Source organism: Psychrobacter sp. H27, from assembly GCF_059072655.1.
Map to the genome: position 1 here is coordinate 2479872 of NZ_JCACRX010000001.1, position 57671 is coordinate 2537542.

Here is a 57671-nt window from a genome sequence, read left to right on the forward strand (position 1 = left end):
ACTTGGATTCTTCCAATGGTACTTTTATCAACGATAGACGTATCACAGGTAACGAGTCAAATGTGCTACAAGCTAACGATACGCTTGGTTTTGCAAGTTTTGTCTTTCAGGTACAAGCATCTACCACTCCTGAAGAAAGTACAACGTTAGCACCAGCAACAGAAGAAGAGGTAACCACTGAGACAGAAACAACCGCGGGAACTGTTGACGAGCAGAGCATAGCTAATGAGACTATCGATCAAAAATCTCTTGATAATAGACCAGTTATTGATGAGCTTGTTACTGAAGAGACTAGTATTAAAGAACAAACAAATGAGAGTCCTGTAGCAGCTAGCAACGAACCAGTCGTCAAACAAACAGGTATCGAAGAGATCCTACCTAGTTCTAATACAGAGAAAGTATCATCTGTCGATACCGACCCAACTAGAGCGCCAGACACCACAATGGACAAAACAGCAGACCCAGTAACAACACCTACCACTGAGGACGTAGTTGCTGAATCAGTCTCTCCAGAGCCAGTAGTAAAAGAAACAGGTATCGAAGACGTATTATCAGCAGCAGACAGTACAGCGCCCGCACAAATTGAAGAGACTTCAGTTGAAGCAGGGGCAACATCTGAATCAACTGTACCAACAACGTCAGAGCAGTCGACAGTAACTAATGAGAGTGCCTCGTTAGTAGAGCAGGAACCAGTGGTAGAGCAGCCAGTGGCACATAAAGAGACTGTAATACGTGAGGAGCGTGCAAACCAAATGGAACATGACAAAACAACAAAAACAGAGTTACAAGAAGAAGCTGACCCTGAAGTTTTAAAAGCCAAACAAGCAGCCAGTGCACAGTTTTCAGGTACAGCTAATTTAGGACAGGATCGTGATCTTGGTACTGAAGGCAATAATGCAATGGATCAAGAAATCAGTAATCCAGCGCATACAGGACAAGTAGAGAAAAAAGCGAGTGGCGGCTGGTTTATATGGGTCTTCCTAGCGATTTTGATTATCGGTCTGGCGTTGTGGTTATTTAATATGGGCGGTGTTTAATCCTATTCAACCTGGATACAACTTAGCTATGGCAGCTACTCTATAGAATGAATGTTGGAGTAGGAGACTATTGAGGCTACTAAGACTAAGTTATCAGTGCTAACGAGTATTGCTGAATACTTGATTAGCTATTTATCCAAATAATTTTTTTATAGCGCCAACATGACAACAAAATGTTGGCGCTATATTTTATTTAACAGTGTGCTGTTTTGTTTTTGCCGCGATGATGCAAAGTGAGCGTTACTATGATGACCTTCCAAGAATACCAAGCTTTCAAAGATCGTGGCTTTAGTCATGCGCCCTTGATAAAAAAACGTTTGATGGACGTACAGACCCCAGTGTCCGTCTTTTCTAAAGTGCGTGATCTAAATGGCTCTGCTTATCTGTTTGAGTCTGTAGTAGGCGGTGAGCGCTGGGCGCGATATTCGATGATTGGTTTGGGTAGTGATTTGATCCTACAATATGCTGATGGCAATATGACCATCAAAAAAAATGATCATATCGATACACAAGCCGTAGTAGATCCCTTCGATTATATCCGCAAGTTGATGGCGCAGTATCAGATGCCAACGGCTGAAGATATGCCCACTGTACCAAGTTTTAGTGGCGGCTTAGTGGGATACTTCGGCTATGATATGGTACGTATTATTGAGCCTAGTGTCGGACCATCTGATGCTCCTAATCCCATGTCGATGCCAGATATGTGGCTGATGCTGTCAATGAGCGTCATCGTATTCGATAATCTAGAAAACACCTTGTCAATAATCGTTTATGCTGATTGCCAGACTGAAGAAGGCTACAGTACAGCCATTCGTGAATTAGAAAAAATCGAAGAAAAGTTGGCAGAGCCGTCGAATCTGTCTGCGCCAGTCATGCCTACGCCTACATTCACATCGCAGACAGGTAAGGATAAATACTGTAGCGACGTCAACAAAATAAAAGACTATATCGTAGCAGGCGATGTCATGCAGGTAGTCCCAGCGCAGCGCTTGACTGCTGACTATACAGGTGACTCTCTAGCTGTTTATCGCGCGCTCCGCTATCTCAACCCATCGCCTTATCTGTTTTTGGTGCATGGCTATACGCTCGACGACCATAAGCGATTTGATATCATCGGCGCGTCTCCTGAAATATTATCTAGGATCGAAAATGGCAAGGTAACTGTGCGTCCGCTAGCAGGGACACGTAAGCGTGGTCAAGATGAAGCAGAGGATCTGGCACTGGAGCAGGAGCTACTTCATGACAAAAAAGAAACTGCCGAGCATTTAATGCTTGTTGATCTAGGTCGTAATGATATCGATCGCGTTTGCGAATATGGTAGTGTCAAAGTGACAGAAAAGATGTTTATTGAGCGCTACTCACAAGTGATGCATATTGCGTCCAATGTAGAAGGCACAATACAAGCTGACAAAGACGCATTGGACGTGTTCTGTGCGACTTTTCCTGCTGGTACGCTATCAGGGGCTCCTAAAATTCGAGCCATGCAAATTATTGATGAGATAGAACCTGTTCGTCGAACGGTATTCGGCGGCTCTGTAGGTTATTTGGGCTGGAATGGCAATATGGATACCGCCATTGCTATTCGTACTGCAGTAATGCGCCGCGGCGAGATACATATCCAGGCAGGAGCAGGCGTCGTCGCTGATTCTGTACCAGAAGCTGAGTGGGATGAAACCAATAAAAAAGCACTAGCATTGGTAAAAGCCGTAAAAATGGCCTGCAATGGATTGCGTATTCGCTAACTATTCTCTTTTAATTTATCAAATACAGGTAAATCGGATACAAGATACCAAGACGACTGTATTTTTCTATTAAAAAAATAACAACGTAATCAATGGCTTGAGTATTTATATCAAAATAATTGAAAAAAAGATAAAAAAGGACTTGCGTCATTCAAAATATTTGATAGAATAGCCACCACTTTAGAGAGAACAAGCCGACTTAGCTCAGTTGGTAGAGCAACTGACTTGTAATCAGTAGGTCGCCAGTTCGATCCCGGCAGTCGGCACCATCTCTTTTAAAGTAGCTTTTTATGAATTTGTCTTAAATGAAAGTCATTTTTGTTCAAAGCACCCTAAGGTGGGATTGGGGAGCGGTCAAACCCAACAGACTGTAAATCTGTCGCGAAAGCTTCGAAGGTTCGAATCCTTCTCCCACCACCATATTTTTTAAAAGTTTGTCACAGCGCCAAGCATGCTCTGTATTTAACAACTCTCGATTAGAGTTGATATAAACAAGAGTAAATGCGGGTGTGGTATAATGGTAACACCTTAGCCTTCCAAGCTAATGACGCGGGTTCGATTCCCGCCACCCGCTCCATATATACACCATCGCAAAGCCTAATAATCAATCATCACGACAGTCAGTTATTATTGCTGTATCGTGATATTTTTTTTAGTGCAGCTCAAAGATTTTTAATATACGCTCATATAGCTCAGCGGTAGAGCACTCCCTTGGTAAGGGAGAGGTCTCGAGTTCAATTCTCGATATGAGCTCCATTTATTATTTATCTCCTTTATGCTTGTTTTGCTATTTATATATAGCTTTGCGTCGATATCGAAAATATAAAATATTGAAACATATAAAATTAGTAAGACATATAATGATTCAAAGGTGACACTGAGGTGTTGCCTTTTAGTGCTGTCAGCATGTTAATGAATATCGGTTTTGGTGGTTTGATATCAACGCTATTAGAACTGGTAAACGAATATGCAGGCATTTATACACTATTTCTTGCATTTTGGTTTCCCTCTTTTTATTGCAATTGCGTTTTTTAGAAAAGAGTGGAAAAAAGCATATCTGATTTTGCTCGCGACCATGCTGGTGGACATAGATCACCTAATAGCGAACCCAATTTTTCAGGCAAATAGATGTAGCATTAATTTCCACCCATTACATACGTATTATGCAATGTTGGTATATGTGTTTTTGCTCTTTTTCCGTAAGCCTTTTAACATTATTGGCATTGGATTGCTTTTTCATATGTTGACGGACTTTACGGATTGTTTGATGATGTCATCGAGCTAATACAATAGATTTGTACATCGAGACAGTTAAAAGGTCATAGCTGACGTTGGAATGAATCAAGCGTTCTATGACACAGAGAAAAATTGGTTTGTATTGACAGAGTTATGACTATTTAAGACAAGTCAGCGTATAATAACGGATACAAAAATTAGTTCGGAGTGCTGCTTGATTAGAAGCAGTGGTTCGTGCGGTTGATAGCTAGGTTTATGATGATTTAATTTTATTATGAGCCATTAAACAGCTTTTTATTTATCATTCACCAAAAAAAGAGGAAATACCCATGGCAAAGGCCAAGTTTGAACGTAACAAGCCACACGTCAACGTCGGAACCATCGGACACGTTGACCATGGTAAAACCACCCTTACCGCTGCAATCGCAACCGTAGCTGCAATCACCTCTGGCGGCGAAGCAAAAGACTACGCGTCTATTGACTCAGCACCAGAAGAAAAAGCACGTGGTATCACCATCAACACCTCACACGTAGAATATGACACAGACAGCCGTCACTATGCTCACGTAGATTGCCCAGGTCACGCCGATTATGTTAAAAACATGATCACTGGTGCTGCTCAGATGGACGGCGCAATCCTAGTCGTATCTGCAACTGACGGCCCTATGCCACAAACTCGTGAGCACATTCTGCTTTCACGTCAGGTTGGCGTACCGTACATCATCGTATTCATGAACAAATGTGACATGGTTGATGACGAAGAACTACTAGAACTAGTAGAAATGGAAGTTCGTGAACTATTGAACGACTACGACTTCCCAGGTGATGACACGCCTATCGTTAAAGGTTCAGCTACTGAAGCCCTAAAAGGCTCAGAAGACAAATATGGCCAACCAGCCGTAGTAGAACTACTAAACGTACTAGACACCTACATCCCAGAGCCAGAGCGTGACATCGACAAAGCATTCCTAATGCCAATCGAAGATGTATTCTCAATCTCAGGTCGTGGTACCGTAGTAACTGGCCGTGTTGAATCTGGTATCGTTAAAGTTGGTGACGAGATCGAAATCGTTGGTATCCGTGACACTCAAAAAACTACCTGTACTGGTGTAGAGATGTTCCGTAAACTGCTTGACGAAGGTCGTGCAGGCGAAAACTGTGGCGTACTACTACGTGGTACTAAGCGTGAAGACGTACAACGTGGCCAAGTACTAGCTAAGCCAGGTTCAATCACGCCTCACACTAAGTTTGACGCTGAAGTATATGTATTGTCAAAAGAAGAGGGTGGTCGTCACACACCATTCTTAAACGGCTATCGTCCACAGTTCTACTTCCGTACTACTGACGTAACTGGCGCAATCCAATTACAAGACGGTACTGAAATGGTAATGCCTGGTGATAACGTTGAGATGGGCGTAGAGCTTATCCACCCAATCGCTATGGACAAAGGTCTTCGCTTCGCTATTCGTGAAGGTGGCCGTACTGTAGGCGCTGGTGTTGTTGCTAACGTATTGAACTAATCATTAAGTCTCAGTAATGAGCTTATGAGCTAGTCATAAAAAAGCCACCCTATTTAGGGTGGCTTTTTTTGTAGTAAATAATAAATAATGTAGCCTATCTACTTATATAATCTAAACTGAACTAAACGGTAAGACTAATTAAATGACAAGCATAAAAGGACAGTCATGTTTGCGATAGAAGCGTTAGCACTCAATGCAGCAGATTCTGAGAAAATGATTCAAGCCGTAGCCAATATCGAAGCCATCGTTCAGTCGCAAAGCGCTTGGAACTATCAGACTTTGCTTGAACTGCTTGAGCAAGACAGTACTAATATGCTAATAGTCTATAAACAAGAGAAAGAAGAGTGGACTGAAGATAAACAAGTGATTGGATATTGTTTATATCAGATGATATTTGAGCAAGCAGAGATTTTGCGTATTGGTACGCATCCTGATTATCAACGACAAGGTATTGCTTCACAGACCATTGATAAGCTACATGAATTTTTGCAGAGTAATCAAGTGGAAAGTTTGTTGTTAGAGGTGCGTGCAAATAATCATGCGGCGATTGCGTTATATGAGCGGCAAAACTTCGTCGTGATCCATAAGCGCAAAGGCTACTATCAATCATCACATCAGCCAGCAGTTGATGCGCTTATTATGCAGCACACTTATACCGAGTAGACTGGAGGAAATCTAGTTGATAGTCAAGATAGTAGTGTTTCTGAAGGCAAGTACGGGATATCAAGCAGAGTTATTATGGTTACGGCGCTCAGCGTACTTACTGTGAAGGTATCGTCTTTTTACAAACTTCAATATCCAGCTGATACTCACTATCTGCCTGCATCTGAACAAGAATGTCGATGCGCTCGCTCAGTAGCTCTACCATCATACTGATATTGGCTTGTTGTTTTTTGACTTGTTCTAGCTTTTGCTGAGTCAGCATGAGCTGCAAATCAATATCCAGTTGACCATCGTAATAATCGTTTAAGCTGTTTTTGATCTCGATGAGGGTGAAGCCAATAGCTTGTGCACTCTTAATCAACTCAATACGTTCGATACACTCAGGATGAAACTCCGTATACAAGCGTGACCCTGCCTGACGTTTACGTGATTTTAGCAGACCTAACTGCTCATAATGACGTACCGTGTCTTTGGTGGTATTGGCCTTCGCTGCCAGCTCTCCGATCAACAAAAATGAGATATCAAGCGCCATAAAAACCTCGTTGTTGCTTAGCTATTGTCATTATCATGATATGCGTTGCCAAGGCTCTGTAGTATCAAGTCGCGTCACTGCTAATGGTTTGTGCAAGCTGTAATCCCACTGAACAAAACGATGACCTATCAGGCTATCTAACTGGGCAAGGAAATCAGTACGCGGCAGGGTGGTAGCGCCCAAGCTCATGAGGTGATCATTTGGCAATTGGCAATCGACGAGTGCCACGTGACTTTGTTCGCATAAGCGCATCAAACCCCAGAAGGCTATCTTTGAGGCATTGGACGCACGATGGAACATAGACTCGCCAAAATAAATATTGCCTATTTTTAGTCCGTAAAGTCCGCCAATCAGCTGACCTTTCTCATCCCAGACCTCAATACTGTGGGCGAAGCCTTGCGCATGCAATTTGGTATAGGCCTCAATCATCTCATCATGAATCCAAGTATGCTCGCCTTCAGGCAAGTCATTATTAAGACCATCGCTTCGCGGTAGACTACAGGCGTGTATGACCTCATCAAAAGCTTGATTGAGTGTCAACTGCCAACGCGCGCGGCTTGCTTGCTTACGTAGCGACTTACTCGGTTGATAATCAGATGGTACTATCACACAGCGTGGCTCAGGACACCACCAAGCAATAGGTTCGTCTTCATTGAACCACGGGAATAGTCCCCGTGCATAAGCAGATATTAATGTCTCGGGTGTTAGATCGCCGCCCATCGCGACAATGCCAATCCCATCAGGATCGACAGAGATAGGATTAGGAAAGTCATAACGCCCAAGACTTTTTAGAGTCTCAGGCGTGATGTATTGAGTGGTATCATCGTGCTGCGTGAAGTTATCCATTTACTCTTCTTGATCAGCAGTTAGGGTTGATGCATACGTATGGTCTTTCGCCGTTGCTTCACCGATAGCATCTAAGTACTTTTCAGCATCAAGTGCTGCCATACAACCTGTACCAGCAGAGGTAATAGCCTGACGATAAACATGATCAGCGACGTCGCCAGCTGCAAATACACCCTCAATGCTAGTTTGTGTAGCGTTACCATTGAGACCACTATTGACAGTCAGATAGCCATCTTTCATGTCCAATTGACCGGTGAATAGGTCAGTATTAGGCTTGTGACCGATCGCGACAAACATACCCATTGCGTCTAGTTGTTTGGTGCTACCATCAATCATTGATTCGATAACGACACCATTGACACCCATATCATCACCAACCACCTCTTTTACCTGATGGTTCCACTCGATTTTGACATTGCCATTTTTGGCTTTTTCAAACAGCTTGTCTTGTAGGATTTTTTCAGAGCGTAAGCTATCACGGCGATGCACCAAGGTGACTTCAGAAGCAATATTAGACAGATATAAGGCTTCTTCGACGGCGGTATTACCACCACCAATCACAGCGACTTTTTGGTCTTTGTAGAAAAAACCGTCACAAGTGGCACAAGCAGATACGCCAAGCCCTTTAAATTTGGTTTCTGATTCTAGCCCTAAATACTGTGCAGACGCACCTGTTGAGATGATCAAGGCATCACAAGTATAGTCGCCGTTGTTACCTGACAACTGAAATGGGCGCTCGTTTAGATTGACTTCATTGATATGGTCATAAACCAACTCTGTACCGAAGCGCTCAGCATGCGCCTTCATACGCTCCATCAGCGCTGGACCTGTCAAATCATGTGCATCGCCTGGCCAGTTATCGACTTCGGTGGTAGTCGTTAATTGACCGCCAACTTCCATACCTGTAACCATAACTGGTTTAAGATTGGCACGTGCAGCGTATACCGCAGCAGAGTAACCAGCAGGACCTGAGCCCAAAATAATAAGTTTTTCGTGACGTGGAGCAGTAGTGTCAGTTGCCATGAGGTGTTCCTTTCTAAAAATACGAATGAATAATGTTAGTTATAAATATAATAAAAAAATCAAAAATTATGACTAATATGGTTTTTCTAATTGCTGTGTGATAATAACATAAGGGCATAGGTCGAAAAGTGCAAGTTTGCTAAAACAAACACAGCTATCATTAGAATCAAAGCATAATAACCTTGAAATACTAGCGCTAGAAACAGCTGGTATTTTATAGCGTTTGTACAAAACCGCTAGCAGTATTCTGTTAGCAATACTCTATTGGTGGACGGTTTTTTTGCACAAATAGCGTCTCGATTTACTTTCCTACACGCTTTATTTATAAGACTGTCGCCACTGTACCTATGTATTTGTTATTATAAGGAGTTATGCCGAGTGAGGTAGGGTTTGGGTGACAATGACGGTTGTGCGTTCTTATGATGCTAGCGTCTTATGATAAATGCCTCCCTACCAAAAACACTCTGCGAGGTACATCTATGTCAGCACTTTATGTCAGCATGATTAGGCTTAGTCATGCGTTGGCGACCATTTAGTATTAACAACAAGGCAGATTTTACGTGATATCAGCACCGCATATTGAGTATTTAAAAAAGGGAATGTTTACCCTCCTTGGGTTAATACTGGCCGTATATCTGTTTGTCATTCTAATGACTTACACAGGTAATGATCCTAGCTGGTCGCATATTAGTAGTGACATGACAACCATCAATAATATGGGTGGTCAGACGGGTGCTTGGTTATCTGACTTGCTCTACAGCTTTTTTGGGTTTGGTGCCTGGTGGTTTTTAGCATTTGTCGTTTATGAGTCGATTCTTATTTGGTGGGACAATAAACCCACGTTTTGGCTCATGCGACTGGTCGCTTACGTGTTTTTGTTGCTGACTGCTAGTGCGTTATTTGCACAACTGGTCGCCCTAATTCAACAAGTGACTAACCCTGCATCGATGGGACTTGAAGGTGTTGCTGGTGGTATTATCGGTCTTGAGTTACAAGAGCGCTTGGCGCAGCTACTATTGCAGTGGGGTAGTGTGGCTTTCTTGGCGGTATTCGTCGTGATTACAGCTACTTTTGCTTTCAATATTCATTGGCTTGCGATATATCAGAAGATTACGGCGTTATCGTGGCTTGGCTCAGGCGTAAAAAACAAAGAGGCTGTAGACGTTACTCTGCCAATCAGTGCGTCACAAGACGATAGCCACAGCGTAGATGATCAGGCTGAGCAGCAAGTAGAGCATGAACAACTGCCACTTAAGCTGCAATCAGCTGATCATACTGATAGTATTAATGAGGTAGATAACAGTAGCCGATTCAGTAATGTGTTGTCAGATTTCTTGTCGACATCAGGGTTAGCAGACAGCGTCAAAGCCTCTATAGCGACCGCAAAAGAAGCCACTACGTCAAGCGATGAGAAAAGTGCACCACTATATACAGCGGCGGCGACTACCAGTGTTATGGCTGATAGCGCAGCGAACCATATGGCACCACCAGCAATGTCAGCTCCTACCGCGATACCTGCTCGAAAAGTCGAGCCAAGTTTTGCATGGAACGATGCTAATACGGTTGATGACCTGCTCGCGAGTGAGCATATGGTTTATGGTGCCAGCAGTATAGAGAGCTCTAGTGCGCCTGTACTTAACTATACTCAGACAGACACGACTATAGACATGCCCGAAGAGGAGCGGGCATCAAACTCCCAGACGATGCCAATTGCGCAAACAGCTGCGACTGAACCTGCTGAATATAACCAGGAGTTCGCTGATCAGCTACAAGCTAATGAGCCTGAAACAACTCAATCAAGTGATACGAGCCAAAGCGTCGATCAGTTAGCAGAAGCATGGCTGGCCGAGCATGGTGATCTATCTGAACCTGCCACAAACGGTGCAATGCAAGACTCTCAGAGTATTCAAGATACTGCTATAACGGAACAGGCTCGAGTTGAGCAAGCCGTCATTGAGCAACCTGAAGTTGAACAGGCTAAAGTTCAGGAAGTAATCGAAAAGCCTGCAATTGAACAACCTGTCGCTAAACAAGCGGTACAGGAACAAATAATAGAGCCCATACCACAGGTAACCGCTAGCTCTACAGATAAGTCGTCTCCTAAGCCAGCTGCTGAGCCAGCAGAACAGCCGTATGATGAGGCATCACTATCTGTATCTGAAGAGCCGATTGCAGCAGCAATGGACGTCGTACCAACCGTGTCAGATACCTCAGATATGACACCAACCAATACACCACCTGCAAACCCGAAGGCAGCTCCAACAGTAGAATCGGTAAGCCCAGTTGCAGACACACAGCCAACAACCGCAGCAAAACCATCTGTTAGTTTTGCTGTACCTGAGGGTGATAGCAGCAACCATATCACGGATATGATGCCAGAAGATGACAGTGCTAAGAATGCGAGTGCCCCAGTTATGCCGCACATTAGCGATGATGCAGCATTCAGTCAAAAATCACGCTCTATGCAAACGGCGGCCTATCGCAGCAGCCTTACGCCCATTCCAGAGGTCTCTATACTGGATAAGCCCGATCCTGACCGTAAGCCTAGCTATACCGTCGCTGAGCTTGAACAGTTATCTGAATTGTTAGAGATTAAGCTACAGGAGTTCAATGTAAAAGCGTCTGTCGTTAACGCTATCCCAGGGCCTGTTGTGACTCGTTTTGAGGTAGAGCTGGCTGCTGGTGTCAAAGCGAGTAAGGTAACGGGTATCTCGCGTGACTTGGCGCGTTCACTATCTATGGCGTCACTACGTGTGGTCGAAGTAATACCGGGCAAGCCATATATCGGTATCGAAGTACCCAATAAAAAACGTGAAATGGTACGCTTAATTGAGCTGTTAAATACGGATACTTTCAAAGACCCCAAAGCACAAATCAGTATGGCAATGGGAAAAGATATCGGTGGCAACCCTATTATCACTGATCTTGCGCGCGCGCCGCATATGCTGGTTGCTGGTACGACAGGCTCTGGTAAGTCAGTACTGGTCAACTCGATGCTGCTCTCTATGCTACTCAAATATACGCCCAACGAGCTGCGCCTGATCTTGATTGATCCAAAGCAGCTTGAGCTTGCCAACTATAATGACATTCCGCATCTATTAACACCGGTAGTCACTGATATGACAGAGGCTGCCAGTAGCTTGTCGTGGTGTGTGGCAGAGATGGAGCGCCGCTATCAATTAATGAGCCTACTCAAAGTGCGTAAGCTCAATGAGTTCAACAAAAAGGTCATGGCAGCAGAACAATCAGGCAATCCTATGCTCGACCCACTATGGCGACCGAACGATAGCGTCAGTATCAGTCAAGCACCAAAGCTCAAAACCTTACCGATGATTGTTATTGTCGCCGATGAGTTTGCGGATATGATAATGCAGGTTGGTAAACAAGCCGAAGAGCTCATCACGCGTTTGGCACAAAAATCACGGGCAGCAGGCATCCATCTGATGCTAGCCACACAGCGTCCATCCGTCGATGTTATTACTGGTTTGATCAAAGCAAACATTCCCGTGCGTGCAGCGCTACGAGTCAACTCAAAAGTCGATTCACGTACGATCCTAGATAGTGGCGGTGCTGAAGATATGCTGGGCAACGGTGATATGTTGTTCTTAGGACCTGGGCAGATTGAGCCAGATCGTGTGCATGGTGCTTATGTGAGTGACGAAGAGGTCAACCGTGTCTGTGATGCGTGGCGTGAGCGCGGTGCGCCTGACTATATCGATAATATGGCGGGGAACTTTGAGCTGTCTAGTCCGGGTAGCGGTGGTAGTGCCAATGCTTCTGGTGAAGACGATGACCTATACAATGATGCGGTCGCCTTTATCATGGAAACGCGCAAGGTTTCAGCCTCTAGTATCCAGCGTAAATTTAGTATCGGCTACAACCGTGCGGCGCGTATTGTTGACTCTATGGAAGAAGCGGGATTGGTCAGCTCTATGGGCAAAAGTGGTAAGCGTGAACTATTGATGTAGCGATAGGTTCAAGTTGATAACGGAAAAGCGAGTCACGAAAGTGGCTCGTTTTTTTTGCTTTAAATTAAGATAGATATCTTTAAGTTGAAAGTGTTGAAGTGAACTGTGTCTATATTCAAGTAGACGTCACTGAATACTTCAAATGACTAATGAGTTTGTTTATCCATTATTCGTGATGGCTTTTTGTACTAAACTAAAAGAAGTATATTAGGCAAATATGTATATATTTTAAAAAGCAATCATCCCAAAATTTACGACAGTTACTCTCCAAGGAAGGTCAGTTATGTTTAAAGAATATACTCAGTATGATGCCATAGGGTTAGCGGCATTGGTCAATGCAGGTGACGTCAGTGCAAAGGAGCTGTTGGACGCCGCGGTCTATCAAGCCAATGAAGTGAACCCCAAGCTCAATGCCATTGTGCATCGATTTGATGAGCGCGCTTACGATGCTGCGCAGGCAGGACTGCCATCTGGTGTGTTTACGGGTGTACCTTACTTGCTCAAAGATCTGTCATTTAGCTTCGCTGATGAGCCTATTACGATGGGTAGCCGTAGTGTCAATATCATCTCAGCACAAGACAGCGAAATCGTCAAACGAATGAAGTCGACAGGCGTCAACACCTTCGGTAAGACCAATACGCCAGAGTTTGGTTTAATTATCACCACCGAGCCAAAAGCGCATGGCGCCACTCACAATCCGTTTAAAAAAGGCTATAGCTCTGGTGGCTCATCAGGCGGTAGTGCAGCAGCAGTCGCGAGCGGTGTCGTACCGATGGCAGGCGGCGGTGACGGTGGCGGCTCGATACGGTTTCCCTCTGCGTGGTGCGGTACATTTGGACTAAAACCCAGCCGCGGACGCAACCCAATGGGACCTAATCTTGGTGAAGGCTGGGACGGGGCAGTTGCCGATCATGTGATCACACGCTCAGTACGTGATAGTGCCGCGATGCTCGATGCCACGAGTGGTGAAGAGATTGGGGCGCCATATGTCATTGCGCCGCCAGATGGGACTTTTTTGCAAGCGGCGATGCGTGCGCCCAGACCACTCAAAATTGCGTTGCAGCAGCAGCCACTGATCGCCAATACTGCCGTGGATAAAGAAGTCCTTGCTGTACTAGAGCAAACCGCCAAGCAACTAGAGTCTATGGGGCATCAGGTCGTACACGCTGAGCCAGATATCAATATCGAGCAGTTTTGGCACGACTTTATCGTAGTGGTGTGCGCACATACTGCCTTTACGATTGATAATATCGAGCGGGAGTTTGGGTCTGAGCATATCAAAAACCTAGAGCCGCAAACCTATAATATGGCGCTACTTGGACGCTCGTTATCGGCAGTAGATTTGGTCCATGCCAAGCACGGTTGGCATCACAGTCAATATCAAACGGGTCTGTTATTAGATACTTACGATATGATTTTGTCCCCGACCGTACCGACGCCTGCTGTCAAACATGGTGTGCTACCACCTAGTCGCATGGATGAGATGATGATGCGTAGTGCTGGAGTGCTCAATAAAGGGTTTGATATGGGTGGATACGCCTTTAAGTCAGGCATGATCGAAAAGCTGAGCGCCCCTGTATTAGGAAAAATGGGCTTTACACTACTGGGCAATATTACAGGGTTGCCAGCTATGTCAGTACCTGTCGGCATGAGCAAAAAAGGCTTGCCGATTGGTATGCAGCTCATCGGCCGTATGAATGATGAGGCGACCTTATTGAGTCTAGCAGGTGAGATAGAACGAGCAGGCTTATTTACTAAACCTGCTTTTGAGAAGTAGTTTTATGCGTTTTGATTAGATAAGTAGGCGCTAATAATAAGTAGGCGCTAATAAACAGGAGCTAGTCAAAGCGATAAATATCCATGCCCAAGCTATGATGCGCCATGCTTTGATGAACGACAGAGACGCGCTGACCGGCACCTAACGCAAAAAACAGCGGTAGCAAATGCTCGTCGCTTGGGTGAATGTCTTTGTACTCAGGGTATTGTTGCCAGTCGAGGGCAGTAGGTATATCTATCTTGAGCTGCTGGAGCAACCATTGCTTAAAGGCTTTGGCCGCTTGATCGATACTATCGGCTTCCCAGCGTAGTGCTTGCAGGTTGTGAGTGATATTACCTGAACCAATCACAAGTATCTGCTCATCACGTAGGTGCGCAAGCTGCGCCCCCAATTGATAGCAGGCGATACTGTCATAATGCTGCGGCAAGGATACTTGGACAATAGGTACATCTGCCTCTGGGTACAGATGTCTCAGCGGCGCCCACACCCCATGGTCACAAGCGCGCATTGGGTTGACGCTACAGGTGATACCACGTGCGGTGAGCTGCTGAGCAAGTGTCTCAGCTAGCGCTGGCTGACCTGATGCAGGATACTGCAGCTCGTACAGTTCAGGCGAAAACCCCGAAAAATCATGCCACGTCTTTGGCTGCGGGTTACTGCTAATCTCGAGCTTTGCTGATTGCCAATGTGCCGACATAATGACGATGGCACGTGGTTTCGGTAGGTTTTGCCCTATACGTGCTAGTGCGCTGGTTGTGGCAGATTGCTCAATTGCAAGTGTGGGTGCCCCATGCGAGATAAACAGTGCCGGTAGTTTGGCCGTATTAGAAATTACCGCAGACGCACTGTCCCATGCCGCGGCAGAGGTAATGGGCGTCGGTGCACTATCGTGATAATGATCACGCTGTTGCGTAATTTGAGAGGCGTTAGAGGTCGCGCGTTTTGGATATTTCATGTAGCATTTATTAGGGCGCGCGCTGGTTTTTCAATCCGTTGTCTGATGGATATTTTAGAGTAAGACCGCTGTTATGGCTCGTATCTAATTACCACGGTGATAAGGATGGTTGTTGTTGATACTCATCGCGCGGTATAACTGCTCCATGAGAACAACACGAACTAGAGGATGCGGTAATGTCAGCGCCGACAAAGACCATTTTACATCTGCCTTTGCCAGCACTTCTGGTGATACCCCATCTGCACCGCCAATGACCAAGGCAATATCATCGCCTTGCTGCATGGCACCTGAGAGTTTATCTGCCAGTCCCTCGGTCGATAGCATTTTACCTTTGACATCGAGTACCCATAGCTGCTCACGGCTTGCAGCATTGTGCGCGGCCAATATCGCTTGACCTTCTTGCTCACGGTACTGTGCTAGATTGGCATCTGATGGGTTCTTTGCCCGTTTTGCAGCAGCAATCTCTACAATCTCTGTGCTTAGCATCGGCTGAATACGCTTAAAGTATTCATCAAACCCTGTTTGTACCCAGCTCGGCATTTTATTACCAACGCTCAAAATTCTTACTTTCATAATACCTACCAACTTAATTATCAATAACTATCAAAATCATCACGAAAACTACTGTGTATACGACAACACGATATCTACTACGTTATCTTCAAAAACTCACATCAACGGTTTGAGCGTTTCTGATACGCTACGATCTTTACTTTGGCTATCATCGCTCTCATCAGATGGTTTTGGTTTTGGAATCACGCTGAGCTTGGCATCAGATTCAAAGACAACGGCTTCAATGTCGTCAAAGTTGTTTATACCTTCGTCGCGCATCGCACATTCGATTTCTTGGCGAGTTAAACGCTCCGCGCGCATCGCCTCTGGCAAAAACTGTCCTTGATAAAACACAATCCGTGGATCGGACAAAATCACACTGCTAAATTGCGGTGAGATAGAGGCGTACTTGGTCACCAAGAACTGTAAGAGGTACAATACTAAAATAGAGGACACCCCTTCGATGAATGGGATGTTTTTTAGCAAGATAGTACTTGCGCCCAATGAGCCAATCATGACCGTGACGATCCAATCAAAATTATTGAGCTGTGACGTCGATCGCTTACCTGAGGCTTTGGTGACCAGTACGATCAACACGTAGACCATGACCGTTGTCAGAACAATGCGACCAAGCTTATCTATGTTGTCAAAAAAGACCATTTCCATGATGTTTGCTCCTCTTATAAGATAAAACACATAACCGCTAAAATCCTACTCGTTAAAGTTAGCCTAACGGATTTTACGTATGAGTAGGGGAAAACTTTGTAGCACCTTGTAGACAGTTGGCTGTGCTTAGGTGTTCTTATGTATAGGGTTCAAAAAATGATTGATCACCCAGATGCTAAGGCGTGCGCTGACCAAGGTGAATACAAACATCATAACCAGAGAAGAGAGTAGTGGTAGCGGCCGTGCCATCGCCATCTCAAACAATACCTCACGGCTGACCATATCAAACAACCAAAACCATATTGCCAAAAAATAAATAGCTGTCAATAACCAGACAATAGCGACACCGCCAAACATAATGGTATTGATTTCGCCTTTAGCCAAGGCTCGCTGATGATGCTTGAGAAACTTGCTCACAGCAATATAGGCGCCGACAATAATAGAGACCACCATCACCAGTTGTGAGTTGAGCGCAAACTGAGTCTGAATCATCATAAATATCGTACTGGCAAGCGTATAGCCAATCGCAAAAAAGCCAACATATTGCGCCAGTTTAGGCTGAGGGCTTGCAAGCGCTGGTGATTTATTGAGCGTGGTTGTCTGGCGTGACATAGGCTTACCTTTGTAAAATAAAATAGTAGAGATATAGAGATAATACATGCAGCAAAGCATCATAGTGCCTGCGTCAAAACACTGAATACGATGAGTGCCTATTTGAGTGTTTACGATTTGCCAAAAAATGTTGTTAGAGTCAGCGCTGAGCGGTCCAGTCAAGCATCGCATCGAGTACGGGTCTGGCGGTATAAGGATTTAGCGCTTGCTCGGTATTGATGATACCAACGACCACATAGTCTTGACCGGATACCCCTTTGACATAACCTGCCATCGAGGTGACATTATTTAGTGTGCCTGTCTTTATCCATGCTCGGCCAATCGCTGCCGACTCAGGTAAGCGCTCGTTATGAGCCGCAATGGTGCCACTGACCCCTGCGATACCTAACGAGTCAACGTAAGCGGCAAAGCTTGGGTGACCATAAGCATACGTCAACAGCTCGGCAAGGTTGGCGGCTGTAATAGTACAGCTACGGCACAGTCCTGAGCCATTGGTTAAATAAGGGGACGGTGTGCTCAGATTGGCTTGCCACCAATGATCAATGGTCTGTAAGGCTGATGAGTAGTCGGTTGTATGAGGTTTACCAAACTGATATAAGCTATCGATCTTTTGAGAATTATCTTGTGCACTTGGTTTTTTATTGCTTGTTGATGTGCTGTTTGGATCAGCGATAGGTTGACCAGCAGGCATGGCCGGCGCCATTTCTGATTTGTCGTACGCCCCTATAGATAGTGCTACTTGCTCAGCCATGACATTGTTTGAGAAGTGGTTAATATCATGAATTTGCTGCGCAAGATTCAAAGAAGGGAAGCTGACTATCGGCAGAGGTGACATCGCAATAGCTGTGAGACTAGGTGATGTTTTTTGGATTTTATGATTATGGTAAGGCGTTTCTTGCGAGATAACTTTTCCGCTCAAGGTATTACCTAGCGCTTGCCATTTTGCCGCGACGACATGGGCGGCAAATTCCTTCGCATTAGGATACGCGACATAAAACACATGCTCACCGCAACGCTCTGGCAGGTTGGCATTGAGTGTGAGCTGCTCTGCTTGCCACTGCGGCGCTAGACTATAGCTTGCCTGTCCACAGGAAGCTTCGCGGGTGTTTATCTTATCTGGTAGGTTATAGTTTGCCAATCGTGGCTTATAGACTAGGCTGGCTTGACCATTCTCTAAAGGATAGGTTTTGATACCGATAGTGCTAAAATTAACCAAAAACCCATCGGGGCTTGCGTTATAAGGGCGCAAAGGCGAGTTATCAAAGGCAGCGGGATCTTCGCTCACGTTCTTAAATATGGCGCTATCGACAATGATATCGCCATCGATGTGGCGAATACCTGAGGCTTGTACTTTATAAAGCAGTTGTTTCAACCGCTCGTGAGTCATCTTTGGATCACCACTACCCTGAATGATCAAATCACCATACAGGCGGTCGCCGATGACGATACCAGTGTGGTAGACCCGTGTGTACCAGACAAAATCCGCTCCTAATGTATCTAAAGCGATAAAACTGGGAACGAGTTTCATAGTGCTGGCAGGAGTACGTGAGATGTTCGACTGATGGTTCAGCAAAGGTGAAAAAGAAATCTTTATTGAGGTGCTTTCATTGTTAACAGTGCGACCAGCATCAACAGCGCTATTCGTATCATGCGTCAGCTTAGGTGTGTCGTCCGGCAATACGGTTGGGACGCTCTCTACACTCTGATAAGTATAAGGGTCATCAGTATAAGCGTGTATTTTTTGCTCGTGTTTTTCAATAGTGCGCTGTTCTATCGTGATCAGTGCGCTCTGCTGGTCAGGATGATCTGCAACATGGCTAGAGCGGTTCTTGCCAGCAGTCATATCAGTCGATGTATCTTTAGCTACTGCCGCCTGCGTCGATTGCTTATTAGCATCACTGCTGTCGGTCACCTGAATAGGAGAGGGCAGACGACTGGTATTCTTATCACCTACGGGTGTGATGACAATACTGATATCCGAGTCTGTGAGATCGGCCCGCGACAATGCCGATCGAATAGCGTCTGGCAGTGCGGCGTACGCGTGAACTGGCGTCACTAGCGCTGCTGACAATAGTGCCAACACAGATAGGTGTTTAGTCGATTGGTTGAACGACAGCATACGATTACAACCCCTGATACATGCTTTGATTTTAGGCGTGATAGATGGATGATTATTTCGCTTGGGTATATCGCACTTAGCAGGGTATCGCATGAGCAGGTTTCATCAGGTGGTAAAAACCGCCTATGGTAACATGAGTTACTGTTTTCGCCCATGCTGTCACAAGCTCAATTTTATCACCGATGGCAGATATTAGCGCACATGCAAAAATGCCATCGCTGTCATGATCGCATCGTTATAAGCGTCGTGAGCGCCAAGCTCAGGAATATCATAATGCGCTAAGATACGGGTTAGGTCCTGAGACTGACCAAGAAGGTTCTGGGCCTGACCACTCATACGCTGACTGTGTAAATGGCGTAAGTCGATAATGTCATTTGGCAGCGCTGTGCCCATGTAGCGTTTGACCAACGGATTCAAAAACGCCAGGTCTAGCTGTGTGCAAAATCCGACAATCGGTCGATTGCCTATAAAGGGTAGCAATAATGCCAACATGTCCTCATAGCTCATTCCATGCTCGACATCGGCAGTACGCAGACCATGAATGACAATGGTGTCGCGATCTGGCATCACAGGAGGCCTGCATACCACATGCATACCATCACCTGTGTTGATCGTATTACTATTGATATGTATTGCCGCTACAGATAGCAAATGGTGCTTTTTGGGGTTTATTCCGGTCATCTCACAGTCAATCGCTACCCACTGCTCAGCCAAAGGTGTGGTGAACATTGTTTCTAGCTCTGGGCGCTGTAGCTGCGTCCTTTGCCAAGCGCGAGATAACTGCTGTAGCCAGCTCATGTTTGTCATCCATTCATTTATGCTATTTCTAATTGATAATGTTGACGCAGCTGATTTTTAAAGCTTTTTACGACTGCCAGACACTCTTTGAATAGATCACGTTCAAGGGCAGTCAGCGTCATCGGATTGACCTGCCGTGCGTGTTTGTCATCGGTTGACAGTGCCACTGATAGACGCTGCGCCATAAAAAACTCTAAGGCTTCTAGTAGCGTACTGGCGCGCTCTTGGCTCAAGGCATCAGCCTGTACCAAAGCTTTTAAGCGGTCTTTGCTACTAGGGACATCGAGCACATCGTATTCTATTGCCAAGGCACGGATACCATGAACCAGTGGAAAGATACCTGCTTTTTTTAGATCAATATCTACTGATACTGATTTACCGCCTATCAAAGGGACAAACTTTTGCCACCACTGATTGACATCACCAAACTGCAGTGCCGCACGTGCAAACTGACGTACAAACATTGGATCGGCTTGTCTATGAGCAAGTTTTAGATGCTGACGCACCTGTGTGAGCAGGGTCTCATCACCGCAGACGTACTCTCCATCTAGTATGGCAGACAAGTAAATAGCATGCATCGGATCAGTGTTCCTAAACCATAAGCCAATCTGTGCGGTAAACGGTTTGAGGGGTTGCCGCCACATGGGGTTGGTCATCATGATATTGCCATCGCACAGCGGATAACCAAGCGTTGCTAAGTGGGTATTAAACGTCTCGGCAAACTGCGCCAAATCAGGATGAGTATAGTCATCACGAATGATGAGTGCATTGTCTTGATCGGTACGCATGATTTGCTCACCGCGACCTTCTGAACCCATGACGATGAGGCAAGTATTGCGGATGACCTCATCAGGTACGATCAGTTGCCACAGCTTGGTAAATACTTGTGCATTTAAGGTCTGCACCATCCGGCTGATATTACCGATTTTTACACCGTTTTGATGCTGCGCCCGAATATAGCGCCCGATGAGTTCGACTGCCGTATCTAGGCTTGATAGATCAGTTGCTTGCTCTATTTGAATACTGATGAGCTGTGAATGATGACCAATATGAGCCAGCATATCGCTTTGCCCCAGTACACCAATGACACTACCATTACTATCAATTACTGGCAGTCTATGAATGCGGTAGCGGGTCATGGTGAGTAGTGCGTCACCAATTTCGTCAGTGGCTTTGATGGTACGTAGTTTAAAATTGGTATAGCACTGGCAAAGGGTTTTGGCAGGATCTTGTCTGTCACTGATGGCACGGCAAATATCAGTATCAGTGAGAATACCTAGCACGAGCGGCATTTCGTCTTCGGTCCCTGATCTATTTTCTATATGTTCAAGCGGTCGTACCAGCACATGCTTTAGCCCAGCTTGGGTCATGATACGCGCAGCGTCATATAAGCTGCTATTGGCATTGACGGTATGTACTGGTAATAGATGAACCTCTCTCACCGGTTGTAGCATAATTTGCTGTACTTCTTGTTGATTGGTATAGCGGGTAGGATCACGCGCTTTATGGTTGCTACGGCGCTGCTGCAGGGCTTTTAGTCGTTCTGGTAATTTGTCTGATAGCATTTGTCGTACCAGATGATTTTGTGCGCTGATCTTATCGACGGTGGTGCCATTAACTTGCAGCAGCAAGGTCTCTTCATTGGCTCGAAATTGATACGATTGTGCAGGCGAGATTGCAGTTTTTTGTGTGCTGCTTTTGATGCCTGTCTCAGGTAAACGCCGGCTATCAAACCAATCGTTGTTGTTCGGATCATCAGAGTGGTTGCTCCCTAGATAGGAAGCGACAAACTCACCACCCAGTGATTGCTCAATCTGCCCTTTAATGACCACATACAGATATTGCATATCTTCTATCGGCAAGCTTTCATTTTTAGCAAGGTAGCGGATTTGAGTGTTTTTTCTAATGCTTTGACGCTCAGCTAAGCTCAATACGTCAAAGGGCGGCTGGGTAAAATCAAGATGGGGCATGGCATCATCCTTGATGGCATATTCTGCAATAGAGCTTTTACTATAGCACTATTACTACAAAACCCTTAATGCAAAAGCCTCTAACAACCCTATTTATATTAAGGTTATTAGAGACTGTTGTACTGCTTAGAGTGAAAATTTCTAAGTAGCTGTCTATGCTCCTAGTAATTTGCGAATACGATGTATCGCTTCGCGGCTTTCATCGACACTAGCAACGAGCGCAACACGGACAAACCCTTGTCCAGGATTGTTACCATCGATCTCGCGCGATAGATAGCGTCCTGCCAACGCGTGAATATTAGCCTGTTCATATAGGGCTTTGACGAACACTTCATCATCACCATCGAACTGCTCAGGCACTTTTATCCAAAAGTAAAAACCAGCATCTGGCATCCGTAGCTCTAGCAGCTGACCCAGCTCAGACATCCATAGCGCAAACTTCTCTTGATACAGGGCACGATTGTGTGCCACATGCTTCTCGTCTTGCCATGCTGCAATAGAGGCAAGCTGATGTGGTATCGGCATCGCACAGCCTTGATAGGTACGATACTGCAAATACGCTTGCAAAATCTTGGCATCACCCGCCACAAAGCCAGAGCGCAGACCAGGTAGGTTTGAGCGCTTAGATAAGGAGTGAAAGACAACGCAGTTCTTAAAATCCCGTCGACCGAGCGCCGCGCAAGCCTGCAACAGTCCGATAGGAGCAGTATCAAAATACAGCTCGCTATAGCACTCATCACTAGCAATGATAAAACCGTGCTGATCTGATAGGCGAATAAGGTACTCCCAATCCTCCATAGTCATAACCGAGCCGGTTGGATTATTCGGACTACAGACAAACAGAAGCTGCGTACGTGCCCACACCTCTTGCGGCACAGCGCGATAATCACCCTTAAAGTCATTGTCCAATGTACAAGAAACAAAGTAAGGCGCTGCTTGTGCCAGTATGGCTGCGCCCTCGTATATTTGATAGAACGGGTTGGGCATGACAACGGTCGGTGACACCGCAGATTCACCTGCATCTTGATCGACAACGGCTTGTACAAAGCTAAATATCGCTTCACGAGTCCCCATTACAGGCAGTACTTGGGTATTGGCATCAACATGATTGAGAAAAAAGCGCTTCTCTAACCAATGGGCAATCGTCTGACGCAACTCAAACATACCGTTCGTGGTCGGGTAACGACTTATTTTGTCCAAGTTTTCGCTTAGTACGTCCAGCACAAACGCAGGCGGCTTATGTTTTGGCTCACCAATACCTAGTTTGATTTCACTGTAACCGTTGGCAGGCTTGCTATCAGCCAACAACGTTGCCATCTTTGCAAATGGATAGGGGTGCAGATTCTCTAAGTTGTGATTCATATGTTTGGTAACTATAATAGACAATTAATAATAAAGTTATAAAGAAAGTTTACATAAGAGCAGTGTAGCACTTCTCTTATTTTTTGTCTTTTTTGTTCTTATACCGCGCGTGCGAATTCATGATATCTGATGCCTAGGGCTGCTTCTATGACAGCCTATATTATAATACCCGAATCCATCAAATCGCTTTACGGTTAATACCTTATAACAATATAAAAGATGGCTACCAGCATAAGGGGTAGATCATTTTGAGGATGATTTGATATGTCTAGTGTGCTAAATAACGATGATCTCATCGCTCAAGATACCAACAATAAAAATCTTAATACTGACTTGCAGTCTACCAATTTATACAAGTTGCTAAAAGAGCGTGAACAGTGCTGGTGGCAAGCGCGGGAGCAACTGATTGAACGTCAAGAAAAGAAAGTGTTTTGGTTTGGCGAAAACAGCCTGATCATGTGGTTGGTGTGGCAGCTGGTCGGCTATGTGGTCGTAGCCATGGCATTGATGCTGCTTAATAACCTGCTGAATATATCGCTAACGGCATGGCAGTATGTGTCGTTGTTTGTACTGCAGACCATACTCTATATCAGTGCTTTTGCTGCCAAAGGTCGATTAGAAAATAAACTACAACGCAAAATAGATAAAGATGAGCTCATGAGCGAAGAGATGCTCAATGAGATGGTTATTCTAGCAGAGGACAGCCTTTATCCTGACGTGCATGCCAAAGCACCTATCTCTTTAGCGCAGTTAGATGACTACCTCAAAGGACAGTTTCATTTGGCAAGCTTACAATGTTTGCTACAAAAAGAAATCAGCGCAGGACGTCTAATAATGACTCAAACAGCGCTTGAATTGGGCGTACTGCCACCTGATCTTGCTGACGCTGAACTGCATGAACATGCAGATAATATAATATATAAGAGCACGCTATAAAGCGTGCCCTTAATCCTACTGGCTATTATGTCAGCTATATCAGTCATGCCAGTTAGTGGTTGACCGACTAATAGCCATTATCCATGATAGTTATATGTCCAGTAGCGGTAACGCTAGTAGCTATAGACCACGTTATCTTCTCTTTTGGTTGTTAGACTGGCTAATAATGCTGACTTTAACGCTTCAAGCCTATCGGCAGATAGTGGTTTATCGTTTTGGTCACTGATATAAAACATATCTTCTGCACGCTCACCTAGCGTAGTAATACGCGCCGCATGAACTTCGATTTGCTCCTGCAAAAACATCTGTCCAACCCGAGCCAATAGTCCTGGCTGGTCCAGTGTCTCGAGACTCATGATGTGTTGGTTCGATGCTTCATTGAATTCAAAATTGATAACTGTCTCAACCTCAAAATGTCTCAGCTGACGCGGCATACGTTTGTTTGCAAGCCTCAGAACGGTAGGATCTTTAAATGCATCAATCAAGCGCTGTTTGAGCTCCTGCTGACTGTCTTGATCCACCAACAGTGTGCCGCTAGGATCTAGTAATACATAAGAGTCTAGGGCAAAATCGCGGGTCGCGGTAATAATACGGGCGTCCAATACATCGAGATTCATCTGGTCAAAAACAGCCATGGTAACGGCAAACAGATTAATCTGATCTTGGGTATAGACGAAGACCTGTACCGCGTCAAGCGCCAGCTCACGATGCTCACGCAAGACCACCAGTGGCGGACTATCCGCATTAGAAGCAAGACCAATCGGTGGATGGTTCAAGATAGCTTCAGTGTGCCACAAAATATCCTCTGCAATCTCTCGCAAGAAGTATTCATCGCCCAGATCATCCCATAAACGCAACACTTCATCGCGGTTCATATGCTGATTATTGACGTTATCTAGCATGGTTAGCGCTTGTGTGCGTGTGGCGCTAATCATGTCTTGGCGGTTGGTCGGCGCATCGATATCAGCGCGCAAAATGCGCCGAGTCTGTGAGTACAGCTGTTTCATGAGTGTCGCCCGCCAGCTGTTCCACAGCTGTGGATTGGTCGCGTTCATATCTGCCACTGTCAGTACATACAGATGGTTTAGGTGTGTGACGTTGCCAATAAGATCTGAAAAGATGGTCACAACTTCAGGGTCTGAGATGTCTTTTTTCTGGGCAGTGATCGACATTAACAGATGATAGCGAGTCAGCCAACCCACTAAGTTGGCGTCCGCCAGACTCATCCCATGCGACAAACAAAACTCAATCGATTCAGTTTGACCAAGCTCACTATGATCGCCGCCACGACCTTTGGCAATATCATGGAACATCGCCGCGAGTACCAATATCTCTTTGCGTTCGATACGCTGAAAGATAGCACTGACCAGCGGAAAATCCTCAGAGAACATTGGGTCGGTAAAGCGATGCAAAATTCGAATCAAAAATAAAGTATGTGCATCTACCGTATAACGATGGAACAAGTCATATTGCATGAGACCTGTGACTTGAGCAAAAGCGGGAATATAGTTGCCCAATACCCCATAACGATTCATGGTACGTAGACGATGGAACAGATAGTTTTGCTCTTTTAAGTTAGATAAGAACAGCGTCTTATGAGCGGGGTTGTCTCGATAAACTTGATCAATACCTCGGGCGGCAATTTTTAGAGCACGTAACGTATGAGTGCGAACCTTATCGATACCATGCTGACCCATCAATAAAAACATCTCTAAAATAGACTCAGGATGCTGGGCGAAAACGCGATGATGCGCTATAGCGATTCGATTACCAATACGGTTAAATCTAGCATTGATTGGCTGCTTTTTTGGACGTTCATCATCAGGCAGCTGAGGTTCTATGATGGTCTCATAATAATGACTGGTGAGCATCTCAGACAGCGTGGATATCTGCATAGCACAGCGATAATAGTCGCGCATAAAGCGTTCGACGGCAGCATTGGGCTGATCGTCTGGTTGGGTCTCGTAACCCATCAGCTGCGCAATCTCACGCTGATAATCAAACAGTAACTTATTTTCGTTGCGACCTGTCAATACATGTAAGTAGTGACGTATCTGCCATAAATAGCCTTCTGCAAAATTAAGCTCATCAAACTCTTTTTCAGTCAAAAAGTTCTGCTGTACCAAGTCATAGAGCTTACTTACTCGAAAGTAGCGCTTGGTGACCCAGCCAATAATATGAATATCACGTAGACCACCAGGCGCTGTTTTGATATTTGGCTCAAGGTTATACTCGGTAGAATTGTGCTGTAGATAGCGCGCTTTAGTCTCTTCCATTTTTGCATCAAAAAAAGCGCGAGGAGACCATTGTTTATTCACAATTTGGATTGGCATATCTTGCAACGATTCGTTGCCGATAAGCAGTCGGGCTTCTAGCTGGGCACTAGCAATAGTATGATCAAGTGCAGCCTCTAAAGCATCACTGACACTACGTACAGAAAGCGCAGGCTCTAACCTAATATCCCACAGCAACGCAACTAGCTTATCGATCTTGCTACTGGCGTCAGCGTCTATTTCGTCAGGAGACAGTAGCAAAATATCAATATCTGAATATAGAGATAACTCACCGCGTCCATAGCCACCAGTCGCAAAAAACGCCAAATCAGTTTTGTCTAGCTCAAACCATTTGAACAAAGCGACGAGTAAACTATCGATAGCGCAAGCACGTGCGCCAACCAACTGACGGATATTGGTGCCACGTTCGAGTTCGCGACTGATATCCTCGTTGACTTGTGCTAACCATTCAGGAATCCCAAGCAATGGTTTGTCGGTAGCGTTAGCTAGTAGTGGGAGAGGCGTGAGATCAATAGAAGCGCCATCGCAATTAAACATGAGCGTTATCCAATTAAGAGTTTATAAGTCAATCTATCAAGCTAATCTATGAAGTTGGCATGTCTGGTCAATCAACACATTGCTTGCTGGCAAAAGCCATCAATAAAAAGGGTTATGTCATTAGAGTATAAAGATAAAAACCCTGTCAGCACAATACTCAATATCGCTCGACTAAAGATGTCCTAACCACAGACCAAAAAATGAGCCAAAAAAAAGACCGCCTAGGCGATCTTTTATTGTCTTACTGTGTCAAAAAGCTTAAATCTTCTTCAGGGCGAGTCGTAAAGACTTCACAGCCATTGTCTGTCACGACCATAGTGTGCTCCCACTGAGCAGATAGCTTACGATCTTTGGTAATGGCGGTCCATTCATCTGGCAAGATTTTAGTCTGCCATGTGCCTTGATTGATCATAGGCTCAATGGTAAAGGTCATACCTGTTTTTAGCTCAAACCCAGTGCCTTTTTTGCCATAATGCATAACCTGCGGCTCATGATGGAACTCATTACTGATACCGTGACCACAGAACTCACGCACGATACTAAAACGCTCAGGTTCTACCACTGCTTGGATTGCAGCGCCAACATCGCCTAAACGCGCGCCATTTTTGACCACACTCATACCAGCATATAGGGCGTCTTGTGCCACTTTGCAAATACGCTGCGCCATAATAGAGCCGTTACCAACGATCCACATTTTTGAGGTATCGCCATAATAGCCATCTTTAATAACAGTCACATCAATGTTGATGATGTCACCGTCTTTTAATAGTTTGCTTTCAGTTGGAATACCGTGACAGACCACGTGATTAACTGAAGTACAAATGGATTTTGGAAATCCATTATAGTTAAGCGGTGCAGGGATAGCCTGCTGTACGTTAACAATATAGTCATGAGCGATTTGGTTCAATGCCTCGGTACTGACGCCAACTTTGACATGTTCATCGAGCATCACCAGAACATCACTAGCGAGTTTGCCAGCCACGCGCATTTTTTCTATGGCATCAGCCGACTGGATAAGGGTTTTTTTAGTCATCGTCATCTATCTTGTAATTATGGGTTTCATGTGGACAGATTATACCATAAATGGAAGAACGGCAGTTCTAGGTTAAGTGATAGTCAACCTATCATTATGATTGATAATAATTGCTTTACAGCCTACAAAAACTGAACATGACCCCGTAGTCACACTAATATATTCATATTTTGACAATTTAGTTGAATGTTACAGAAGATATCAGTAATGTAATTTTGCCTGCTAAAGGAATTAGCAGCAATCTTTATCGCTTTTGTGCGGTACGGATAACCAAACTCAACGATAACAAGGATGTTGTTATGACACTCTCTTCATACGTTCGTGCCGCCATCACACCAAAAGCCTTTTTGCCAATACTGGGTTCAATCGGTACTGGTGTCTTGTTAATGACGCTACAAACCACATCAGCCCAAGCAGCAGGTCAGTACTATAATTGTGCCAATGCCAATGGTTGTAAGCTGGTTGACAGCAGGTACTTCACATCTAGCTATACCAAAACCAAATACCCAGTCGTTATGGCCCATGGACTTGGTGGTTTTACCCAGTTATTTGGGGTTATCGATTACTTCAACGGCATCCCTACAGAGTTGATGAAAGGTGGCTCGGAGGTATATACCACCAAGACGTCAGCCGTCAATAACAGTGAGATTCGCGGAGAGCAGCTGCTACAACAAGTCAAAACCATCGCTGCAATTTCAGGCGATCCTAAAGTCAATTTGTTTGGGCACAGTCAAGGCGGTATAGATATTCGTTACGTCGCTGGCGTCGCACCAAAGTACGTGGCGTCAGTCACAGCAGTGTCGAGCCCAGAGCAAGGGTCAAAAACAGCCGATTTTGTCAAAAACGTCCTCGAACCAAATAACAACACTGGCACGCCATCGAACATCACCACAGAGTTAGTATCAGGTGTCTTTAATTTGATTGGTGGTTTTGCAGATGTTGGTTCAGGTATCAGTTTTAAAGAGATACAAGAGCAAGATGGCTGGCAAGCACTCATGGCGTTATCAACTGACGGTGCTGCGCGCTTTAATGCCAAATTCCCTGCAGCAATGCCAAGAAATTACTGTGGTCAGCCAACCAGTACTGCGGTCAATGGCATCAAATACTACTCATTTAGCGGTGTTGGACAAATCACAAGCGCACTTGATCCTAGCGATTATCTATTGGCCGCGACGGGTGTACCGTTTGCAGGTGAGTCTAATGATGGGTTGGTATCTGCCTGTTCGAGTCGTCTTGGTTATGTGATTCGTGATAATTATAGAATGAACCATTTGGATTCAGCTGATCAGGTGCTAGGTCTGACAGCATGGGGTGATTCTGAACCAAAATCTATCTACCGTACTCAGGTCAATCGTCTCAAAAACGCTAACCTTTAAGAGCGTAAGGTTTTAAAACGCAAGATTTTAAAAACATAAGTCCTAAAGCTGACTAGTAAAAAGAACCCTCATTTATGTCGAATAATCGCCGCCCAGCCTATTTACCCATCGCTATAATCGCCGCGGTTATCATAGCGCTAACTGCGGTGGTGATTATGTGGTTCAAGCCTGATAATAATGAGACAAGCTCAGCTCAAACGACAGCATCTGTTGATGATAGTGAGTACAACGAGTCGATCTCAACTGAGCTTGCTGCCGCTCAAGTTGTGGAAGCGACAACCTCCCAAAGCCAGTCTGCATTCGTCACTGGACTGGAGCGTCTGCCACGATCACTAAAGGACACGCAAATCGATGGCGAAATCATCATTGATGAAAACAAGCAATTGGTCATTACAGAAGGGCTGCGGCGTTTATTCGATTATTTTTTATCCGCACTTGGCGAGGAGGACGAAACGGTTATCATCGCACGTGTTGAGAGTTACATCCGTCACCACACGCCAGAACCTGCTGCGAGTCAAGCAGTTGCTATATTTAACAAGTATGTCGCCTATCTCAAAGCACTGCCAGAGATAGAAAAGCGTTACGGTAATCTACAGTTACAAGCGACCAAAAGTGGCGAGCTGGACTTGAATGCAGTCGCTCAACAAAAGCAAGACGTGGCCAGCTTACGTCAGCAATATTTTGACAAAGCGACCATTACGGCGTTCTTCGGTGCTGCAGATGATTATGATGACTATAGTGTAGAAATGGTCAGAATCAATCAAAACCAGCAAATGAGCGACGCTCAAAAGCAAGCCGCTAGGCAAGACTATGTCAGTCGCTTGCCAGACAATGCCACCAAAACCAATATCCAACAGCAAGCCAATCTTGGTGAGCTGATGGCTCGTACCGAACAAATGAAAGCACGCGGTGCAACACCCGAAGCATTATACAATATGCGCCGAGAGCTCGTTGGCGCACCAGCGGCAGAGAGACTGGCACAAGTCGATCTAGAAGACGCCAACTTTGACCAGCGTTTCAATCAGTATGAGACCCAAAAGCAGCGTTTATTAAGTCAAAGTGCAGATCAGAACCAAGCAAAAACTCAGATAGAACAACTTGAGCAGCAGTTGTTTGACGATGCTGAACGCAAGCGTTTATCAGGGTATGCTGCTCTACAAGAAATGAAGGCGCAGTAAGCTTATTTCATTAACATTAATTAACTTACAGCAATGTAAGAGATGGGTATGCTAAAAGTGTGAATAAGCTACGGTCTCTGGGAGAAGTACGGCCCAATATCTGTAGTTTAATACAATGATAGTTATACTTCACTTGAACCAACCATAACGGTATATTAGAACTATTCTAGGAGCTCATATGAAAAACATGACCAAAGCATTGATGACAGGTATTGTAATGGTAACGGTACTCGTCGGTTGCCAATCTATGTCGAGCATGACAGCACCTGCTACTGACCAGCCAGAGATTACAGGTACAGATGTGATCTAAAATGATAACTGATATGCTGAATAAACCCTTTTTAGATGTTTCATTTGAGGCAGTAGGGAATGACAGCAATCACTAGTATCTAATAACAATATACAGAAGCACCTCACTATATAGTGGGGTGTTTCTGTATAAACACTCATCGAGCAAATCTGCTTTATCATTTGTTAGAATAGCATCCAAACGACTATAGAATTGAATCCATTAGTTTTAAATATAACACCCAGTTTATAATGACAGCCGATAATGAGTCAGGATAAACGTAGTTATTCTTTAATACAGGAAATAACACAATCAATCATAATAAAACTAAAATTTTGGCTAAGCTTATTGGGGCTTATAACAAGAGTTTTCGGTTCAATATGTAAGGAGAAGAAATGAATAACATGATGAAAGTAATGATGGTCGCTACTTTTACCACTGGGGCGCTTGCTGCTGGTTGCCAGACGACTGCTAATCTGCCTGCGCCAAGCAGTCAGGCAGTTACCAACGATGCCTTACAAGCTTACGCTTGGCAGCTGGTTGATGCCAAAGAGAGCAACGGTGAGCAGGTAGCGCAACTGTTTTTTGATCCAGCAAAACCTCTGACCCTAAGTTTTATGAACGATGAGGGCAGAGACTACGTAGCATTCATGAATACCTGCAACAACATGAGCGCAGGTTATAGCGTTATAAATGGTGATGTGCAGATCAAAAATGGTATCAGTACTTTGATGGCCTGTCCTGAGCCGCAAGCCAGTTTTGATACCGCAGCATTAGCCACAGTACAAGGCAAGTACAGCCTCAGTAAAAATGCCAATAATCTACCTATCTTAACGATCAAAAGTGAGAATCAAGTAGCTCACTTCAAAGCGGTCTCAAAATAGGTTTGCCATTTGTTGAGATGAGCACGTATTAAGCGTAAACAGACTAATAGACAAACAGACGAGTTAAACTTCGTAGAGCCCTACTAACTAGTGGGGCTTTTTTTATCCAAAGTTTGAGCCAGTTTAGGCTACACTAGAGTAATGCTCCTGCAATAAAATTAATTTTTAAAAAAGTAGCTACGGATTTAAATATCAGAGCAGTGATGCTCAATTTTAGCCATTTACCGTGCTTTTTCCCTCAGATGTTATTGGATACTACATTATGCTCAAAATCCACATGTCAGAACTCAATTTGCCAAGAGCGACAGTGAGAGGTGTCACTACGCTCGCTATCGTTGCGGCGCTGACAGGCTGTCAGACATTGCCTGATATTCAAACCAAAAAACCGATTAGTACCGTTGACAGCAATCCGCTGACTGCACGTATGCCTGCCATCGATCGTCAAGGGTATATTGCTTACGTAGAGGAGCAAGGACTTGGAGCGGCTAAAGTATCGACACTCTATAGTATCCGTCCTGATGGTAGTGATCGTCAGCTCATTGATCAACTGCGCGGCTATATCTATGCGCCGGCATGGTCAGCCGATGGGCAATTACTTGCTTATAGCAAACAAGCTGCACGTGAACATCCCAAGATCTATATATATGATCGTCGTAGCAAGACGCGCAATCTAGTCGTCAATGCTGAAGGCAGTAACATGTCAGCGTCATTCTCACCGGATGGTCAGCATTTACTCTACAGCTCGACCGTCGGCGGCAATGCTGATATCTATGAGATGCAACTGAGCGATGGCAAGACGCGGCAGCTAACAACCTTGCCGAGTACTGAGGTTCAGCCAAGTTATGCAGCAGATGGCAAGAGCTTTGTATATACCAGTGATAAAGTCCGTGCTGGACGTCCACGTATCTATCGCTACAACTTTGCAACCAGTAGTGCCACTCCTGTACCGACCAGCGGTTATGTCGCCAGTCCACAGCTTAGTTCAGACGGTCAACGTATGGCTTACCTTAATGGCCGTAAAGCCGCCGTTATGACGCTGACAACTGGGCAAGTATCCAATCTGGCAGAAACTGGACTTGATGAACCTGCTCGTCTGTCTCCTTCTGGAAACTATGCGGTTTATCCCACACGCTACTCAAAAATCAGTGGGCAAATCGGCGGTAAGAATGGGGGAGAGCTGGTGATTCATTCGCTCTCAGGGAATACAAGCTATGCCATTAATAGTCAAGATGGTGGAGTAGTACGCTCACCAATATGGGGACGTTAGTAACAAGTCCTATATATTATGTAATGAAATGTATATATAATCATGAATAAGAAAACATAAGTTGATTATGAAGGTTTGGAATAAATAGCGTCAGGTCGGTTAAGCGTTATCCGCATCGTACTAAGCACTGCACTGAACGGTTAGCATATCAGATTAGGTAAACAAAGGGAGAGCAGGTGTCATGCAAGAAGCGTTTTTAGTATTTGTTACTAAGATCAGTTTGTATCCCACGATTATTTTTACTGGGCTTGTGATGTTTGTCACCTTGTATTGGGTTGTGTCTTTGCTTGGCATGGCAGATATGGATACTGTCGATCTGGTTGATGTAAGTGGTGAAGCAGGCGGCGATACTGATATCGCCAACTTGTCATCGACTGGTTTTTTCACAGGTCTCATGCTCAAATTCGGTCTTTATGGTGTTCCGTTGATCATCATACTCAGTCTCGTTAGCTTGATAGGGTGGCTACTCAGCTACTTATATACCAGCTTTTTACATCAGTATCTTGATTCGGGTGGGCTGTATTATTTATTCGGTACAGGGGCACTTGTCTTTGTCTTGGTTGTATCGATGTGGTTGACAGGCATTATTATTTCCCCTATCCGCAAAAATATTGCCAAAATTCCCAAACGTAATTCGTCTAGTAACGTGGGTAGAGTCGCTGTAGTGCGTACGCTCAGTGTGACGGACAAACATGGCGAGGCGACACTCAATGATGGCGGTGCTGGACTGATACTCAAGATTCGATCAGACATGAACGACCATCAACTAAAACAAGGCGATAAAGTCGTGCTGGTAGAGTATTTAGATAGCACCAACACCTATCGAGTGACTCCTGTTGAAGACAAATAAAGCTCATCAATGATATTGCTCAGTGGATGATGGCTCAATAACATAAAAAATAAGTATTTAGTAAATATAGCAAGAGTTTTAAATTCGCTTGGAATGTTTTAATTAAAGGAATGAATATGGACATACTCATTATCGTCGGCGTGGTTGTGGTGCTGGCGTTTGTTTTTATGATGGTCGCACTTTTGATGCTCAAAGCCTTTTACTTCAAGGTTGAGCAGGGCAAAGCACTCATTATCAACGGTGTGAGTAAAATAGCGGTACGCTTTGATGGTGGCTTTGTGTGGCCAGTAATCAACAAAAAAGAGCTGATGAGAATCTCGCTCATCACGCTAGAGGTTGATAGACGTGGTAAAGAAGGTTTGATTTGTGCGGATAATATGCGTGCTGATATCACAGTCGCATTCTATCTACGTGTCAATGAAACCGAAGAAGATGTACTCAAAGTCGCCAAGTCCGTCGGTGTTGAGAGAGCCTCCGATAAAGTCGCGGTCAATGAGCTGTTTAACGCTAAGTTTTCAGAAGCACTAAAAACCGTCGGTAAGCAGATTGATTTTGTCAAACTGTTCGAAAACCGCAGCGAGTTCCGCGACAGTATTGTCCAAGAAATCGGTAACGATCTGAACGGCTATGTCCTAGAGGATGTGGCGATTGATTATCTGGAACAAACACCAAAAGTATCACTAGACTCAAGCAACATCCTAGATGCTGAAGGTATCAAGAAGATCACTCAGCTAACAGCGTTCCAAAACGTCATTACCAATGAGCTTGAGCGTGACGAAGAGCTGGCCGTTAAGAAAAAGAATGTCGAAACCCGAGAAGCGATGCTGGAGCTGGAGCGTCAACAAGCCGATGCCGAAGCCAAGCAAAAGCGTGAAATCTCATCAGTGATTGCCCGTGAAACGGCTGAAACTCGCAAGATTGAAGAAGAAGAGCGCAAAAAATCAGAAACTGCCATCATTATGGTGGAGCAAGATTTGGCGATTCAGCGTGAAAATCAGCAACGTGAAATCGAAGTGGCGGGTCAAAATCGCCTGCGTGCCGTAGTCATTGAAGAAGAAAAAGTCACGCGTGCTCGCGATTTAGAAGTTGTCTCGCGTGAGCGTGAAGTAGACTTGCAGCGTATCGAAGCTGACCGTGCGATTGAGCTTGAGAAAAAAGAAATCGCCAACGTCATTCGTGAGCGCATCGCGGTGGACAAAACCGTGGCGCAAGAAGAAGAGCGTATCAAAGAAGTTCGCGAAGTCAGCGAAGCGGATCGCTCTAAGCAAACCCGCGTACTGGCTGCTGAAGCAGATGCTGAAGAACTCAAAGTGCGTCAGGTGAAAAAAGCCGAAGCAGAAGAGCTGTCTGCCAAGCATAAAGCTGTCGAGATTACCACGCTTGCCAATGCCAATCTGGAAGCCTCTGCAAAAGATGCGGACGCCAAAATCAAGATGGCGGAAGGTATTAAAGCAGAAGAGTCAGCGCACGGCTTTGCTGAAGCAGCGATTCAAGAAGCCAAGTCAGTGTCGCTTGAAAAAGAAGGCATTGCGAGAGCCAATGTCATCAAAGCGACAGGGCAGGCTGAGGCTCAAACAGACCGTGAAAAAGGCATGGCTGAAGCCGAAGTTATTGCTGCTCGCGGTGAATCTAATGCTAAAGCCGAGCGTGATGTCGGCATGGCCAATGCTGAGGTTATCGCTGCTCGCGGCGAGTCAAATGCCAAGGCAGAGCGTTACGTTGGACTGGCAAAAGCCGAAGTCACTCGCGCGCACTTCCAAGCCGAAGCAGATGGTCTGGTAGAGAAATTCAATGCCATGGGTAGCATGAGTAAGGAAGCGCGTGAGCACGAAGAGTTCCGCATGGGTCTTGAGACCGCGCTACAAGAAGCGATGGCATCAATTGATGCTGGTAAAGAGATTGCCAAAGAAAACGCCGAAGTATTGGCAGTGGCGCTCCAAAAAGCCAAAATCGATATCGTTGGCGGTGAAGCGCACTTCTTTGACAACTTTGCCAAATCATTGTCGATCGGTAAAGCTATTGATGGTTTAGCGGGTAAGTCAGACACGTTAAGCGGTATTATCAATGGGGTCATGGCCAACCAAGCGATGAAAGCCAATCAGTCAAATGATGACAAAACTGCTTAAACGATGTGCGATTGGTATAAATATTAGTCGTTATAAACGCTCTGTTATCTAGATAGCAGAGCGCTTTAACCAACGCATTTTCAACGCTTACGCTGAAAATGAGTTGGCTAATCTAAACAAACCCATATTGACCGTTCTTTTAGATTAGCCACGTGCTTCTTTACTTTTAATACTGTTTTATCTCAAATAGCTTCTTATTTCCTGATTGCCAGACAATTCTCTTATTATTTAAAAACAGAAACGGACGAGCAACGATGGCGGACACGCAATACCCAACCAATTCAGATAGCAAAAGTGATCCTAATGCGAACCAAGCAACCCAAACCGATCAGGCAGTGGCCTCTGGTAATGCGTATGAGCTCATCAAAAAACGCCTAACAGAGCAGGGCAGTCGTCTAGAGCAACAAACCGCCAAATTAAATGCTGCACGCCTGATGGAATTTGGCAGCACCCAAATGCAGGTCATTGCCCGCACGCGTATTCGTACCGAGCACAACTGTGTGGCGCAGGATATGGTGCAAGTTGGCGAATATTTGCTGTTTGGCTATAACGTGTTTATGGGGTTAAAGCGTGCCAGCAATATTAAAGATGTGCTGTCGCTATATCGCTTGATAGATCCTGCCAACAAAGGCGATAGCGATGAGAGTCCGAAGAGCAGTAGTGGTGATAGTGCGGAGCAAGAGTATCAGCTCGAAGAGGTCGATTTAACAGGGACGTTTTTAGATCAAGATGCCTTTGTCCAAGACTTCAATGAGCTCTATCGCTATTACAAGCAAACACGCCTGATTCAACTGACCGTTAAAGACAGCAAGTTGCTGTTGGCCTTTCAGATCGGTGAGCGTATCACTGATATTCGAGTGTTTCGTTTTGCATTAGACTTTAGCCAAGGCACACCAGAGGCTGCCCAAGTCGCCTACGTGGACAATCGCGGCGAGCGTGATATCGAGTTGCCGCCTGCCTATGACTTTGATTGGATCGAGACCACGCGCGATCAGATGGTCAATGGTAAATATCCGCACATGAATATCTTGGATACGATATTTGTGGAAACGGTCGGCGGTGATTTGACCATCAAGATTGAAGACAATACGCAGTCAGGGCAGGGCATCTATAGCGAGCCCGTCAATGATCGCACCCAGTCGCTGACCGATGCTGAGATTGCCTATGCCAAAGTCGGTAGCTTAATCCTCCTCAAAATATTACCGTATCGCGAGGACAGTTACCGTTACTTTGTTTATAACACCTTGACCGAAGCGGTGCTGCGTTTGGATGCGATTGGTCAGTCCTGCGTACAGTTGCCCGAAGATCACGGCATTATATTTCCGGGTGGCTATTATCTACAGACGGGCGAGTATAAGCTGTTCGATGCCAACAGTGTCGGTGCCAAAAACTTAAAGTTTAAGCGTAAGATCATCTCGACGAATGGCGAAGATGTTCTATTCTTATTTTATGATAGAGAGCTGGGTATCACGGGGCTGTTTCCTTATAACCTGATCAAAAAACAACTGGCAAATCCGATTTATTGCAATGGTATGGCGTTGGCAGACAATGGCCGTTTGGTGCTGTTTAGTGACCAAAGTGAGCCGTCGCGCATTCACCCGATGCAGATATGGCACACCCCTTACGCCTCGCCTGAGTATGTGAGCGAATTGCCTGAAAGTACCAGCTTCTACGGTAAAATCGGTAACAAAGAGCTGGTGCGCGGCATCTCTGATCTTTATAGCATTACCCGTCTTATCGACAACCAAAGCGTGTCGCAAAAACTCTATGAAGAGCTGTCAGACAATACCAGTAGATTGTTTGATAGCTATTATTGGCTGTCTGAGCCAGAGCTGACTGACGTCGCTAGTAGTATTAAAGAAGTGACAGCGACCGCTGAGTTGGTCATTGATGAATTTGCCAAAGTCCAAAGTATTCAAAAGCAAACCCAAACGGCGCTTGCCGATGCCGAATCTCAGCAAAATGAGATTTTGCGGCAGATACGAGTCACGACGTTTGAGTCTGCAAGCGACTATGTCGATCAGCTGTCGGCATTGAGACGACAAAAAGGTCGCTTGGTCAGCCTAGAAGATTTGCGTTATCTAGATAGTGATAAATTAGAAGCATTGCAGGTGCAGCTAGAAGAAGCAGAAAGCGATCTTGCCGAAAAAACTGTACTGTTTTTAAGCGGAGACGAAGCACTATCAAGCTACGAAGGGATATTGGTCGATGTCAGTGAGCGCCTAAACACAGCTGAAACCAATGCTGAGTTAAAGCCAGTGCTCGATAAAATTGATGAGACGGCGCAAGGATTAGACTTGTTGACCGAGCTGCTCGGTACGTTGGACGTTGCAGATGCCACGGTACGTACGCAAATCATCGATGACATCTCGACCATTTATGCCAGCCTCAACCAGAGCAAAGCAAAGCTCAATCACAAACGTAAAAACTTAGGATCGGCAGAAGCGGTCGCGCAATTTGGCGCGCAGTTTAAGCTGTTTGGTCAATCGATTGCCAATGCCTTATCGATTGCCAATACGCCTGAAAAATCAGATGAGCAAATGGCAAAGCTGCTCGTGCAGTTAGAGGAATTGGAGAGCCAGTTCGCCGATCCAGAGACCAATAGGGGCGATCAGTTTTTAGCCGACATTATCAGTAAACGCGAAGAGATTTACGAAACCTTTGAAAATCATAAGCAACAACTGCTCGATGCCCGCAATCGCAAAGCGCAAAACCTAGGGGATGGCGCGCTGCGGATGCTTGAGAGTATCAAGAAGCGCACGCAAAGCACAGGTGTGACTGGCTTTACCGAGGAAGAAGCGCTCAATACGTACTTTGCCGCCGATGGTCTGGTACAAAAAGTCCGCAACATTGCAAAAGAATTACAAGCGATGGGCTTTAGCGTCAAAGCCGACGACATTGATGCGCGTCTAAAAGCCATTCAAATCGAGAGCTATAAGAGTCTAAAAGACAAATCGGACTTGTTTGAAGATGGCGGTCAAATTATTAAGCTGGGCAAGCATCGCTTTTCGGTTAACACTCAACCATTAGATCTAACTTTACTCAGTCGCCAGCAGTCGGATGGCAAGCGCGTGCTCAATTTGCACCTGACGGGTACCGACTATTATGAAGCGCTTAATAACGCTGAATTAAATGCCTTGCGTCCGTATTGGGAGATGAATATTGCCTCCGAGTCCGACAAGGTATACCGCGCCGAGTACTTGGCCTATAGCATTATCGAGAGCGCCAAAAACAGTCAAGACGGTCTGACAGAGACCCGTCTCTACCAAGCATATGACGAAACCGTCATTACATTAGATATCAATGGTGATATCGATAATGACAGTCCGCTGGCAAAGCTGGTCAAAGCCTACGCGACCCCGCGTTATCAGCTCGGTTATGACAAAGGCATTCATGACCATGATGCCACGCTGATGTTGATGCAAATACTGCCGACATTACGTGAGGCAGGGCTACTGATTTATACCCCGCAAGTCCGCGCACTGGCGCAATTATTCTATTGGCAGTTAAATATCGCACAAGCACTGGGTTTAGATAGCCTGCGTCAATTTGGCTATGACAATTGGCTGAATGAATCAGTACTGACTCGCGCAAATAACTGGACGGATAGAGCGGCGACCGCCGAGCAATTGCGCCGTGCCCTCGGCAGTGACACTGCCAAATCCTTACTGGTTGAGGACATGAGCCAAGTCATGCACCGTTTTGTCGCGGCCTATCGTGACGAACGTATGGGCAGTAGTAATGGTGCTAAGCAGCCGTCAGATGCCGCATTGGAGTCAGAGCCAGATTCAACGACCAGCGATGTTCATAACACCAATATCTTTAAACCCAGCTATGTGCAGCTGGCTTGCGAATACTTGGTCAGCGTCATAGGGCAGTCAGCAGAGCCAAATGCCGCCGCATATAACACAATAAACTGGCAAACCAGTATACAGGCCGAGAAATTATGCGAGCAGCTGAGCCAAACGCTAAGTAGCTCGCCCGTCAGTACGCAAAGTAATGCCAGTTTTGCGCAGCTACAATCTTCCATCGGTAAGCTTGGCTTCCAACCCAAATCAGCCTATGAGTTGTTAGCCACATGGTTTCATGCACTGCTTGATAAGACTTACGGTAATAGTGAGTCGGCTAACGCAGCAGATGATGGCACGGATGAGGCAGGCGAGGCGCTGAGTGAAGCGCAGTTGGCTGAACGTCAAGAAAAAGACGCACTACGCAAACAGCAACTAGAGAGCGGTCGTCATTATGTGCCCGAAGCGATTGCTGTTTTACTTACTCAACTGAATGATGTGCAGCGTGAAGCCTTGGTACAGCGCCTGATTGATTCAGGTGCACGTTTTGATAAAGGCGGCGCGAATAGAGGTACAACTGATGCCACCTCCACTTTGTCGTTCTCCTCACCTTCAATGTCATCATCAACGTCACTGACCAGTATCAATAACCCGCTCAATCAAGTGCAAAGCTTTGCGCGTCACACAGGCAAGGTGTCGCTTGAAATACAAGTTAACGGTTTATTGGGTGAGCATACGCGTATTCATCAGCAGAGCTTAACCTTTGCCGTCGATGACTTTTTAAATCGTCTGCATCATCATGATACTCAAGTTATCCCTGCTTATAGACGATATCTGGCCATGCGCTCAGAGATATTGCATGACTCAAAAGAGACGTTGCGACTGGACGAATTCATGCCGCGTCCATTGTCTTCATTTGTGCGTAACCGTCTTATTAACGAGAGCTACCTGCCGCTCATCGGTGACAATCTTGCCAAACAGATGGGCACGGTCGGCGAGGATAAACGGACTGACTTGATGGGTATCCTCATGATGATATCGCCACCAGGATACGGTAAAACCACCTTGATGGAATACGTGGCAAATCGTCTTGGCCTTATCTTTATGAAGATTAACTGTCCATCACTCGGTCACGACGTCACCTCATTAGACCCCGAAAAAGCCCCGAATGCCACCGCACGAGAAGAGCTGAATAAAATCAACTTGGCCTTTGAAATGGGCAATAATGTCATGCTGTATCTCGATGATATTCAGCATACGCACGCGGAATTTTTGCAAAAGTTCATCTCACTCGGCGATGGGACGCGCCGTATTGATGGTGTGTGGCAAGGCAAGACCAAAACCTATGACATGCGCGGCAAAAAGTTCTGCGTGGTCATGGCGGGTAACCCGTATACCGAGAGCGGCGAGGCCTTTAAAGTGCCTGACATGCTCGCCAACCGTGCCGATATCTACAACTTAGGCGACATCATGAGCGGTATGGAAGACGTCTTTGCCCTCAGTTATATCGAAAACTCCCTCACTTCTAATAGTGTCCTCGCACCACTAGCAAACCGTGACCTAAGCGATGTGCATCGCTTGATCAAAATGGCAAAAACGGACAACGCCAACCTCGCGCAAGCGCAAAGCAGCGATTTGACCTATCCGTATAGCACCTCAGAGATCAATGAGATCATTGCTATCTTGCGTCATATGTTTGCCGTGCAAGCAGTCATTCTGGACGTTAACCAAGCCTATATCGCCTCCGCCTCGCAAGATGACAAATATCGTGTTGAGCCGATATTTAAGCTGCAAGGCAGCTATCGTAATATGAATAAGATGACCGAAAAGTTGTCGGCGGTCATGAATGAGAATGAGCTAAACCAGCTGATAGACGATCACTATTTGGGCGAGTCGCAGCTATTGACCCAAGGCGCAGAGAGCAACTTGCTCAAGCTTGGCGAGATGCGCGGCACCTTAACCGAGGTAGAAAAAGAGCGTTGGACGCAAATCAAAACCGACTTCTTGCGCAATAAAGCCATGGGCGGCGAAGACGGCGATACAGGTGCGCGCATCGTCGCACAATTGGTCGACTTGGCGAGTGGCTTCAATGCCATCAGTCGTCAGTTTGAGACGTACTTAACCAAAAATGATCCAGAGCAAATTGCCCGCTTACGAGAAGTAGAGCGCCAAGCTCAGTTAGAGACTCAGATGGAGGCGCAGCTAGCCTCACAAAAAATCCTCGCCGATAGCGTGATCAATAACGCCAAAGTCGTCAGCGATAGCATCGATAATGGCTTTGAGAAAAGCGTGAGCCAATTACTACAAATATATAAGCACGACCACAAAGCCGAGGGCGAGTATCTCAAGCAAAACCAAGACGTGCAAAAAGCGCTGATGGTGCAGCTGGTCGATGCCGTGGAGCAACTAGCACACAATATGGCAGATAGCTTGTCTCGTAGCTTAGCCGAAAGCTTGATTAAAAATGATGACAGTAAAGCCGTAGAGAACGATTCGCCTGATATTCATGAGCAGACCACATTGATGGCCAATGCGCTCAAGCAAGCGCTAGCACCACTGACGATGCGCATGGATGAGAAGCTAGCAATTGATAGCAGTACCGATCAATCTGGTAAACTGATCGTCAATAGTCTCAATCGCCTAAATAAAATATTTGATGATTATGACTAGTAACTGTAACTAATAGCAATGATACGTAGTAGGCTATAGTGACACGTGACTGATGTCGTAAACAAACCAATGAGAAATGTATGGCGCACAAAAAAAAGAACGTCCGCAAAAAACTCTGCCCCGTCTGTGAGCGTGAGTTTAGTTGGACAAAGAAGCTCGATAAAAACTGGGATAGTATGGTGTATTGCTCAGACCAGTGTCGCCGTATCAAGAAGTATGAGGGCGTCGAGCATCAGAAGTAAGATGATACCAAACGCCAAAAATACGATTAGCTGTGTCAAAATCGCTTAGCCTACAATGCGTAGTACTGGCGCTCTTTTTCCTTGCTACTCTAATTTTTGTGTATGGTATGGATAATTCATAGGTCGAATAGATAAGGTAGGGCAGTTATGGCACATAAAAAAGTAAACTTACCGCAAAAAACCTGCCCCGTCTGCCAGCGTCCGTTTACGTGGCGCAAGAAGTGGGAGAAAGACTGGGAGCAGGTGATTTATTGTTCTGAAAAGTGTCGGCGGGGGAAGGGTAAGGGTGCTGATTAATTTATCATATGCAAAATATATCAATCTATACTTTTCGCACATAATAAAGGTTGTGAGGTGCCATATATTATATATAAGGTATTATCTTTCACAGTTTTCATGCTTTCAAAGCTATCTACCCCTATTGGACGACGATGGAAGTATGTTTCAAAATAAGAATTAAGATCCATCTTATGGTTATCAAAATCTAGCTTATTATAGTTAGCTAAATTACAGAAGAGTATTTCACAAACTCTTTCAATAAAGCCATTAGTAGGTATAATTTTTTTTGAAATTATGATGTTTATTAAAATACCTAATTGCTTCAATATTAAGTCGAAATCATAATGTAGACTCATATGATTTATAAACTTATTAGCGACTATGTTTAATGAATTATTGTTTTTTAATGCGAAATCTAGCAAATTATGAATTTTGAAATCAGCAGCGTTTCGGTTGTCAATAAATTGATTAGTTTGGAAGTTTATGTATCTACTTCTATTTGTTGTAGTACCTAGTAATAAATAGTCGTGAAAATTTATTGTATCCACTCCAGCTTGATGAGCAAGCGCTCTCAATCTTGCGTCAAGAGACAGAAGCGGCAAGCTCTTTTCTTGACACAGTCTGATAATGGACTTATCTGTTTCAGGAAGAAAACTATTGAGCGCTTCTATAATTTTTGAGTTTGAGTTGTTTCCATAAGCAGGAGTAACCTGCATATTGCTTTCAACATATTCAACTAAAAACTTCAAATCATTTGAACGCTTTTTAAGTAACTGTATATCCATTTCATTCACAGTAAAATTATTATCGTTTGAATGGATCGATAAGGGCTTGTCACCTTTTTTATATTCATATATGTGCTTATCACTTAGCGCTTTTAAATTTGTAAGCAGGATTTTGGGAATATATATAGACAGATTGGAAGTAAGAAAGTATAAACTTTCTAAACGCTGTAACTCCAATAACGTAAATAAATCGATCACTACTGCAGATTGTTTTTCTAGCAAAGTTTCTAGATTGTCGATGCTAATATCAACAGTATAGTGATCATCAATTGTTCTCAAAGTGAATCGAGAATCACTTAACCAACTATACGTAATTTCAGAAAGATCTTTTCCAATATAATCAGCTAGACAGGTTATAGTCATCGGGTTTTCTTGATATGCTTTTAACTGTCGCTCTAATTGCTCATTAGAACGTGAAGTCTGATTGATATCCTTAATAAATTTTGCTATGCCTTCTTCTGTATTAAAGTCTGCTGTGAAAGAAACCATATTGAAAGGGTTGTTGATGTCTGATGTCATCTCCATATTCTTTCTATATATCGCTAAAGGTATAGATAAAATCTCTTCAATTTTAATATTCCTTCTTACACCAAACTTTCCTATAATTTCAAACTCTTCACCAACAGCTTTACCTAAAAACTGCTGACCTAGTTCATCGCTAGGTGAAATTATAATATTTAAGTTCTTGCCTGAAGACTTAGAATCGATATATTTCCCTTTAAGTTCGTTTTCTTCAAAATATGAAACAAAGCAACCATCAACGACTTCGGCAAAATTTAGATCAAATAAAGGATTTGAAGAATTGGGAAGTTTGCGAGAAAGCATTGTATCAAGAAGCAAGTCTTGAATGGCTGAGAGCAGTTCTAAGTCAGTTGGGTTTGAGCGCCAAAGATTAATAACTCTTTCAATAGCTTTTTCTTGTTTTGAATATTGTAGTTCGTAAGAAGCTAACCAGCATATATCCGCAGGATTATTGTCTAAATCTAATGGAATTAGTCTCGTATCTTTTTTCAACTGACCTATATTATCGTTATGAATACTTAAAAAAAGCTTTAAACGCCAATACCAAGATAAGTTGCTGTACTTATCAAGTCTGGGCAGTAGCATTTCAGCAGCACTAAAATCTTGAGTCTTATTACCTAATTTAATAACTAAACTAGCAAAATCCCCAAGATAATTATCAAAATTATGACTATTCTGATCTACGAAGTCTTTAGCCTTTTGATATTGAAAGCTTTCAATCAAAGAATGAATTTGGATGATTAACAGATACTCTTCATTAGATTCATTGATAAGAGTATCTAATGTATCACTACAAGATCTGTACTGCTTGGTTTTAAAGTAATAGTCAGCTAGTAACGTTTTTAGATCGTTATCAGGAGTATCAATAGAGGAGATAGTTCTATTTAATTTATCAAATTTCTCATCGTTAGTACCATATAACTTTAAACCTAATAGAGCCAAACCTCTAAGAGTATTAGTGCTAAATAAATCTACCTCATCTACAAGTTTTAAAAAATCAATATTGTTAAGTTGGTTAACTGCAATAAAAGACCTTATTTCGTTAGTTAAAGGTTCTCCAATCTCGCTATTCGATTTAATTAGATGATTTAGTTTATCTATTTCACCGAAATTATATAAGCCGTCAACCAAATATTTTATTATTTCTGAATCAGAATGATCTTTATAGACCTTCAAGAAAAACACTTTATCCGAGTTTCTTTTAGTAAATGAAACAAGATTAATAATGGTTTCTGGAAGTATCCCACATTGGGTAGTTTTCGTTAGTTTGTAATAATGCTTAACTGATTCTTCGTTATTTATGACGCAATTTGCAGTAATAATGCTGTTTATCGCATACTTTTTTAATGAAGGTACGTCAATCTGGTTTATATTTAAGTTTAGTTCTAGGGAGTTTAACTTCGCTTCAATATAATGATGTTGGTTTTTAGGTGTAGCATATCTCAGCAGAGAAGATTCAAAAGATAGAATGATAAATGAAGGCTTTAATTGTTCATCTTTATCAATTAGCTTCTCTATTACATCGTATTTATCAAACTGATTATGATTCGAATAATATCTCATATAGTTAAGTTTGATAGAGTATGTATTCTTTAAAGCTTTAGGTAAATTTTCGAAGTCTGTAATATTACCTTGATTGATTTCTATTAGGTATTTTAGAGCTTGATAGCGAGTATTATCAGGGTCTTTATCAATGCAGGTCTCAATAATCTTTAAAGCATTATCAGTATCACTATTGATGATGTTGTCCATGATGGTTAACACGTTATGCATTTCATCACACCACTCAAAATCTTTAACTTTTGAGGAATAGTGAGTGAATCTATCGTTCTGCTCTATCAAGTAGTAACAGTTTGCTAAGATATAATAAGCTTCATATTTCTCTATATAATTCATTAGCTTAGTATCATCAACTGTTAATGAGCTTATAACTTCAGAATATCGTTCTTTATCAAAATATTCTTTCGCCTGTTGTATTTTTTCTGAATAGTCACTGTTTGAATGGTATCTTTGACTCAAAATGTTCGAATTAGTAATGTAGTTTTCTATATCATTCCAAAACTGTATTTCTACTGGAAATTTTCCGTTATTAACTCTTTCGTCTGACAAAGCATTCACAGCATCAGTTAATTTCTGGTCAGATGGTAAGGATGTAGATATTATTAGTTGTGAGATTTCTTGTTGACCGCTGTCAGCTTTTGCAATCTCTTTAACGATAGTTACCTTATCATTTCCATCAAAAGGCAGTTTTGAAACGTGTTTACATTGAATGCCTATTCGATTACTCGATGTATTTTGATTGTTTTCATACACAAGAACATCTAAACCATACTGCTTTTGACCTTTGCGACCATACATTGTAGGTGTTTTACAGTTAAATATTACACCATAGATATGCGCACAAAGAACCTCAAATTCCTGCTCAGTACTAGGTAGAAGAATTCGAGGTTTATAAGTCATTATGTTCACTTCCTCTTAAGTAAATTACAAATTCGGATTTAACCACTTCTCAGCCGTTTTCATATCCCAGCCTTTACGCTCAGCATAGCTCTCTAACTGATCACGACTGATCTTACCGACATTGAAGTACTCACTATCCGGATGCGAGTAATAGAATCCGCTGACCGATGATGCAGGCCACATCGCATAGCTTTCGGTGAGTGTCGTACCGATTGCCTCGACCGTACCGAGCCAGTCAAACAATTTGCCTTTTTCGGTATGCTCAGGGCACGCAGGGTAGCCAGGAGCAGGGCGGATGCCAACGTATTTTTCTTTAATCATCTCATCATTGGTGAGTGACTCAGTCGGCTGATAGCCCCAATACTCTTTGCGGATCAGCTCATGCAAATGCTCGGCAAAGGCTTCGGCTAGGCGGTCAGACAGCGCCTGTACCATAATGGCGTTATAGTCATCACCAGCCGCTTTATACTGCTCAGCGAGCGCTTCTGTACCGACGATAGAGACGGTAAAGCCGCCCAAGTGATCGGTATGCGTGTCTGATGGCGAGATAAAGTCCGCCAAGCTCAAGTTTGGCTTGCCACTGGCCCCCTCTTGTGAACGGTTGCTTTGTTGGCGTAAGTGTTCGAACTGATAGGTCGGTTTGCCACCATCAGCAGGCGCATTGTCATAGACGGTGACGGTATCCGAGTCAGTACGGCGAGCGGGCATGAGTTTAAACACGCCTTTTGCGACGATTGATTTTTCCTCAATCATTTTGTGAAGTAACTCTTCAGCATTGTCAAACAGATCACGAGCTGCTTCGCCGACCACATCATCTTGCAAGATTTTTGGGTATTTGCCCGTCAGTCCCCAAGAGATAAAGAACGGTGTCCAGTCGATGTATGGCAGCAGGTTAGTGATTGGATAGTCATCCAATATCACTTGTCCTAACTTATTGGGTACTGGTGGTACGTAGTTTTCCCAATCATACTGAAAGCCAATCTTTACCGATTCGGCATAGGTAACCTTGGCAGCTTTTGGTTGACGCTTAGCCAGGCGCTCGCGGACTTTGATATATTCTTCGCGCGTCTCACCGATGAGGGCGGTACGGTGCTCTTTTGATAGCAGCTTGGTTACCACGCCAACTGAGCGCGAGGCATCCGAGACATAGATGACCGCATCGTTTTGATACTGCGGCTCGACCTTGACGGCCGTATGCGCTTTAGATGTTGTTGCGCCGCCGATCATCAATGGCAGGGTCATGCCGCGCTCTTGCATTTGCTTGGCGACATAGACCATTTCATCGAGACTGGGGGTAATCAGCCCTGACAGACCGATGATATCGACTTTTTCTCTGATAGCTGTATCGAGGATGGTTTCGCACGGTACCATAACACCCAGATCGACGATGTCGTAGCCGTTACAGCCAAGCACCACGCCGACGATGTTTTTGCCGATATCATGCACATCGCCTTTGACGGTTGCCATTAGAATTTTACCTTTGACTTCGCCTTCGACTTTTTCCGCTTCGATATACGGGTTTAGCCACGCGACGGATTGCTTCATTACGCGGGCAGATTTGACGACTTGCGGTAAGAACATTTTACCCGCACCGAAGAGGTCACCGACGATATTCATACCGTCCATGAGTGGCCCTTCGATGACCTCGAGCGGTTTGGGGTATTTCTCCCAGGCTTCTTTGGTATCTTCTTCGATAAAGGTGGTCACCCCTTTGACGAGAGCATGAGCGATGCGCTCTTCTACTGTACCCTCACGCCAGCTCATATCGACGGTGCTGTCTTTTTTCTTGCCGCCATCTTGGTAGTTTTCAGCGACCGTCATTAGACGTTCAGTCGCATCCTGACCAGTTTCACCTTGGTTGCGGTTGAGCATGACGTCTTCGATGGCATCACGCGCTTCTTTTGGAATATCATCGTACAGCTCCAGCATGGCTGGGTTGACGATACCCATGGTCAGACCGTTTTTGATCGCATGGTATAGGAACACAGAGTTAATCGCTTCACGAATCGGGTTACCACGGAAACTAAACGAAACGTTGGACACCCCGCCCGAAACCATCGCATTTGGTAGGTTTTCCGTGATCCAGCGCGTGGCATTAATAAAGTCAGCACCGTAGTTGTTATGCTCAGTGATACCCGTAGCGACAGCAAAGATATTCGGGTCAAAGATGATGTCCTCAGAAGGGAAGCCTACTTCGTTGACCAGTACATCATAGCTACGTTTAGATATTTCAATCTTACGCTCGTAGGTGTCAGCTTGCCCGTCTTCATCGAACGCCATGACGATAACGGCTGCCCCATAACGCATACACAGTTTGGCGCGTTCAACGAACTCAGCGTGACCTTCTTTTAGCGAGATGGAGTTGACGACAGATTTGCCTTGCGTACGTTTGAGGCCTTCTTCGATGATGTCCCATTTGGATGAGTCAATCATTAGCGGTACACGGCTGATATCTGGTTCGCCTGAGACGAGGTTGACGAAGTGAATCATTGCCTGCTTAGAGTCGAGCATGCCTTCGTCCATATTGATATCGACGATTTGCGCACCACCTTCTACCTGATCGCGCGCGACATCGAGCGCCTCAAGATAGGCTTCGGTCTTGATCAAACGGAGGAATTTTTTGGAGCCTGTGACGTTGGTACGCTCACCAACATTGACAAACAAACTGTCAGCATTGATGGTAAAAGGCTCAAGTCCTGATAAGCGGCAGGCAGGCGCAATCTCTGGAATGACACGTGGTGGATAGTTTGCCACGACTTTAGCAATCTGACGGATATGTTCAGGCGTCGTACCACAGCAGCCGCCCACGATGTTTAAGATACCCGCTTTGGCAAAGCCTTCTAGCAGCGCAGCAGTTTCTTCTGCTGTTTCGTCATACTCACCAAACTCATTGGGTAGACCCGCGTTTGGATGCGCAGAGACATAGGTATCAGCGATGTTTGATAGTGTTTGGATATGTGGGCGCAGCGCATCAGCACCAAGCGCGCAGTTAAAGCCAACGGATAGTGGCTTGGCATGGCGAATCGAGTTGTAGAATGCTTCCGCCGTTTGACCAGATAGCGTACGACCTGAGGCATCGGTGATCGTACCTGAAATCATGATTGGTAGCTCAAAGCCAATATCGTCGAACACACCTGTGATCGCAAATATCGCCGCTTTGGCATTTAGCGTATCAAAGATTGTCTCAATCAAAATAAGATCGACGCCACCTTCTATCAGGCATAAGGTCGCTTCACGGTAATTAAGCACCAATTCATCAAAAGTAATATTACGAAACGCAGGGTCGTTGACATCAGGCGATAGCGAGCACGTACGTGAGGTCGGACCGACCACACCAGCGACAAAACGCGGTTTCTCAGGCGTCTTGGCGGTAAACTCATCAGCCGCTGCGCGTGCAATCTTGGCTGCTGTTTTGTTCAGCTCAGGCACCAAATACTGCATGTCATAGTCAGCCATCGACAGGCGCGTACCGTTAAAGGTATTGGTCTCGATAATATCCGCACCAGCTAACAGATGATCATGATGAATGTCTTTAATCATGTGCGGTTGAGTCAACACCAGCAGATCGTTATTGCCCCGTACGTCTTGGTCGATATCAGCGAAGCGCTCACCACGATAGTCAGACTCTTCTAGCTTGTAGGTCTGAATCTGCGTACCCATCGCGCCATCTAGCAGCAGAATTCGTGACGTCATTTGCTCGATGATACGGGCGCGTGCCGTCAGCTGCTGCTCTTTATAAGGAAAGACAGCAGGTGGCGTTAGAATAAAGTCATCAGCAGATGACGAGCTAGAAGTAATGTCAGAGTGAAAAGAAGTCTGTGAGGTCATCGTTTGAGTCATAGTAGCGCTGCTTATATCGTCAATATTATAAAAGGAAGGAATAACAAATAAATAGAGTACAAAATCTGATAAAGAGGGGTAGGCAAATTCGCATTATTCTAGCATGAAACATATCGCCTACGTGGATACTGCCTATTCTACTTTTGCGATAGACAAGCAGTTTGGCTGCGGCACTGCTTACAGCATGATATCGATTCTATGTTGTATAGAAAATAAGAACAAATGAATATCATTTCGCTTAGAGATTACATAAAGCTTTGGTTTTACAAATGAAAGTCAACGGTTGTTCTTACAAGTGCGACAGAGTTTACACCTGTACTACAAAAAGTTGCGTAAAGGCAGGTTGATAGTTGTCTTATAAATGTTAATTTGATTTCAGAAAGATAAGGTCTTCGTTAGTTTTGCTTATAAGTAAAAATTACTGCTTAAGTAGCTCAGACAGGTATTCTCGTATCAATATGAGGTAGTAGTTCAAGTTACTATATAAAACAAGCAGCTTGTATAAGAAGCGAATGTGACCTGTAAAACTATAGCTAACAAATACTCAATCATTAAGGATAATGTTATGAAATTAACCAAACTTGCTACTATCGGTACACTAGCCATTTCTGTTGCTGGCCTAAGTGCCTGTAACAACATGATGCCAGCGCAAAGCGCAGACATGAAAGCACCAATGCACAGCCAAAACATGGCAAAAATGAACGTCGTACAGGTTGCTCAGGGCAACTCTGATTTTTCAGTATTGGTAGAAGCAGTACAGGCAGCAGGCCTAACAGGCATGCTATCTGATCCTAACGCACACTATACTGTATTTGCACCAACTAACGCTGCATTCATGCAAGCATTGCAAGAAACAGGCATGACCAAAGCGCAGTTGTTTGCGAACAAGCCATTGCTAACGAAAGTTTTGGGCTACCACGTAGTTAGTAGCGACATGGCGATGTATGCCAAAGACGTCAAGCCAGGCAACGTCATGACTGCAAGCAAAGATACATTGATGGTTACCAACCAAGGTAAACTGATGGATGAAAACGGCCGTACTGCTAATATCGTAAAAACTGATATTGCAGCTACTAATGGTGTTGTACATGTTATCGATAGAGTACTACTACCTAAATAAGACCAGTAAAAAAACTCAAATTTTATAGTAAGGCTTGAGTAGTAGACAGCTATTATTTGATGAATTTATCATTGAATAATAGCTGTTTTAAGATTTAGGAAAGAACTGACAACGATTATTTAACCATTATGACAGATGTATCTTGTAAGTATTGATGTTCAGAAACGTGTTCGTATTTCAAATATCGCAATAACCAATATACAAGTTGATAATGCTGTATACGTGATTGATACAGTGCCACTACTTAAGTAAGTATCAATTAAAAATTAAACCGTTAGAATTGTAGTTATTGATATAGCGGACATAACATTATGACTGATTGATTGGTCATATTTACAATATATCAGTCACTGTTATATTTATTGAAAACAATCCATTGTTAAATAAATGACGCACCCAATTATATAAAAGGAAATACCCATGTTAAAGAAGAACTTATTATCTATCGCAGTCGTAACAGCAGCCATGTCACTAGCAGCCTGTAACGATACTGAAACCGTTGCTGAGCCAGTTGAGCCTGAAGTTACCACTGAAGAAGTGGCTATGGAGCCTGTTGTAGAGGCTGATCCAATGGTTGAAGCAGAGCCAATGGCAGACGATATGGATATGGAAGCGACGCAAACCATCGCAGAGCTAGCAGCAGGCAACGAAAACCTAACTATCCTAACAGCCGCGCTACAAGCAGCTGGTCTTGACAGCATGCTAATGGAAGACACTAAGTACACTGTATTTGCGCCAACCGATGATGCATTTGCTCCTGTACTAGAAAAACTAGGTGTGACCAAAGAAGAGTTGTTGGCCAATACAGACCTATTAAAAACAGTACTTCCTTACCATGTCGTAGCAATGGAAGTTCAAGCTGCTGATATCCCTTATGGTACTGATATTGAAACCGCGAATGGCAACACAATTTCTATCAGCGAAGATAACGTGATTACCGATGCTACTGGTGGTACAGCAAACATCACTGGTACAGACATCATGGCGACAAACGGCGTAGTACATACTATCGATGCAGTGTTGATGCCTGAGTAAACTATTCTGTAATGTAGGTTAGTCTTATGATTCACATTTGATAACGTTGAACCATAGAACTGATTTTACAGAGAAAGCCTAGCCATAGTGCTAGGCTTTTTTGTACTTATAAGATAATGAACCTGCAAGATAAGGAAATAGTCGTCACGTCTCAAACAACTAAAGCGCAATCTGATAATAAAAAAGCTACGAAAGTGCTTTGAGTGTTTAGATGACAAGAGCATATATCAGAAAAATACTTAGCGTTGCAGTTATCTTGGAAAAGATGAGCAGTTTTTCTGATATAAGCATAAAAGAGTAGGCTACTCGTTGGGCTACTGAAAGCAGATATTATTAAGAAGCATTTTGATTAGACAGGGTTGCTACTAGAGTGAAGGTTGCATGGGGGGTAAGGTTTAAACTTATCTAAACCTACTGCAATAGTCGTTACAACGGTATGTACGAAAATAAGACAACAAAAAAGCCCGAGACCATTGCCTCGGGCTTTTTATTAGAGTGAGCAGTACCTACTCTAAAACATACTATGCGTATTATCTACGTATATGTTATTTGCGTAGTGGATCTGCATTCATTCTTTTTTGCTCTTCTAGATGACGCTCTTCCCAATAAGGTGCATTCTTGATACCGAATTTAGCAGGATCAAAACTATAGCGTTTTACACCAGCTTTACGCTGTGCTTCGTAGTCTTTAAGCATGGTAAGGGTTGGACGTGCCACAATGAAGATAACCAAAATACCAACAATGTTGAGCCAAGCCATAAGACCAACACCAATATCACCAATTGCCCAGATGTAACCAGCTGAGTTTAGACCACCATAAGCAACCATTGCCATGATCAAGATCTTAACCAAGAATAGACCCGTTTTGTGCGCACCGCGACCGATGAAGCGAGTCAAGTAAGTGACGTTTACTTCAGCGATGTAGTAGTAAGCTAGGATAGTTGTAAAGGCAAAGAAGAATACAGCGACAGCGATAAAGGTATCACCGAATGAGCCGTATACTGATTCCATTGCCATCTGCGTAAAGGCAGGCGCGTTGATTTCAGTAGTCGCTGCAACGTTTTGAACGATGAACTGACCATCAGGTAGCGTACCTTGGATGTTGTATGTACCCATCGTTAGGATCATAAAGGCAGTAGCAGAACATACTAACAGTGTATCAACATATACTGAGAATGCCTGAACCAGGCCCTGCTGTGATGGATGCTCAACTTCAGCAGCAGCAGCAGCGTGAGGACCTGTACCTTGACCCGCTTCGTTAGAGTAGATGCCACGTTTTACGCCCCAACCAATCGCTGCACCAAAGCCTGCTTGTGCAGTGAACGCATCACCAACAATCATACCAAATACTTGTGGGATCATGCTGAAGTTAGCGAACATGATGATCAACGCTAGAACGATATAGCCAAGTGCCATGAAAGGTACGGCGTACTCGGTAAAGGTTGCAATACGCTTAATACCACCAAAGATGATGATACCTAGTACGACTAAGATAATAGCTAGTGCCACTAGACGCATAGAGCCGACTTCTAGGCCACCAACGTTCATGATCGTACCTTCGCCCATTACCTGTGCAAACGCACTGATAACACCGTTCGCCTGTACACCAGGTAGGAACATACCACAAGCTAAGATAGAAGAGATTGCGAAGAGGATGCCGTACCACTTTTGACCAAGGGCACGCTCAAAGTAATAAGCAGGGCCACCGCGATATTCGCCAGTTACCACATCTTTTTCTTTATAAATCTGTGCAAGGGTAGACTCGACGTAGGCAGTAGATGCGCCTAAGAAAGCCACAACCCACATCCAGAATACAGCACCTGGTCCACCGAAGCCGATAGCAGCAGCTACCCCAGCGATGTTACCCATACCCACACGTCCTGCGAGGGAAACGGCTAGTGCCTGAAATGATGAAATACCTTGTGCACTAGATTTACCAGTGAATAGGAGCTTGATCATTTCACCGAATAGACGCACCTGTACGAAGCGCGTCATGATGGAATAGAATAGACCAGCACCCAAACACAGATAGATCAGTGCTGGGCTCCAGATAATTCCATTTACTAAGTTAACTAAACCTTCCATATATATATTCCTAGTACTGTCTTGAGGTGGCTCTGTATGCTAGGAGTAAATTAACTGGTTAACTTACTTATCTAAGTTAAGCAGTTAAATTATCTGCATTGACTCATATCTTTATTAGTTAAGTCTCATACGTGTTTAGCCACCAAAAATGGACTGTAGTTGTCTGTATTTATCCGCTTGGCTTATCGACAATAAAACCATGTGCAGAGTACTTATCGTCGATAGCATTAATATCAGCTGCGTTTGTAAATGTTATACAGCATCAATTCGTGCGGTGTCCTATCATCACGCTATGAATGAGATGAGTCATCAGTTAACCCGCGGATAAAACAGGCGGTTATATAATTAAATACTCGTCATGATGATGGTATTCAATTTGCTATGAGCCATTACGATTGACTACACTGCTGATATGGCGAATTGATAGCATTAGAAGAGATTTGGTGGCTGGTTGACGTTTTTATGTCTCAGCTACCAACTCGCTAATACGTATCAAACTATAAGTCCACTACCAAATGTATTCAAACCGTACGGCTACGTAACTGCAATTTGCCATATTTTTATGCTAATTACTAGAAATTTCTTTGTAGAGAGCAGATATATTCAAATTTTATTTGATAGATACATTAGCAAGTTTTGGTTTGGATATAAATAATTGTTTGTATACATACAACTTTTCGTCTACTTGAACCGGTTTACTAACCTACCAATCTATGTACAGTCGCAAAATCAGATAACTGGTGACGCACGTGGTTGTGTTTTGGTAACGGTCAATTGTAAAAGCTTTGCGATAGCGCCATTATTATCATGACATCCTGTAAGCTATCGACATTATTAATCGATTACCAATATATAGAAGCTGTCGATATATGGAAGTTATCGATACGATCGTCGATAAGAATAACGAGTCTTGCGCATATTGTATTTTGACTGCTTATAAGCAGTCGCTTCGATATAAAATACAAAACATATGTGACTGCTCGATGATTATTGGGATATATACGCAAAAATTATTAAAAATGGGTTATTAGATATTTGTTATTTATCATTATTAGGAGAAACAAAGATGACGCGCAAATCAATTATGAAGCCGATGTTGCTAGCAGCACTATTGACAACCTCTACGGTCGGTCTAAGCGGTTGTGGTTATAACAACTTACAGGCGCAAGATGAACAAGTAACAGCGTCGTGGTCAGAAGTGGTCAACCAATATCAGCGTCGCAGTGATTTGGTGCCAAACTTAGTCAAGGTTGTACAGCAGTATGCTGAGCAAGAGCAAGAGGTCTTCACCCAAGTAGCTGAAGCTCGCTCACGTGCTGGCGGTATTACTGTGACACCTGAAGTACTGAACGATCCAGAAGCAATGGAGCGTTACGCTGCGGCGCAAGAGCAAATGACTGGGGCGCTGTCACGTTTAATGGCAGTATCTGAGCGATATCCTGAACTAAAATCAGATGCGTTGTTCCAAGATCTGCAGGCGCAGTTAGAGGGTACAGAAAACCGTATTGCTGTATCTCGTAATCGCTACATCCAAGAAGTGCAAGGTTACAATACAACGGTGCGCCAGTTCCCAACCAATATCACGGCAAAAGTATTTGGCATGGATACCAAGCCAAACTTCAGTGTTGCTAATGAGGAAGCTATTTCGACCGCACCCAGTGTCGACTTTGGAGATTCTGCAGCAGCAGAGTAGTACTGGTCAAAAATATACAAAATAGAGCGGTGTATGCCGCTCTATTTATTTAGCTGATGACGTAATGACGCCTAGCTAATGTCTATCAATCTGTAAAAATGTCATTTGAGGTGGTATAGATTAGATGAATAATTCAAAAGCAATCTTATCAGCATTATTGTTGACACTGAGCATCGGTGGAACATCAGTGCTACATGCTGCACCAGGTGATGATATTGGCAATGCTGCTGCGACAGATAGTAGCTCAAATCTACAAAACCGTAGCGTTGAAGATCTGGTAGCCATTGTAAAAGCAGGAGAGTCTAACGAAGCTATCAATGATGCAGTATTGAATAATGATGCCATTAATGGTGCGGTCTTAGGTAATGATGCTATCAATCCAAGCGCGGCGAATGATGAGGCAACAGCTGAGGCACAAGCCCAACCACCAGTAACCTCAAGCGCCCAGAGCGTCGATGCCGATAAACTCATACTCAATGAGCCAGTTGTCGATCAGGCCAATATCCTAAACCCACAAGAAAAACAGCGTTTAGAGGCGCAGCTGAGAAATATCTATCAGCAAGGGCTGGCTCAAGCAGCAGTTGTCATCGTACCGACGACCAATGGCTTACCTATATTTGATTATGCTTTACAGATTGCAGAGAAATGGGAGCTAGGTGATGACGCTATCGATGATGGCTTGCTCATCGTCGTCGCAGTCAACGATCGTGATATGTATATTCTAACTGGTTATGGACTGGAGGGTGTGCTCCCAGACGCGGCAGTCAACCGTATTATTAGAGAAGATATCACACCACTATTTAAACAGAATAACTATGGTGGTGGGATACTGGCAGGTGTGGATGCGCTCAAAACACGTCTGAGCGCTGATCCTGAAGTGCTGGCACGTGCTGATGCACAAGCTGCAGAGCGTAATGCTCAGCAAAGTTCAGAGGAGATGCCATCTCCTATTTTCTTATTTATTATGGCGATGATATTTGGTAGCTTTATCACCAATATCCTGGG

At 44.3% G+C, this 57671-nt stretch carries 38 protein-coding genes and 4 tRNA genes (2 of these 42 cut by a window edge); 26 read left to right on the forward strand and 16 right to left on the reverse strand.

Going from position 1 to position 57671, the window contains the following annotated elements; all coding sequences use genetic code 11:
• The 9 genes from AC5JPY_RS10150 to rimI form a co-directional block, all read left to right on the forward strand.
• Window positions 1-1037 carry the 3' portion of an FHA domain-containing protein gene (locus AC5JPY_RS10150; RefSeq protein ID WP_443525519.1) on the forward strand. 208 nt of this gene lie to the left of the window's left edge, so the window shows 1037 of its 1245 coding nt (coding positions 209-1245); its start codon lies beyond the left edge, outside the window; its stop codon occupies window positions 1035-1037.
• 245 nt (window positions 1038-1282) lie between these two features.
• Entirely contained in the window at window positions 1283-2779 is a 1497-nt protein-coding gene (gene trpE, locus AC5JPY_RS10155) for an anthranilate synthase component I (protein ID WP_443525521.1), read from the forward strand.
• 193 nt (window positions 2780-2972) lie between these two features.
• Window positions 2973-3048, forward strand: a tRNA-Thr gene (locus AC5JPY_RS10160).
• A 67-nt stretch (window positions 3049-3115) separates the two neighbouring features.
• Window positions 3116-3199: transfer RNA gene (locus AC5JPY_RS10165), tRNA-Tyr, on the forward strand.
• An 83-nt stretch (window positions 3200-3282) separates the two neighbouring features.
• Window positions 3283-3356 (forward strand) — tRNA-Gly (locus AC5JPY_RS10170).
• Window positions 3357-3460: 104 nt separating this feature from the next.
• A tRNA-Thr gene (locus AC5JPY_RS10175) sits at window positions 3461-3535 on the forward strand.
• Between the two features lie 211 nt (window positions 3536-3746).
• Complete coding sequence (locus tag AC5JPY_RS10180; protein WP_319051780.1) at window positions 3747-4064, forward strand: DUF6122 family protein; 318 nt, start codon at window positions 3747-3749, stop codon at window positions 4062-4064.
• A gap of 280 nt (window positions 4065-4344) precedes the next feature.
• Complete coding sequence (gene tuf / locus AC5JPY_RS10185; protein ID WP_319050997.1) at window positions 4345-5535, forward strand: elongation factor Tu; 1191 nt, start codon at window positions 4345-4347, stop codon at window positions 5533-5535.
• A 165-nt stretch (window positions 5536-5700) separates the two neighbouring features.
• Window positions 5701-6198, forward strand: coding sequence for a ribosomal protein S18-alanine N-acetyltransferase (gene rimI / locus AC5JPY_RS10190; RefSeq protein WP_443527228.1), 498 nt, complete (start codon window positions 5701-5703; stop codon window positions 6196-6198).
• A gap of 97 nt (window positions 6199-6295) precedes the next feature.
• Here rimI and AC5JPY_RS10195 read toward each other — a convergent pair whose 3' ends face one another.
• Genes AC5JPY_RS10195 through trxB form a run of 3 tightly spaced genes read right to left on the reverse strand, consistent with a single transcriptional unit; the run spans window position 6296 to window position 8599 of the window.
• Window positions 6296-6730, reverse strand: a complete 435-nt coding sequence (locus AC5JPY_RS10195; RefSeq protein ID WP_443527227.1) for a MerR family transcriptional regulator — start codon at window positions 6728-6730, stop codon at window positions 6296-6298.
• Between the two features lie 33 nt (window positions 6731-6763).
• Window positions 6764-7576 (reverse strand): leucyl/phenylalanyl-tRNA--protein transferase, encoded by an 813-nt coding sequence (gene aat, locus AC5JPY_RS10200; protein ID WP_443527226.1) that lies wholly within the window; start codon window positions 7574-7576, stop codon window positions 6764-6766.
• On the reverse strand, window positions 7577-8599 hold the full coding sequence (trxB, locus tag AC5JPY_RS10205) for a thioredoxin-disulfide reductase (protein WP_443527225.1): 1023 nt from the start codon (window positions 8597-8599) through the stop codon (window positions 7577-7579). It abuts the gene before it with no gap.
• A gap of 560 nt (window positions 8600-9159) precedes the next feature.
• Here trxB and AC5JPY_RS10210 point away from each other — a divergent pair.
• Both AC5JPY_RS10210 and AC5JPY_RS10215 read left to right on the forward strand, forming a co-directional pair.
• Entirely contained in the window at window positions 9160-12567 is a 3408-nt protein-coding gene (locus AC5JPY_RS10210; RefSeq protein ID WP_443527224.1) for a DNA translocase FtsK, read from the forward strand.
• A gap of 283 nt (window positions 12568-12850) precedes the next feature.
• A complete protein-coding gene (locus AC5JPY_RS10215) occupies window positions 12851-14344 on the forward strand; it encodes an amidase (RefSeq protein ID WP_443527223.1) in 1494 nt (497 codons plus the stop codon).
• A 61-nt stretch (window positions 14345-14405) separates the two neighbouring features.
• On the opposite strand, the gene AC5JPY_RS10220 is transcribed toward AC5JPY_RS10215, so the two are convergent.
• The 8 genes from AC5JPY_RS10220 to dapC all read right to left on the reverse strand — a co-directional run bounded on the left by AC5JPY_RS10220 (window position 14406) and on the right by dapC (window position 23378).
• The gene (locus tag AC5JPY_RS10220; RefSeq protein WP_443527222.1) at window positions 14406-15299 is read right to left on the reverse strand and encodes a DODA-type extradiol aromatic ring-opening family dioxygenase; all 894 of its coding nucleotides are present in this window, start codon (window positions 15297-15299) and stop codon (window positions 14406-14408) included.
• A gap of 84 nt (window positions 15300-15383) precedes the next feature.
• Window positions 15384-15872: a 23S rRNA (pseudouridine(1915)-N(3))-methyltransferase RlmH gene (rlmH, locus tag AC5JPY_RS10225; protein WP_443527221.1), complete on the reverse strand. Its 489-nt coding sequence runs from the start codon at window positions 15870-15872 to the stop codon at window positions 15384-15386.
• Between the two features lie 96 nt (window positions 15873-15968).
• The gene (locus tag AC5JPY_RS10230) at window positions 15969-16517 is read right to left on the reverse strand and encodes a DUF421 domain-containing protein (protein ID WP_493852395.1); all 549 of its coding nucleotides are present in this window, start codon (window positions 16515-16517) and stop codon (window positions 15969-15971) included.
• Window positions 16518-16643: 126 nt separating this feature from the next.
• Complete coding sequence (locus tag AC5JPY_RS10235; RefSeq protein WP_493852396.1) at window positions 16644-17129, reverse strand: ABZJ_00895 family protein; 486 nt, start codon at window positions 17127-17129, stop codon at window positions 16644-16646.
• 139 nt (window positions 17130-17268) lie between these two features.
• Window positions 17269-19248, reverse strand: coding sequence for a D-alanyl-D-alanine carboxypeptidase/D-alanyl-D-alanine-endopeptidase (locus AC5JPY_RS10240; RefSeq protein ID WP_493852397.1), 1980 nt, complete (start codon window positions 19246-19248; stop codon window positions 17269-17271).
• A 192-nt stretch (window positions 19249-19440) separates the two neighbouring features.
• Entirely contained in the window at window positions 19441-20046 is a 606-nt protein-coding gene (locus AC5JPY_RS10245) for a 3'-5' exonuclease (protein ID WP_493852398.1), read from the reverse strand.
• A 17-nt stretch (window positions 20047-20063) separates the two neighbouring features.
• Window positions 20064-22016 (reverse strand): DUF294 nucleotidyltransferase-like domain-containing protein, encoded by a 1953-nt coding sequence (locus AC5JPY_RS10250; protein ID WP_493852399.1) that lies wholly within the window; start codon window positions 22014-22016, stop codon window positions 20064-20066.
• Window positions 22017-22169: 153 nt separating this feature from the next.
• Entirely contained in the window at window positions 22170-23378 is a 1209-nt protein-coding gene (gene dapC, locus AC5JPY_RS10255; RefSeq protein ID WP_493852400.1) for a succinyldiaminopimelate transaminase, read from the reverse strand.
• A gap of 264 nt (window positions 23379-23642) precedes the next feature.
• On the opposite strand from dapC, the gene AC5JPY_RS10260 reads away from it, so the two are divergent.
• On the forward strand, window positions 23643-24314 hold the full coding sequence (locus tag AC5JPY_RS10260; RefSeq protein WP_493852401.1) for a hypothetical protein: 672 nt from the start codon (window positions 23643-23645) through the stop codon (window positions 24312-24314).
• Window positions 24315-24427: 113 nt separating this feature from the next.
• Here AC5JPY_RS10260 and glnD read toward each other — a convergent pair whose 3' ends face one another.
• Entirely contained in the window at window positions 24428-27145 is a 2718-nt protein-coding gene (gene glnD / locus AC5JPY_RS10265; protein WP_493852402.1) for a [protein-PII] uridylyltransferase, read from the reverse strand.
• 241 nt (window positions 27146-27386) lie between these two features.
• On the reverse strand, window positions 27387-28178 hold the full coding sequence (gene map, locus AC5JPY_RS10270; RefSeq protein ID WP_443527212.1) for a type I methionyl aminopeptidase: 792 nt from the start codon (window positions 28176-28178) through the stop codon (window positions 27387-27389).
• Between the two features lie 299 nt (window positions 28179-28477).
• On the opposite strand from map, the gene AC5JPY_RS10275 reads away from it, so the two are divergent.
• From AC5JPY_RS10275 to AC5JPY_RS10320, 10 genes are all read left to right on the forward strand, one after another.
• Window positions 28478-29554: an esterase/lipase family protein gene (locus AC5JPY_RS10275; protein WP_443527211.1), complete on the forward strand. Its 1077-nt coding sequence runs from the start codon at window positions 28478-28480 to the stop codon at window positions 29552-29554.
• 74 nt (window positions 29555-29628) lie between these two features.
• Entirely contained in the window at window positions 29629-30732 is a 1104-nt protein-coding gene (locus AC5JPY_RS10280) for a lipase secretion chaperone (RefSeq protein ID WP_493852403.1), read from the forward strand.
• A gap of 178 nt (window positions 30733-30910) precedes the next feature.
• The gene (locus AC5JPY_RS10285) at window positions 30911-31042 is read left to right on the forward strand and encodes a hypothetical protein (RefSeq protein WP_319051759.1); all 132 of its coding nucleotides are present in this window, start codon (window positions 30911-30913) and stop codon (window positions 31040-31042) included.
• A 374-nt stretch (window positions 31043-31416) separates the two neighbouring features.
• Window positions 31417-31905 carry an META domain-containing protein gene (locus AC5JPY_RS10290; protein WP_493852404.1) on the forward strand — a complete coding sequence of 163 codons (489 nt, stop codon included), beginning with the start codon at window positions 31417-31419 and terminating at the stop codon, window positions 31903-31905.
• 277 nt (window positions 31906-32182) lie between these two features.
• Window positions 32183-33172, forward strand: coding sequence for a Xaa-Pro aminopeptidase (locus AC5JPY_RS10295; RefSeq protein WP_493852405.1), 990 nt, complete (start codon window positions 32183-32185; stop codon window positions 33170-33172).
• 181 nt (window positions 33173-33353) lie between these two features.
• Complete coding sequence (locus AC5JPY_RS10300; protein WP_493852406.1) at window positions 33354-34022, forward strand: hypothetical protein; 669 nt, start codon at window positions 33354-33356, stop codon at window positions 34020-34022.
• A gap of 116 nt (window positions 34023-34138) precedes the next feature.
• The gene (locus AC5JPY_RS10305) at window positions 34139-36148 is read left to right on the forward strand and encodes a flotillin family protein (protein WP_493852407.1); all 2010 of its coding nucleotides are present in this window, start codon (window positions 34139-34141) and stop codon (window positions 36146-36148) included.
• A 254-nt stretch (window positions 36149-36402) separates the two neighbouring features.
• A complete protein-coding gene (locus AC5JPY_RS10310; protein WP_493852408.1) occupies window positions 36403-42606 on the forward strand; it encodes a DNA repair ATPase in 6204 nt (2067 codons plus the stop codon).
• An 80-nt stretch (window positions 42607-42686) separates the two neighbouring features.
• The gene (locus AC5JPY_RS10315; RefSeq protein WP_201599114.1) at window positions 42687-42848 is read left to right on the forward strand and encodes a DUF2256 domain-containing protein; all 162 of its coding nucleotides are present in this window, start codon (window positions 42687-42689) and stop codon (window positions 42846-42848) included.
• A gap of 147 nt (window positions 42849-42995) precedes the next feature.
• Entirely contained in the window at window positions 42996-43145 is a 150-nt protein-coding gene (locus AC5JPY_RS10320) for a DUF2256 domain-containing protein (RefSeq protein WP_493852409.1), read from the forward strand.
• Window positions 43146-43165: 20 nt separating this feature from the next.
• Here the strand turns inward: AC5JPY_RS10320 and AC5JPY_RS10325 are convergent, their stop codons facing one another.
• Together AC5JPY_RS10325 and metH are read right to left on the reverse strand one after the other, a co-directional pair.
• Window positions 43166-46894: a PIN domain-containing protein gene (locus AC5JPY_RS10325; protein WP_493852410.1), complete on the reverse strand. Its 3729-nt coding sequence runs from the start codon at window positions 46892-46894 to the stop codon at window positions 43166-43168.
• Window positions 46895-46918: 24 nt separating this feature from the next.
• The gene (gene metH, locus AC5JPY_RS10330; RefSeq protein WP_493852411.1) at window positions 46919-50734 is read right to left on the reverse strand and encodes a methionine synthase; all 3816 of its coding nucleotides are present in this window, start codon (window positions 50732-50734) and stop codon (window positions 46919-46921) included.
• Window positions 50735-51299: 565 nt separating this feature from the next.
• On the opposite strand from metH, the gene AC5JPY_RS10335 reads away from it, so the two are divergent.
• Window positions 51300-51854, forward strand: a complete 555-nt coding sequence (locus AC5JPY_RS10335; RefSeq protein ID WP_319051748.1) for a fasciclin domain-containing protein — start codon at window positions 51300-51302, stop codon at window positions 51852-51854.
• Window positions 51855-52274: 420 nt separating this feature from the next.
• Window positions 52275-52889 (forward strand): fasciclin domain-containing protein, encoded by a 615-nt coding sequence (locus AC5JPY_RS10340; protein ID WP_493852412.1) that lies wholly within the window; start codon window positions 52275-52277, stop codon window positions 52887-52889.
• 545 nt (window positions 52890-53434) lie between these two features.
• Here AC5JPY_RS10340 and AC5JPY_RS10345 read toward each other — a convergent pair.
• On the reverse strand, window positions 53435-54973 hold the full coding sequence (locus AC5JPY_RS10345) for an alanine/glycine:cation symporter family protein (RefSeq protein ID WP_319051746.1): 1539 nt from the start codon (window positions 54971-54973) through the stop codon (window positions 53435-53437).
• Between the two features lie 1066 nt (window positions 54974-56039).
• Between AC5JPY_RS10345 and AC5JPY_RS10350 the strand changes: the two genes are divergently transcribed.
• Together AC5JPY_RS10350 and AC5JPY_RS10355 are read left to right on the forward strand one after the other, a co-directional pair.
• Window positions 56040-56666, forward strand: coding sequence for a LemA family protein (locus AC5JPY_RS10350; protein ID WP_443527198.1), 627 nt, complete (start codon window positions 56040-56042; stop codon window positions 56664-56666).
• A gap of 124 nt (window positions 56667-56790) precedes the next feature.
• Window positions 56791-57671: the 5' portion of a TPM domain-containing protein gene (locus tag AC5JPY_RS10355; protein ID WP_493852413.1), read on the forward strand. Its footprint extends 298 nt past the window's final position; 881 of the gene's 1179 nt are visible here — the first part of the coding sequence; the start codon lies at window positions 56791-56793; its stop codon lies off the right edge, out of view.

Coding starts and splice junctions, on each gene's coding strand:
- AC5JPY_RS10325 (WP_493852410.1), bottom strand. CDS start 46,894: ATGACTTATAAACCTCGAATTCTTCTACCTAGTACTGAGCAGGAATTT.
- dapC (WP_493852400.1), bottom strand. CDS start 23,378: ATGAATCACAACTTAGAGAATCTGCACCCCTATCCATTTGCAAAGATG.
- rlmH (WP_443527221.1), bottom strand. CDS start 15,872: ATGAAAGTAAGAATTTTGAGCGTTGGTAATAAAATGCCGAGCTGGGTA.
- AC5JPY_RS10340 (WP_493852412.1), top strand. CDS start 52,275: ATGTTAAAGAAGAACTTATTATCTATCGCAGTCGTAACAGCAGCCATG.
- map (WP_443527212.1), bottom strand. CDS start 28,178: ATGACTAAAAAAACCCTTATCCAGTCGGCTGATGCCATAGAAAAAATG.
- metH (WP_493852411.1), bottom strand. CDS start 50,734: ATGACTCAAACGATGACCTCACAGACTTCTTTTCACTCTGACATTACT.
- AC5JPY_RS10230 (WP_493852395.1), bottom strand. CDS start 16,517: ATGGAAATGGTCTTTTTTGACAACATAGATAAGCTTGGTCGCATTGTT.
- AC5JPY_RS10290 (WP_493852404.1), top strand. CDS start 31,417: ATGAATAACATGATGAAAGTAATGATGGTCGCTACTTTTACCACTGGG.
- AC5JPY_RS10350 (WP_443527198.1), top strand. CDS start 56,040: ATGACGCGCAAATCAATTATGAAGCCGATGTTGCTAGCAGCACTATTG.
- aat (WP_443527226.1), bottom strand. CDS start 7,576: ATGGATAACTTCACGCAGCACGATGATACCACTCAATACATCACGCCT.
- AC5JPY_RS10240 (WP_493852397.1), bottom strand. CDS start 19,248: ATGCTGTCGTTCAACCAATCGACTAAACACCTATCTGTGTTGGCACTA.
- AC5JPY_RS10305 (WP_493852407.1), top strand. CDS start 34,139: ATGGACATACTCATTATCGTCGGCGTGGTTGTGGTGCTGGCGTTTGTT.
- trpE (WP_443525521.1), top strand. CDS start 1,283: ATGATGACCTTCCAAGAATACCAAGCTTTCAAAGATCGTGGCTTTAGT.
- AC5JPY_RS10320 (WP_493852409.1), top strand. CDS start 42,996: ATGGCACATAAAAAAGTAAACTTACCGCAAAAAACCTGCCCCGTCTGC.
- trxB (WP_443527225.1), bottom strand. CDS start 8,599: ATGGCAACTGACACTACTGCTCCACGTCACGAAAAACTTATTATTTTG.
- AC5JPY_RS10335 (WP_319051748.1), top strand. CDS start 51,300: ATGAAATTAACCAAACTTGCTACTATCGGTACACTAGCCATTTCTGTT.
- AC5JPY_RS10215 (WP_443527223.1), top strand. CDS start 12,851: ATGTTTAAAGAATATACTCAGTATGATGCCATAGGGTTAGCGGCATTG.
- AC5JPY_RS10195 (WP_443527227.1), bottom strand. CDS start 6,730: ATGGCGCTTGATATCTCATTTTTGTTGATCGGAGAGCTGGCAGCGAAG.
- AC5JPY_RS10295 (WP_493852405.1), top strand. CDS start 32,183: ATGTCAGAACTCAATTTGCCAAGAGCGACAGTGAGAGGTGTCACTACG.
- AC5JPY_RS10285 (WP_319051759.1), top strand. CDS start 30,911: ATGAAAAACATGACCAAAGCATTGATGACAGGTATTGTAATGGTAACG.
- AC5JPY_RS10235 (WP_493852396.1), bottom strand. CDS start 17,129: ATGTCACGCCAGACAACCACGCTCAATAAATCACCAGCGCTTGCAAGC.
- glnD (WP_493852402.1), bottom strand. CDS start 27,145: ATGTTTAATTGCGATGGCGCTTCTATTGATCTCACGCCTCTCCCACTA.
- AC5JPY_RS10260 (WP_493852401.1), top strand. CDS start 23,643: ATGTCTAGTGTGCTAAATAACGATGATCTCATCGCTCAAGATACCAAC.
- AC5JPY_RS10245 (WP_493852398.1), bottom strand. CDS start 20,046: ATGAGCTGGCTACAGCAGTTATCTCGCGCTTGGCAAAGGACGCAGCTA.
- AC5JPY_RS10250 (WP_493852399.1), bottom strand. CDS start 22,016: ATGCCCCATCTTGATTTTACCCAGCCGCCCTTTGACGTATTGAGCTTA.
- AC5JPY_RS10300 (WP_493852406.1), top strand. CDS start 33,354: ATGCAAGAAGCGTTTTTAGTATTTGTTACTAAGATCAGTTTGTATCCC.
- AC5JPY_RS10315 (WP_201599114.1), top strand. CDS start 42,687: ATGGCGCACAAAAAAAAGAACGTCCGCAAAAAACTCTGCCCCGTCTGT.
- rimI (WP_443527228.1), top strand. CDS start 5,701: ATGTTTGCGATAGAAGCGTTAGCACTCAATGCAGCAGATTCTGAGAAA.
- AC5JPY_RS10280 (WP_493852403.1), top strand. CDS start 29,629: ATGTCGAATAATCGCCGCCCAGCCTATTTACCCATCGCTATAATCGCC.
- tuf (WP_319050997.1), top strand. CDS start 4,345: ATGGCAAAGGCCAAGTTTGAACGTAACAAGCCACACGTCAACGTCGGA.
- AC5JPY_RS10180 (WP_319051780.1), top strand. CDS start 3,747: ATGCAGGCATTTATACACTATTTCTTGCATTTTGGTTTCCCTCTTTTT.
- AC5JPY_RS10345 (WP_319051746.1), bottom strand. CDS start 54,973: ATGGAAGGTTTAGTTAACTTAGTAAATGGAATTATCTGGAGCCCAGCA.
- AC5JPY_RS10275 (WP_443527211.1), top strand. CDS start 28,478: ATGACACTCTCTTCATACGTTCGTGCCGCCATCACACCAAAAGCCTTT.
- AC5JPY_RS10220 (WP_443527222.1), bottom strand. CDS start 15,299: ATGAAATATCCAAAACGCGCGACCTCTAACGCCTCTCAAATTACGCAA.
- AC5JPY_RS10310 (WP_493852408.1), top strand. CDS start 36,403: ATGGCGGACACGCAATACCCAACCAATTCAGATAGCAAAAGTGATCCT.